General features: G+C 49.3%; 46 protein-coding genes and 1 riboswitch (2 of these 47 cut by a window edge). Of the genes, 7 read left to right on the forward strand and 39 right to left on the reverse strand.

Annotated features, from left to right (window positions below):
* The 8 genes from addB to NSB25_RS12175 all read right to left on the reverse strand — a co-directional run.
* A protein-coding gene (addB, locus tag NSB25_RS12140; RefSeq protein WP_257479254.1) for a helicase-exonuclease AddAB subunit AddB crosses the window boundary here: on the reverse strand, window positions 1-2,967 show its 5' portion. 504 nt of this gene lie to the left of the window's left edge; the window shows 2,967 of its 3,471 coding nt (coding positions 1-2,967); its start codon is at window positions 2,965-2,967; its stop codon lies off the left edge, out of view.
* A 140-nt stretch (window positions 2,968-3,107) separates the two neighbouring features.
* Complete coding sequence (locus tag NSB25_RS12145; protein ID WP_242982421.1) at window positions 3,108-3,809, reverse strand: DNA-3-methyladenine glycosylase; 702 nt, start codon at window positions 3,807-3,809, stop codon at window positions 3,108-3,110.
* A 160-nt stretch (window positions 3,810-3,969) separates the two neighbouring features.
* A complete protein-coding gene (locus tag NSB25_RS12150; RefSeq protein ID WP_242982420.1) occupies window positions 3,970-4,260 on the reverse strand; it encodes a zinc ribbon domain-containing protein in 291 nt (96 codons plus the stop codon).
* A gap of 202 nt (window positions 4,261-4,462) precedes the next feature.
* Window positions 4,463-5,413 (reverse strand): helix-turn-helix transcriptional regulator, encoded by a 951-nt coding sequence (locus tag NSB25_RS12155; RefSeq protein WP_103239961.1) that lies wholly within the window; start codon window positions 5,411-5,413, stop codon window positions 4,463-4,465.
* 1 nt (window position 5,414) lies between these two features.
* Complete coding sequence (locus NSB25_RS12160; protein WP_257479255.1) at window positions 5,415-6,239, reverse strand: endonuclease VIII; 825 nt, start codon at window positions 6,237-6,239, stop codon at window positions 5,415-5,417.
* A gap of 14 nt (window positions 6,240-6,253) precedes the next feature.
* Window positions 6,254-6,763 carry a hypothetical protein gene (locus tag NSB25_RS12165; protein WP_146040045.1) on the reverse strand — a complete coding sequence of 170 codons (510 nt, stop codon included), beginning with the start codon at window positions 6,761-6,763 and terminating at the stop codon, window positions 6,254-6,256.
* 90 nt (window positions 6,764-6,853) lie between these two features.
* Window positions 6,854-7,609 (reverse strand): exodeoxyribonuclease III, encoded by a 756-nt coding sequence (locus NSB25_RS12170; protein WP_103240020.1) that lies wholly within the window; start codon window positions 7,607-7,609, stop codon window positions 6,854-6,856.
* A 254-nt stretch (window positions 7,610-7,863) separates the two neighbouring features.
* Window positions 7,864-8,766 carry a DegV family protein gene (locus tag NSB25_RS12175; protein WP_172455109.1) on the reverse strand — a complete coding sequence of 301 codons (903 nt, stop codon included), beginning with the start codon at window positions 8,764-8,766 and terminating at the stop codon, window positions 7,864-7,866.
* A gap of 360 nt (window positions 8,767-9,126) precedes the next feature.
* Between NSB25_RS12175 and NSB25_RS12180 the strand changes: the two genes are divergently transcribed.
* Complete coding sequence (locus tag NSB25_RS12180) at window positions 9,127-9,930, forward strand: aldose 1-epimerase family protein (RefSeq protein ID WP_172455108.1); 804 nt, start codon at window positions 9,127-9,129, stop codon at window positions 9,928-9,930.
* Between the two features lie 60 nt (window positions 9,931-9,990).
* On the opposite strand, the gene NSB25_RS12185 is transcribed toward NSB25_RS12180, so the two are convergent.
* Window positions 9,991-10,911, reverse strand: a complete 921-nt coding sequence (locus NSB25_RS12185; RefSeq protein WP_242982419.1) for an AraC family transcriptional regulator — start codon at window positions 10,909-10,911, stop codon at window positions 9,991-9,993.
* A 153-nt stretch (window positions 10,912-11,064) separates the two neighbouring features.
* Here NSB25_RS12185 and NSB25_RS12190 point away from each other — a divergent pair, with 153 nt between their 5' ends.
* Entirely contained in the window at window positions 11,065-13,239 is a 2,175-nt protein-coding gene (locus tag NSB25_RS12190) for an alpha-L-rhamnosidase (RefSeq protein WP_103239957.1), read from the forward strand.
* Between the two features lie 90 nt (window positions 13,240-13,329).
* Here NSB25_RS12190 and tyrS read toward each other — a convergent pair whose 3' ends face one another.
* From tyrS to NSB25_RS12220, 6 genes are all read right to left on the reverse strand, one after another.
* Window positions 13,330-14,664, reverse strand: a complete 1,335-nt coding sequence (gene tyrS / locus NSB25_RS12195; protein WP_330406120.1) for a tyrosine--tRNA ligase — start codon at window positions 14,662-14,664, stop codon at window positions 13,330-13,332.
* Window positions 14,665-15,219: 555 nt separating this feature from the next.
* Window positions 15,220-17,013, reverse strand: coding sequence for a glycoside hydrolase family 2 protein (locus NSB25_RS12200; protein ID WP_103239956.1), 1,794 nt, complete (start codon window positions 17,011-17,013; stop codon window positions 15,220-15,222).
* A gap of 48 nt (window positions 17,014-17,061) precedes the next feature.
* Window positions 17,062-17,958, reverse strand: a complete 897-nt coding sequence (locus tag NSB25_RS12205; protein ID WP_103239955.1) for a family 43 glycosylhydrolase — start codon at window positions 17,956-17,958, stop codon at window positions 17,062-17,064.
* Between the two features lie 102 nt (window positions 17,959-18,060).
* The gene (locus tag NSB25_RS12210; RefSeq protein ID WP_103239954.1) at window positions 18,061-19,668 is read right to left on the reverse strand and encodes an extracellular solute-binding protein; all 1,608 of its coding nucleotides are present in this window, start codon (window positions 19,666-19,668) and stop codon (window positions 18,061-18,063) included.
* A gap of 154 nt (window positions 19,669-19,822) precedes the next feature.
* Window positions 19,823-20,704: a carbohydrate ABC transporter permease gene (locus NSB25_RS12215; RefSeq protein WP_103239953.1), complete on the reverse strand. Its 882-nt coding sequence runs from the start codon at window positions 20,702-20,704 to the stop codon at window positions 19,823-19,825.
* An 11-nt stretch (window positions 20,705-20,715) separates the two neighbouring features.
* Complete coding sequence (locus NSB25_RS12220; RefSeq protein WP_242982418.1) at window positions 20,716-21,651, reverse strand: ABC transporter permease; 936 nt, start codon at window positions 21,649-21,651, stop codon at window positions 20,716-20,718.
* Between the two features lie 394 nt (window positions 21,652-22,045).
* Between NSB25_RS12220 and NSB25_RS12225 the strand changes: the two genes are divergently transcribed.
* Window positions 22,046-22,984, forward strand: coding sequence for an ArsR/SmtB family transcription factor (locus NSB25_RS12225; protein WP_103239951.1), 939 nt, complete (start codon window positions 22,046-22,048; stop codon window positions 22,982-22,984).
* A gap of 34 nt (window positions 22,985-23,018) precedes the next feature.
* Here NSB25_RS12225 and NSB25_RS12230 read toward each other — a convergent pair whose 3' ends face one another.
* From NSB25_RS12230 to NSB25_RS12250, 5 genes are all read right to left on the reverse strand, one after another.
* Window positions 23,019-23,984, reverse strand: a complete 966-nt coding sequence (locus tag NSB25_RS12230) for an ArsR/SmtB family transcription factor (RefSeq protein ID WP_103240016.1) — start codon at window positions 23,982-23,984, stop codon at window positions 23,019-23,021.
* Window positions 23,985-24,000: 16 nt separating this feature from the next.
* Window positions 24,001-25,092, reverse strand: a complete 1,092-nt coding sequence (locus tag NSB25_RS12235) for a dipeptidase (RefSeq protein ID WP_103239950.1) — start codon at window positions 25,090-25,092, stop codon at window positions 24,001-24,003.
* 30 nt (window positions 25,093-25,122) lie between these two features.
* Window positions 25,123-26,526, reverse strand: a complete 1,404-nt coding sequence (locus NSB25_RS12240) for a uracil-xanthine permease family protein (protein WP_103239949.1) — start codon at window positions 26,524-26,526, stop codon at window positions 25,123-25,125.
* 196 nt (window positions 26,527-26,722) lie between these two features.
* Window positions 26,723-27,862 (reverse strand): GDSL-type esterase/lipase family protein, encoded by a 1,140-nt coding sequence (locus tag NSB25_RS12245; protein WP_103239948.1) that lies wholly within the window; start codon window positions 27,860-27,862, stop codon window positions 26,723-26,725.
* A gap of 36 nt (window positions 27,863-27,898) precedes the next feature.
* Window positions 27,899-29,047 carry an MBOAT family O-acyltransferase gene (locus NSB25_RS12250; RefSeq protein WP_242982417.1) on the reverse strand — a complete coding sequence of 383 codons (1,149 nt, stop codon included), beginning with the start codon at window positions 29,045-29,047 and terminating at the stop codon, window positions 27,899-27,901.
* 473 nt (window positions 29,048-29,520) lie between these two features.
* On the opposite strand from NSB25_RS12250, the gene NSB25_RS12255 reads away from it, so the two are divergent.
* Window positions 29,521-30,279, forward strand: coding sequence for a DUF6062 family protein (locus NSB25_RS12255; RefSeq protein ID WP_103239946.1), 759 nt, complete (start codon window positions 29,521-29,523; stop codon window positions 30,277-30,279).
* A 42-nt stretch (window positions 30,280-30,321) separates the two neighbouring features.
* Here the strand turns inward: NSB25_RS12255 and NSB25_RS12260 are convergent, their stop codons facing one another.
* Window positions 30,322-30,957: a TetR/AcrR family transcriptional regulator gene (locus tag NSB25_RS12260; protein WP_103239945.1), complete on the reverse strand. Its 636-nt coding sequence runs from the start codon at window positions 30,955-30,957 to the stop codon at window positions 30,322-30,324.
* A gap of 369 nt (window positions 30,958-31,326) precedes the next feature.
* Here NSB25_RS12260 and NSB25_RS12265 point away from each other — a divergent pair, with 369 nt between their 5' ends.
* Window positions 31,327-31,689: a hypothetical protein gene (locus NSB25_RS12265; protein WP_103239944.1), complete on the forward strand. Its 363-nt coding sequence runs from the start codon at window positions 31,327-31,329 to the stop codon at window positions 31,687-31,689.
* 52 nt (window positions 31,690-31,741) lie between these two features.
* On the opposite strand, the gene pdxR is transcribed toward NSB25_RS12265, so the two are convergent.
* From pdxR to NSB25_RS12290, 5 genes are all read right to left on the reverse strand, one after another.
* Window positions 31,742-33,199, reverse strand: a complete 1,458-nt coding sequence (gene pdxR / locus NSB25_RS12270) for a MocR-like pyridoxine biosynthesis transcription factor PdxR (protein WP_103239943.1) — start codon at window positions 33,197-33,199, stop codon at window positions 31,742-31,744.
* Between the two features lie 27 nt (window positions 33,200-33,226).
* Window positions 33,227-34,075 (reverse strand): DUF2225 domain-containing protein, encoded by an 849-nt coding sequence (locus NSB25_RS12275; RefSeq protein ID WP_103240015.1) that lies wholly within the window; start codon window positions 34,073-34,075, stop codon window positions 33,227-33,229.
* Window positions 34,076-34,218: 143 nt separating this feature from the next.
* Complete coding sequence (locus NSB25_RS12280) at window positions 34,219-35,889, reverse strand: glutamine--tRNA ligase/YqeY domain fusion protein (RefSeq protein WP_103240014.1); 1,671 nt, start codon at window positions 35,887-35,889, stop codon at window positions 34,219-34,221.
* 122 nt (window positions 35,890-36,011) lie between these two features.
* Window positions 36,012-37,199: a phosphoribosylaminoimidazolecarboxamide formyltransferase gene (locus NSB25_RS12285; protein WP_257479256.1), complete on the reverse strand. Its 1,188-nt coding sequence runs from the start codon at window positions 37,197-37,199 to the stop codon at window positions 36,012-36,014.
* Between the two features lie 128 nt (window positions 37,200-37,327).
* Complete coding sequence (locus NSB25_RS12290) at window positions 37,328-38,035, reverse strand: IMP cyclohydrolase (protein ID WP_103239941.1); 708 nt, start codon at window positions 38,033-38,035, stop codon at window positions 37,328-37,330.
* A gap of 319 nt (window positions 38,036-38,354) precedes the next feature.
* Window positions 38,355-38,435, reverse strand: a riboswitch (ZMP/ZTP riboswitch).
* Window positions 38,436-38,631: 196 nt separating this feature from the next.
* Between NSB25_RS12290 and NSB25_RS12295 the strand changes: the two genes are divergently transcribed.
* The gene (locus NSB25_RS12295; RefSeq protein WP_103239939.1) at window positions 38,632-39,393 is read left to right on the forward strand and encodes a flagellin N-terminal helical domain-containing protein; all 762 of its coding nucleotides are present in this window, start codon (window positions 38,632-38,634) and stop codon (window positions 39,391-39,393) included.
* Between the two features lie 68 nt (window positions 39,394-39,461).
* Here the strand turns inward: NSB25_RS12295 and NSB25_RS12300 are convergent, their stop codons facing one another.
* The 8 genes from NSB25_RS12300 to NSB25_RS12335 form a co-directional block, all read right to left on the reverse strand.
* A complete protein-coding gene (locus tag NSB25_RS12300) occupies window positions 39,462-40,484 on the reverse strand; it encodes an Rpn family recombination-promoting nuclease/putative transposase (protein ID WP_103239938.1) in 1,023 nt (340 codons plus the stop codon).
* A 222-nt stretch (window positions 40,485-40,706) separates the two neighbouring features.
* On the reverse strand, window positions 40,707-41,312 hold the full coding sequence (locus NSB25_RS12305; RefSeq protein WP_103239937.1) for a hypothetical protein: 606 nt from the start codon (window positions 41,310-41,312) through the stop codon (window positions 40,707-40,709).
* 74 nt (window positions 41,313-41,386) lie between these two features.
* Window positions 41,387-42,436, reverse strand: a complete 1,050-nt coding sequence (locus NSB25_RS12310; protein WP_103239936.1) for an SGNH/GDSL hydrolase family protein — start codon at window positions 42,434-42,436, stop codon at window positions 41,387-41,389.
* Between the two features lie 14 nt (window positions 42,437-42,450).
* A complete protein-coding gene (locus tag NSB25_RS12315) occupies window positions 42,451-44,043 on the reverse strand; it encodes an MBOAT family O-acyltransferase (protein WP_103239935.1) in 1,593 nt (530 codons plus the stop codon).
* 2 nt (window positions 44,044-44,045) lie between these two features.
* Window positions 44,046-44,276, reverse strand: a complete 231-nt coding sequence (locus NSB25_RS12320; RefSeq protein ID WP_103239934.1) for an acyl carrier protein — start codon at window positions 44,274-44,276, stop codon at window positions 44,046-44,048.
* 140 nt (window positions 44,277-44,416) lie between these two features.
* Window positions 44,417-45,919 carry an amino acid adenylation domain-containing protein gene (locus NSB25_RS12325; protein WP_103239933.1) on the reverse strand — a complete coding sequence of 501 codons (1,503 nt, stop codon included), beginning with the start codon at window positions 45,917-45,919 and terminating at the stop codon, window positions 44,417-44,419.
* Window positions 45,920-46,087: 168 nt separating this feature from the next.
* Window positions 46,088-46,807 carry a cysteate racemase gene (gene cuyB / locus NSB25_RS12330; protein ID WP_103239932.1) on the reverse strand — a complete coding sequence of 240 codons (720 nt, stop codon included), beginning with the start codon at window positions 46,805-46,807 and terminating at the stop codon, window positions 46,088-46,090.
* The gene (locus tag NSB25_RS12335; protein ID WP_103239931.1) at window positions 46,807-48,462 is read right to left on the reverse strand and encodes a transglutaminase domain-containing protein; all 1,656 of its coding nucleotides are present in this window, start codon (window positions 48,460-48,462) and stop codon (window positions 46,807-46,809) included. Before NSB25_RS12335 ends, cuyB begins: the two co-directional genes overlap by 1 nt.
* 321 nt (window positions 48,463-48,783) lie before the next feature.
* On the opposite strand from NSB25_RS12335, the gene NSB25_RS12340 reads away from it, so the two are divergent.
* Window positions 48,784-49,290, forward strand: a complete 507-nt coding sequence (locus NSB25_RS12340; protein WP_103239930.1) for a hypothetical protein — start codon at window positions 48,784-48,786, stop codon at window positions 49,288-49,290.
* 109 nt (window positions 49,291-49,399) lie between these two features.
* Here the strand turns inward: NSB25_RS12340 and guaB are convergent, their stop codons facing one another.
* The 5 genes from guaB to rpoB all read right to left on the reverse strand — a co-directional run.
* A complete protein-coding gene (gene guaB / locus NSB25_RS12345) occupies window positions 49,400-50,854 on the reverse strand; it encodes an IMP dehydrogenase (RefSeq protein ID WP_103239929.1) in 1,455 nt (484 codons plus the stop codon).
* A gap of 160 nt (window positions 50,855-51,014) precedes the next feature.
* Window positions 51,015-51,524, reverse strand: a complete 510-nt coding sequence (locus NSB25_RS12350) for a DUF6106 family protein (protein ID WP_103240013.1) — start codon at window positions 51,522-51,524, stop codon at window positions 51,015-51,017.
* A gap of 218 nt (window positions 51,525-51,742) precedes the next feature.
* A complete protein-coding gene (gene rfbD, locus NSB25_RS12355; RefSeq protein ID WP_103239928.1) occupies window positions 51,743-52,594 on the reverse strand; it encodes a dTDP-4-dehydrorhamnose reductase in 852 nt (283 codons plus the stop codon).
* Window positions 52,595-52,698: 104 nt separating this feature from the next.
* Complete coding sequence (rpoC, locus tag NSB25_RS12360) at window positions 52,699-56,460, reverse strand: DNA-directed RNA polymerase subunit beta' (protein ID WP_103239927.1); 3,762 nt, start codon at window positions 56,458-56,460, stop codon at window positions 52,699-52,701.
* Window positions 56,461-56,481: 21 nt separating this feature from the next.
* On the reverse strand, window positions 56,482-57,671 hold the end of the coding sequence (rpoB, locus tag NSB25_RS12365; RefSeq protein ID WP_103240012.1) for a DNA-directed RNA polymerase subunit beta. 2,686 nt of this gene lie beyond the right edge of the window; only the last 1,190 of its 3,876 coding nucleotides appear in the window; the start codon falls outside the window, past its right edge; its stop codon occupies window positions 56,482-56,484.

The following is a 57,671-nucleotide window of genomic DNA, read 5'->3' on the forward strand; positions in this document are numbered from 1 at the left end:
TCTGGCTTCCATCTCCACGGCCGCGTTCATATATACCACCAGCTGCAGCTGCAGTCCGTAATACAGTGCCGCCAGGTCAAATTTTTTATTTCCCGACTTGTAGTCTATGACTTTCACATATACCTTTTCCCCGTCCTCAGCCACATCGATTCTGTCAATCCGACCCTGCAGGCGCATTCTCTCCCGTTCCGTCAGCGCCACATTTACGCTCTCCAGATTGTCCGCATACTGAAAGGAAAGCTCGAAAGACTCCGGAACAAAGCTTCCCTTCTGCAATTGCTTCTGCAGCGTCAGCACGGTTCTGGTCAGAATCCTTCCCATCCTCGTGACGGCATATTCGTTTCTGGCACTGCTGTACAGGACAGTATTCCGGTATGTAGCCGCATAGTTTTCCAGAACCTCACGCACACACCCGGCCGCAAATTCTTCCGGGAAATCAAACCAGGTATAATTATTTTCCTTCAGTTTCTCTCCGAACTGCTCCAGTATGGCATGATATACATTTCCCATATCCACCGTTTCAAAGGAGAATTCTCCCCGCTCTCTGAGCGCCAGCCCATACTGCAGAAAATGTCTGTAAGCACAGGCCGCATAAGTCTCCAGACGGGTGACACTGTTCTCCAGTTGTACCCCGTAAAGCGCCCTGGCCACGGCGGCAGACAGTCCCGTGTCCTCGTATCTGCGGAAAGCAGCCTTTGCGAGGAAATCTCTCTTCTCCCGCAGTCCCGCCTCCCCGTACACTCGGTATATGGTAAAAAATTCCGTCTCCCTTTCCTTCTGCAGTGTCCCGTCCGCATATTCTCTGAGCTCCTCCGCAAGGTAGGAAGCCCCCTCCTGTCTGGTGACAATCTGTTCCATAACGCTGCTCATCTGAGGATACTGCACTGTTATGCCGGGATATAGCTTTCTGATCATCTCCACCAGATAGGCAGGCCGAATAGACTTTCCGGCGCTGTTCACCTTCGACCAGGAAAGGTAGAGCCTCTCGGAAGGTTTGGTCATATTCAGGTACAGATAAAACCGCTGAATATACATCTGCTGTCTTGGGCTGGGAGCCAGCTCCAGCTCCGATTCCCGCAGAAATTCTCTGTCCATATCGGAGATGATCCCGCCTCTGGAAGCCGCCTTGGGAATATTGCCGTCGTTTACCCCCAGGAAAAAGAGCACACGGACCTGATTCAGCCTGGTTCTCTCCATATCTCCCACCAGTACTCTGTCCACATTCTGCGGGATGGTGCCCACCTGAATCTCCCCGAATCCGGCCTCCAATATCTCCGCAAATTCCTTCAGGGGAATGTTCTCTTCCCCCAGAAGCGTATAAATCTGGTCCAGAAGCTCCATCACCAGACGATAAATCTGGGCATATTCCTTCGCTCTGGTCAGATCTCCCGCCTCTTCAAACGCATTCTGAAAGACAGCCAGCTTCTGCTGTACCTGATTCTGCACCAGAAAGTCATACAGAGCGTTCACATAGACTTTCGTCTTCTCCTCTTCCCTGAGATGAAGCATTTCCACCTGCACCATCAGACGCTCCCGCAGCCGGTTCATCTCTGCCAGAGCTTCCTCGTCTTCCTCCATTTCCGGTGTCTTGCGGGTAAAAAGGCGGCTGTAGGCGCGATATCCTCTGATCCCGGTCTGCAGGCAGTAATTCTCCAGACGGTCCACTTCCTCCCAGGTCAGACCCGCCAGCCCGCTGCGCAGATAGCAGAATACCGCCTCATAGGAGAAATCTCTGATATACAGCTCCAGGGCACTCTTAATATACTCAATCATGGGATTCAGGACAATCCCTCTGGTCCTGTCAATGTAGCATGGAATTTCCATCTGGGCAAATTCCGTCTCCACATAGGGCGCATATTCCGCCAGATCTCCCATAATCAGAGCGATATCCCGGTAAGCGAGCCCTTCCTCTCTGATCAGTCTGCAGATTTCAAGTCCGGTGTGATGTACTTCATCCTTCGGCCCGGTGGTCTCAAACATCCTGATTTCCTGCTGCTCTTTCTCATAGCTTCCGGTGCCGTATCGGAACAGATGATTTTCCAGATATTTCAGCGCAGGTGCACTGCGGAAACGGTGGTTGTCGTTATATTGAATCCGGAAGCCATTTCCCCCCGGAGATACGCTGTTTTTCCTGTCGCCCGGCAGAATGAATACGTCCTGCTTCCGCTCTGTCAGATTCTCCTTCGCGATTCCGGCCAGATCCATCGCCGTTTTTTTGCTCAGGTGAAACAGCTTCTGCTCGCTGTCCTGTCCGTAAGGATTCTCTTCCGCCCCCATTGTCAGTGTCACAATGACTTCCCCGCACAGTCTCATCAGCTCCGCGATTACTTTTACCTGAACGGGCGTAAATCCTGTAAATCCGTCAAAGGCCACCACGGCGCCCGGCAGGAGTTCCGACTTATGCAGGGAACGGCGCAGCACATCCAGGGTCTCTTCTGTGGTGACAAAATTACCGTGGATATACTCCACAAAGCCTCTGTATAATGTCTCCAGATCCCTCAGCTTCTGTACCAGAGCCCCCCGCTTCTCCGCAAATGCAATCAGTCTGGCCACATCCTCCGTGCCGATACCGTACTGCATGAACTCCGAAATGGCGCTCTTCACCTCATGAATATAGCCCTGTCTGTGCAGAAATCCTCCCAACGCAGGCAGCTCCTCCTTCAGATTTGCCGCCACCTTCTGAAGTACCAGACTTTTTCCCGTATCATCCAGAACCGGAATCTCCCGGCCTCCCACTTCCTCCAGAATACGGTGTCCCAGCCGTCCAAAGCTCAGAACATCGATATTCATAATGCCGCCCCGGTCGTTTAAAAGTACCAGCTCTTTCTGGGTCTGCATGGTAAACTGATCGGGCACAATAATCAGGAAATTCTGTTTCGGATTTTCCTTTGCACGCCCGGTAATTTCCTCGTACAAACTCCTGCTTTTGCCTGACCCTGACGGACCAAAATAAAATTGAAGGCTCATCGTCGTTTCCTCTTTCGTCTATGGTACCTGTAAATATGCTGCTGTCCTCTGCCCCGAAGATACTTTTGCCCTGCCGGATTCATGATATGGCTCCCGAAGCCTCCTGATGCCGGAAGTTGTGAAGGAGCTCTTATCAATCGTCAAATGCTTGCTTCGCCTTCGCTTAAGTCATTGCCCGCGGAAATAAAAAATCGCCACAGATAATCCGCGGCTTCCTCCGCATAATCGATTCCGATTCTCTTTCCCGCCTGAATCTGCTTCCGGGAAACTGCAATTCCCTCCGTCACATAAAAGGCATCGCTCTCCGTCATGTCCACATCATTGTCCGCTCTGGTAATCCCCATGGCAATACAGAGCTTGCCCGGCCCGTCTGCCAGATGCTTTTTCAGGGATACGGGACAGCTGTCCGGCGTATAGAGAGGCTTTTCCTTCTTCATCTGCCTTTTATTCAGCTCCGCCAGCCGCAGATTTACCATGCACTGACGGGATTCCCCGTCAGCCGGCACCACACTCCTGAGCAGAACAGCCTGTGGAATCCCCTCCGTCATGGCGGCAATATTCATACAGCTGTACATACCGTAAATCAGATACACATAGGAGGTTCCTCCTTTGTGGTACATGGGTTCCGTCCGCTCCGTCCGTTTTCCGCCGTATGTGTGAGAGCCTTTATCGGATTCCCCCATATAGCTCTCCACCTCTGTGATGATACCTCTGACGGTTCCCGCTTCCGTCTCATGCACAAGTGTCTTCCCCAGAAGCTCTTTCGCCACAGTAATTCCGTCTCTGGCGAAAAATTCCCGCCCAAGACGTTCCGGCATGTTTCCGTTTCCCTTTTTTCCCATATGTGAACAGTCCTTTTCTTTTTTTACATCATAACACATTTCTCTCACAGGTTCCACTATATATATATAACCAGCCTTCCCTTCTTCACAGGCATCACAGGCAAAAAGCTCCGGACCGTTCTGTCTGCCGGTCCGAAGCTTTTTGAAATTGATCCTGCTGTCAGCTCCCCTGTGCTTCCGTCTTCCACCTCTCCAGTGTGGGGAAATAAGCCATCAGCATGGCCTTTGCCTCCTCTTTGGTTTTGGCGCGTCCTCCCTCCATTTCAAAAGGCACACAGAAATCCACCATTTCTTCCATGGTACATTTCTGAGCAAAATCCCCCTCCTTGAAGCAGTAGCAGCAGTATGCTTCATTCCTGCTTCCGTCTCCATTGGTGCCGTACTGTTCCTCCTGCATGGGCATTCCGCAGCTCTGGCAGATTTTCAGATTCTCATTCATCTCGTTTCCCATTTCTCGTCCTCCATTTTCCGTGGAACGGTACATGGCATACTCCTGTCCGGCACATATACCGTCCTGTTTTCTGCGTTTCAGAAAGGCTGAAGTATCATTCTGACCTGTCAGGCCCTTTCACAGGACAATCATACCATTTGAAATATGACATCAGCCTGTCATATTTTCATAAATTCTAAAAACAGCTGCGACTCCCACCTTTTTATTCCGTTTCCCCATAGGATTCCGCCATCCGCCGAATCCGCCTGCCAATCTCCTCCCGCACCTGCCGCGGCTCCAGCACTCTGGCCGCAGGTCCGAAAGACAATATAAGTCCATACACCCAGTCATCCATATAACATTTCATATGAATTTCAAAATCTCCGGAGGGCAAAATGGTAATCTCATCCTCCTCAAATCTGTCATAGATTCGATAGGCTTCTCCCTTGTCAATCCACAGGGTGATTTCCAGCGGTATATCCTGTGAATCCTGTTCCGAAACCATACTTTCCGACTGTACATTCTGCGATTGTGGTTCTGATGTCAGACTTTCCGACATTTTTCCATCTTTCCTGTCAAAAGTCTCCTCCAGAACCCGGATACGTTTCATGCGCAGAACCTTGAACAGACGCTCGTCCTGCCTTGTCCGGCAAAATGCTTTCACATACCAGGTGTACTCTTTAAAAAGAAGCTGCACCGGTTCCACGGTACGGCTTCTCATCTCTCCATGCCGGCCATAGTAGTCAAATGTCATCACATGCCGGCCCAGGATCGCCTTTTTGATCTGCACAAACAGGTCATTTCTTCTGCCGCTCCAGTCTGAAAAGTCAATGGCAACCCAGTTAACCGGCTCCATCCGGAAGAAATCTCCCAGACGCTTCAGAATCTCTTCTTCTTCCTCCGCTCCGGTTTCCCGCAGACTCACAAGCGCCGCCAGAATCTGCTGCTGTTCTTCTTCAGAGACCAGCAGCTTATCCAGCACAAAGGTTTCCATCAGACAGATTCCACCGTTTTTTCCCTTTCTGGCATAAACCGGGATGCCAGCCAGATTCAGGCTTTCCACATCCCGGTAAATCGTCCGCACGGACACTTCAAACCGTTCCGCCAGCTCTCCCGCCGTAACTGTGCCCTTTTTCATTAAAACATAAATAATATTCAACAGTCGATATATCATTTTACAGCTCCTGACAGGAAGGGCAAAAATACACTGTGCCGCCCAGATAATTCGCCTTTTGAATGATACTGCCGCAGAAGGGACAGGGTTTTCCAACGGTGTTCTTGCTGAGCAGGGTCACATATTCCCCCTTTTTCCCGAATATATCTTTTTCCGTATCCCGTCCCCCGGCATCCGTCATCCTGGAGAGTGTCTCTGTCACTGTCTCGTAAAGCTGTTTCCACCTGCTCTCCGTAAGGTTCCCTACCTTTTTTCTGGGATGCAGCCCTGCCCTCAGCAGGATATCCTGAAGCACGCCGTTGCCCAGTCCCGGGATCCGCTGCTGTGTGGCCAGAAAGGCTTTCGCAGACATGGTGCCGGTACTCTCTTCCCGCAGCTTCCGGAAGTACCCGTAATCAAAATCCTCTGTCACGGGAAGCGGCTTTTCTTTGGCTGCCAGATAATAGGGATTGTCATACTCCTTCGGCTTTACCAGAGACATGGAACCGTACATCTGCACGGTACACACCAGCGAACTGCCGTCATCCAGCGTCAGCCTGATCTGGTACCGTTCCGGCAGCTTCTCTCCCGGCAGAAAGCACCGCAGATTAATGCCGTCTCCCATCACAAAACTGTATTCCCCCAGACTGACTTCCAGCATGCTGCCGATGCCCATGCTCTCTCCAATGACACAGCCTGTCATTGTCTTCGCATAAAAATCCGGTTCTCCGGTATACCAGGCAAAGGAATGCTTCGTATGCGCCGCCTCCGTATCAACGATTTTCCTGCCTCGAAATCTCTGGTTCATCTGTTTCGCAAGATTTAAACTTTCAGGTATCTCCAACATGGCCTTTTCCTCATTTATTCTTCCGAGATCTCAATCGAGATCGCATAGTCTAAAATCACGTTTCCTGCTTCATCCGGTGTCGTAAATTCCGGACAGCGATACCTTTCCAAGCACCAGTCATCTTCTTTCCGTTTCCAGTCATGTGCTTTCAGCTCTTCCAGACACATATTGTGTGTATCCATGGTATAAAAATCACTGCTGTTCTCCTGATCGTACAGACAGCACACTGCATATTCCATCGGTTCGATGTCAACAGATTCAAATCCCTCCGGAACTTCCGTATTCACCGGAAAAAGCATGCCAATCCACCGCTCCGGCATTCCATCCACTATATGTACCCCGCCAATATAAGCATCCCCGTTAAACGGAAGACATGGATTTTGTTCCAGTGTGGTAAACCAGTCGTTCTCCCACCATTCTCCCCAATTTGCAGCGCCTTGATACTTTTTGCCGATCAATCGTGCTGCCGGACAGCTTTCTCTCCTTATCGCTTTCACCATAATCGCCATCTTGTACTCCTCCATAATTTTCATTTCCCGGAATAATTATAAGATATCATGTTGAATATGACATCAGTATGTCATATTCTGAATCCGGCAGGAAAACCGTCACTGTCAGTCCTTTAAGTCCAGCTCCACCGGACAGTGATCCGAGCCCATGACACCGGGATGAATCCTGGCATCCTGCAGATTACCTTTCAGAGCCTCCGAGGTCACAAAATAATCAATACGCCACCCAACGTTCTTCGCTCTGGCCTGGCCCATATAGGACCACCAGGAATAGGCATCCTTCAAATCCGGATAGAAATGTCGGAATGTATCTACAAATCCGTTTTCCAGCACTCTGCCGAAGCACTTCCGCTCCTCGTCGGTAAAGCCGGCATTGTGCCGATTGGTCTTCGGATTCTTCAGGTCGATTTCCTGATGAGCCACATTCAGATCTCCGCAGTAAATCACCGGTTTGGTCTCTTCCAGCTTTTTCAGGTACTTCAGAAACGCCTCTTCCCACTGCATCCGGTAGTCCAGTCTTGTGAGTTCTCTCTGGGAGTTCGGCACATAGACTGTTATACAGTAAAATTTCTCATATTCCGCCGTAATCACGCGGCCCTCGTGGTCATGCTCCTCCACACCGATGCCATAAGTCACCTTCACGGGCTCCTTTTTGGAAAACAGAGCTGTGCCCGAATACCCTTTTTTCTCCGCATAGTTCCAGTACTGATGATAGCCCGGCAATTCCAGATCCAGCTGCCCCGCCTGCATCTTTGTCTCCTGCACACAGAAGATGTCAGCATCCGCCTCCCGGAAAAAATCCATAAATCCTTTCTGCATGCAGGCCCGCAGTCCATTTACATTCCATGAAATCAGCTTCATATTTTCCTCATTTCCGCGCCCTGTCCCGGGCACTGTCTTCTGAACTTAGTCTTTCTGTCACTTTTTCTGCGCCAAAGCAATGATCGTTTGTATCGTACCATAAAATACCCTGTCCTGCAAGGCAGGGGGCATATTCGAACTATATCTGTATACTCAAAAGAGCTTCTGATGCACTGCACCGAAGCTCCTGCCTGATAGCATGATTCCCTGTAATGTCCCAAACTTTCATACTTAATGCCACTGGCTTTATGGGATTACTGATGAATCCCTTTTTCAATGATGCCAAAGCCCAGCGGATAAGGGCCCGTATGCACGCTGATGGTGGCGCCTATCTGAAAAATGGGAATTTCCTTTATGTCTATCCCTCTGCCGTGCAATATCTCCAGCGTGTGCGCACGGAAGGCTTCCGCTTCCTGGTAATCATATCCGTATCCGATGGCTATACTGTAACAGTCCGCATCCAGTCCCTCTGCGAGATACTCCAGCAGAAGCTCCAGCGCTTTTTCCGTGGTACGCTTTCTGCCCCTTCCGATGCCGGAGGGGAAAATCTCCCCTTCCTTCAGGGTAATCACCGGTCGAATCCCCAGCACGCTGCCGGCCACTGCCGTCACTTTTCCAATGCGGCCGCCATGCTTCAGATACTCCATATCTCCCACCGTGAAGAATATCCTTCCGGTACTCTTGATCTCTTCCAGACGCTTCACAGTGTCTGCATAACTCATACCGCTGTCCCGAAGAGCCGCCGCCTCCAGCACATACAGCCCCTGCAATACGGTATTGATGCAGGAGTCGATGACTGTAATCTCCGCGTCCGGATACTCCTCCAGCACCAGAGCTTTCGCATTCAGCGCAGACTGCATGGAGCCGCTGAACTTTGTGGTAATACAGATACAGATGACAGGAATGCCTTCCTTTGCATAAGGAAAAAATGCTTCCGCATAGTCCTGTGCAGAGGGCATGGAGGATTTCGGGTAGACCCCCTTGCGTTCAACCATCTGCTGATAGAAATCTCTGATTCCGATTTCCACACCTTCCTTTAAATAATGCTCATCGTCAAAAGAAACATAAAAAGGCACCACTGTGATATCTTTTTCCTTCGCAAGTGCTTCCGCTAAATCACAGGAACCGTCACTGATAATATGATATGCTTCGCTCATAATGCAACCACCTTCTGTCAATGTTTGTCTGTACTGTATAGGATACCACTTATCACGAAAAATAGCAATAGGGTTTGTTTTTATCTATCGCATTTTGTAGTATCTATTTCTTTTTAATGTGGTTATCTTAACTACTTGTCGCCATTTCCTGATTTTATAAATCTTTTGTCCTCATTGATTTTGCGAGGCACAGGTTTGTGTCAGCTCCCCCCGTATTGTTTTGTCAGCAAAATTTCTACTCTTCGGTTAAATTTATAGACCCTTTGCCCCCTGTCTGCTATAATGAAATCGTTCGGCGGTCCGTCCGAACTGTTACAATATAATAAATTTTACAAATCTCAGGAAAGGTATGGACATTTTATGAAGATTACAATCAAGAGCCAGGATGCCGTCGTCACCTGTCAGACTCACGGTGCCGAATTGCTGTCCTATCAGACGGCAGCCGGAAAAGAATATTTATGGCAGAAGGATCCTGCCTATTGGGCCAAAACTTCGCCGGTTCTGTTCCCCTATATCGGGCCGGTGCCTGACAGGGTGTTTATTAACGATATTGCGTATAGCATCCCCCGCCATGGTTTCATAAAGGATGCGGAATTTGAAGTGCTGGAGCAGGGGGCGGACTATGTGGTCCTGGCCGCCCATTCCGACGATTTCACCCTCTCCGTCTACCCGTATCCTTTTACCTTCACAGTGACTTTCCGTCTGGAAGGTTCTGCCCTGGAAGTCACTTATGGAGTCTGCAATCAGGGAACACAGGAAATGCCTTTTCTGGTGGGTGGGCATCCGGGCTTCTTCTGTCCCATGGAAACCGGAGAACGCTTCGATGACTATCTGCTCCGTTTTGCAGATGAAGCCACGCCCGATTTACATCTGACTTATTCCATATTTGACAACGATGCGATTCTATATGAAAATCTGACACAGCGCTCCGTGAAGCTGATTCATCGCAGGACAGAACGAGGACTGCAGTTTGATTTCCCGGATTACCCCAGCATTGCTTTCTGGACCCCGGTGAAGAAGAATGCGCCATTTCTCTGCCTGGAGCCCTGGTGCGGCGGAACCATGGACCAGGTATCCGACACCAATCTGCCGGAGAAAAAATATGTCCAATACCTGCCTGCGGGGGAATCCAGAGATTACCGCTTCTCCTTCAGTCCCTGCTGAGCCTGGAAGCGTTTGTTCTCTTTTTCAGGCCCGAACCGCTGCCGGACATTCCGGGCTTCCTCACAAATGCAGGGCTGCTTTTCTATATTCCCCGGGAGTCAGGCCCACCAGCCGCTTAAAGACCTGGTTGAAAAATTTTGTATCCTCATAGCCTGCCTCCCGGGCAATAGACTGTATGGACTGATTGCTGCCCGCCAGCATCCCGCAGCATTTCTCCACACGGATTTTCTGAAGGTAGTCCAATGCCGTCATGCCGGTCTCCTGCCGGAACCGTCGGCTGACATAAGGCAGGCTGTAATGAAATTTCCCGCAAAAGGACTGCAGCACCGCCCGCTGCTCGTAATGTGCTTCCAGATAATTTATCACCTCAAAAATCACATCACTTTTCGCCGTATTTCTCAGCTGCCCCGCAATGTCCTTCTCCCCCTGCGTTCCCACCGCCTGACGCATGGTCAGAATCAGGATCTCCAGCAGTCTCCCTCGAAAAATCTCCCTGTAGCCTGTATGTCTCTGAATATATTCTTCTCTCATTCCTTCCAGAAGCAACAGCACCCTGCCATCCCTGTCATGAAAAATCCGATTGGCCGGAGTCTCTCCGAAGTACTGCCTGTGGTACCGGATCAGGCACACCCGCATAAGCTCGTCAAATGACCTGCATCCCGCCATGGTACTGTCAATTACCTCCGCGAAGAACAGGCAGTTCAGCAAAGTGAATTCTCTGCAGTTCTGATAGCTGTGACTGCTTCCGCAGTCAATAATAAAATAGTCCCCCCTGCCTACCCTTTCCGTAACACCCTCCAGTGTCTGCTCGGCAGTCCCGTCAATCACATAGGCCAGCTCAAAGCAATTATGGTCATGGGAGGTAACATCTTCCTGCGCAAAAGGCTTGATGACCAGCCTGTCCTCCGGCTCGTCGGCAATTCCCTGCAAAGATATGGTGTGAAGCTTTCCCATATTCTCCTCCCCTTTTCCCTTCTTCATACCATTTCCACTCATTTTCCCACAGGTTAAAAATACACCGTTTTTCAGACAAAAACAAGTCTTTTTTGTCATCCTCTTATCTGATACAGTGGTAATATCAGGACAATTTGTGCCGTTTGCGCACCGATTAAATATAGTAGGAGGTACTTAAAAATGAAATGGACCAATGCGACCTGGATTAAACCTGCCGTGGACACCGGCGACATAGCCCCTGTGTTCGGCAAAAGCTTCACACTGTCAGGAGAAATCCGTGAAGCCACACTTTCACTCACGGCTCTTGGTGTCTACGAGGCAGAGCTGAACGGAAAAAGGGCAGGGGAATTTATCCTTGCCCCCGGCTGGACCAGCTATTACAGCCGCCTGCAGTACCAGGAGTACGATGTGACCGGTCTCCTGGAAAAAGATAACGCACTGACCGTCACTGTGGGAAAAGGCTGGTACCGCAGCCGTATGCCCGGCTGGCAGGGTTCTAAGTGGCAGGATGGCCTGCGCGGCAATCCCTCCGGATTACTGGCCCGGCTGACCCTCACCTATCAGGACGGCCGTCAGGAAATCATATCCACCGATGAAAGCTGGAAAGTTTCCGAGAGCAGAGTTCGTTTCTCCGAGATTTATGACGGAGAAATCTATGACGCCGCTTTTGAACCAGTTCTCAACGGCGATGTCCTGGTCTTTGAAGGCCCCTCTGACACACTGATTCCACAGCAGGGAGAAGAAATCAAAGAACAGGAACGCATAGCCGGTGCCCGCATGTTCACCACGCCAAAGGGAGAGACCGTTATCGACTTCGGCCAGAACATCACCGGCTATGTGGAAGCCACACTGGAAGGCCGCGTCGGTGAAGTCCTGGATCTGTCTTTCGCCGAGGTCATGGATAAAGAGGGGAATTTCTATACGGCCAATTACCGCAGCGCCAAAGCGCAGTACCATTATACCTGTACAGACGGTCTGCAGACTTACAAGCCAAAGCTGACCTTCTGGGGCTTCCGCTACATTCGGGTCAACCAGTTCCCCGGAGGTGTGGAAAAAGCCGTTCCCGCGCAGTTTACCGCCATCGCCCTGCATTCCGATATGAGGCGGACCGGCTTCTTAAGCAGCTCCAGCCCTGAGCTGAACCGCCTTTTCGACAATATTATCTGGGGCCAGAAAGGCAATTTTGTAGATGTGCCCACAGACTGTCCTCAGCGCGACGAACGCCTGGGCTGGACAGGAGATGCACAGGTATTCGTCCGGACCGCCTGTCTGAATTATGATGCGGAGAAATTCTTCGCCAAATGGCTGGCCGACATGGCTGCAGATCAGCATGAGGATGGTTATGTGGGACATGTGATTCCCGACATGCTGCAGAATCCTCACGCCAGCGCGGCATGGGGAGACGCCGCTGTCATCTGTCCCTGGGAGGTTTACAGAGCTTATGGCAACAGCAGCATTCTGGAAAATCAGTTTGAATGTATGCATAAGTGGGTAGATCACATTACCGCCGCCACCACGACACCGAACCTGTGGACCGGCGGCACCCATTACGGTGACTGGCTGGGGCTGGACGCACCTTCCGGAAGCTACAAAGGCTCCAGTGACGAGACCTTCATCGCCTCTGCCTTCTATGCCCACTCCACTTCCCTTGTAATCAGGGCAGGAAAAGTTCTCGGCTTAGATGTATCCTCCTACGAGGCTCTTTATGACCGTATTGTCGCCGCCTTCCGGGAAACCTGGCCTGCGTATAAGACACAGACAGAATGCGTGCTGGCAGCCCACTTCCGTCTGGCACCTGACTGTCAGGCTGCCGCAGATCAGCTGGCCCGGATGATCACAGACTGCGGCACAAAACTTCAGACAGGTTTTGTAGGCACACCTTACCTGCTTCACGTTCTCAGCGATTACGGGTATGCTGAGCTTGCATATTCTCTGCTGCTGCGTGAGAAATATCCCTCCTGGCTCTACCCTGTGACCAAAGGCGCCACAACCATCTGGGAACACTGGGACGGTATCATGGAAGACGGTGACTTCTGGAGTGCCGACATGAATTCTTACAACCATTATGCCTATGGTTCCGTGGCAGACTGGGTATACGGTGTGGCCGCCGGCATCACGCCTGTGGAGAGCGCCCCCGGGTATGCCAGAGTACGGATTGCTCCCGTTCCGGACACACGTCTGGACTGGCTGAAAGCTTCCCTGAATACCAGACACGGGCTGGTGCGCTCCGAATGGAAAAAATCGGATGGCATGTGGCGCTTTGAAATCACCACGCCGGTGGATGCGGAAATCGTAATCGGCGGTACCCTTCATCAGGTAACACCCGGAACTTATTATTTCTATCATAACTTTTAAATAACAGAAATTCTGTGAAAAGCAGTCCTGAAACAGAACCGGGAATCGCGCGGATTCCCGGTTCTTCAGGTTCATCACACCCATCACCCATCAGCACATCTCAATCCGCAGAAACTTCCGCTTCCCCACCTTCAGCACATCTCCGGTCTGTACATTTTCCTCGAGAGCCTCCACTCTGACGCCGTTTTTCTGCACACCGCCCTGTGCAATCAGTCTCCTGAACTCCGCACCGCTCTTCACGATGCCCGCCGAAATCAGCGGGTGGATACAGTCGAACAATGTACCCCGCTCCAGCACTACCTCCAGAGAATCCACCTGCTCCGGAACCGCTTTGTCCGTAAAAGCCTCTTTGAAAAACTTCTCCGCCTCCTCCGTCTCTTCCGCTGTGTGGTAAAGCAGGGTAACCGTCTTCGCCAGAATCATCTTGTAGTCCCGGGGATTACGGCCGTCTGCCAGCTGCTCCTTTATTTTATCCAGTTCTTCCGGAAGAATATCCGTGGTCAGCTCAAAATACTTTACAATGAGATGGTCAGGCACCTGCATGACTTTTGTGTACATGGTCCGGGCATCCTCGCAGATACCGATGTAATTTCCCAGACTCTTGCTCATTTTCTCCGTGCCGTCAATGCCCTCCAGAAGCGGCATGAACAGCGCAGCCTGCGCCTCCTGTCCCTTTTCCTTCTGCAGGCTTCTGCCCATGAGAATATTGAAGGTCTGATCCGTGCCGCCCAGTTCCAGGTCAGCCTGAAGTTCCACAGAATCATAGGCCTGAAGCAGCGGGTAGAAAAATTCATGAAGTCCTATGGGCGTTCCCCCGCGAAACCGGCTCTGAAAATCATCTCTCTCCATCATTCTCGCCACGGTAATGGTGGAAGCCAGCTCCAGCGCATCGCTGAGGCTCAGCAGCTCCAGCCATTCTCCGTTATAGCGCACCTGCGTTTTGTCCCTGTCCAGAATGCGGAATATCTGTTCCTGATATGTCTGGGCGTTCCTGAATACTTCACTGTCTGTCAGTGCCTTTCTTCCTTTGTGCTTCCCTGTGGGATCGCCGATTTTCCCGGTAAAGTCACCGATTACCACCACAATATTATGTCCCAGATCCTGCATCTGCTTCAGCTTTCTCAGCGGAACTGCATGCCCCACATGAATGTCGGGCGCACTGGGATCCATACCAAATTTAATGGTCAGCGGTTTCCCTGTCAGAATACTGGCCTGTACTTTCCGTTCCAGTTCTTCCTCGCCAATCAGATCTGCCGCGCCCTGCCTGATGACCCGCATCTGGTGCCGCACCTTCTTCATCAGTTCCTTCTGCTTTGCCTCCTGGTCCCTATCCGCCTTTTCCTGCACTTCCGCCCTCTGGGTCATTCCCTCTGTGGATTTCATTTCCGCTGATTCCATGGTTTTCAATCCTTCTGCTGTGTTCATTTTCCTCTCCTTCTGCCGCCAATGCAGCCAAACCGTTTAATGATACTTTCATAATCAATCATTGCCACACAAAAAAACTCCCGTCCTTCCAAAAGGACGAGAGTCTGACGTCTCGTGATACCACCTGATGTTTACAGACAGCTCACACTGCCTGCCTCTTCGGGTACATTCGCAATAATCCTGCGGGCAATACCCTAGCACGTTAACGGATGCGGGAACCGTCGCAGCCTACTATTCCGCAGGAACGCACCTCTCTCCCGTATCATCTGTATCATGGGGCGAACAGAATGAGGCTTTATATCCTGTAAAAATTCAGTGCGAAGCTCAAAGATGTATTCACACACAGCTTCCCATGCGCCTCTCATCAGCCGGCTGCTTTCTGTATGTTTCACCACGTGCTACTTCTTCTTATCAATGCTTTTCTTTTTCAATCAACTGAAATATGAAATTATATGCATTATAAAAAACTTTTTCCGGACTGTCAAGACAAATTTTCTGATTTTCCTCTCCTCTGGAGTCACTCCGGCCTGCCGCTTCCATACCAGTCATTCCTGCTTAGTGATTGCAGCAGCCAACTCTCCGCTCGTTGATTTCCTTAATCCTTTCCGCGTCTACCTTGAAATTTCTGTCCATATCCATCAGACCGTTAATCTCCTGCTGCACATCCGTCACCTGTGTATAGCAGTAGCCGCACACAAACGGGATTTCCTTCACGGCTGTGGTAATGTTGTCAAAACGCTGGATAAAATCTTCCTCTGTCTTCACTTTATTGCCATAGCCCCAGCCGGAATCATCATTGTCAAAAGCAATTCCGCCGTACTCACTGATAATGACGGGCTGCCCCTTATATGCGAATCCGTCCGCCATCGCCATTTTATGATCATTGTGAGACAGCTTCGCCCCAAGGATGTCATCTGTGTATCCCAGATAGCGCGCTTTCAGAATATTCCCTGCCTCCTCGTAATCGTGCAGCGTTATAATGTCGGACACTGTATGCTCCCAGCCGTCATTCACAATAACCGGCCGATTCCTGTCCATGCTTTTTGTCAGGTGATAAACAGCTTCCGTAAAATGCTGCTCCACACGCCTTGTCTTCACCTGGGTAATCCCCCAGGACTCGTTAAACGGCGTCCAGGTAATGATACAGGGATGGTTGTAATTCTGTCTCACAATCTCCATCCACTCCGTGACAAATTCACTGACCGCCCCGTCTGAATACTGATAGGCTGCCGCGGCCTCACTCCAGACCAGCATCCCCTTCACATCGCACCAGTACAGGAATCTCTCATCCTCAATCTTCTGATGCTTTCTCAGGCCGTTGTAGCCCAGCGCATGAATTTTGTCAATGTCCTCTATCAGCGCCTCCTCACTGGGCGGCGTCAGATGAGAGTCCTTCCAGTAGCCCTGGTCCAGAATCAGCCTCTGATAAATCGGCCTTCCATTCAGCAGGATATTGGAACCGTCAATGCGAATCTCCCTCATGGCAAAATAAGAACCCACCGTATCCAGAATTTCCCCTTTTTCCATGACACGGAATTCAATATCATACAGATTCGGCTCCTCCGGAGTCCAGGTCTTCATGGCCCACTCAAAGCCATCCTGCTTCTTCACATACATGTCGATTCTGGTCTTCACAAGTCCGGATACCACGGCCGTCAGATTCCTGTTCACCAATTTCCCGTCATAGGAAACGCAGGTCTCCACCAGCAGCTCTCCGCCCATTCTGTCCTCGGCTGCATCCACTTCAAGCTCCAGCTCCAGACTGTACTCCTCCAGATTCGGTGTCATCTTCACATAAGTCAGGCTCACATTGGGCACATACTCTGCCCACACGGTCTTCCAGATTCCTGTGGTCTGCACATACCAGCATCCGTAATTCTCCGGAATCCAGCGCTGCTTTCCTCTGGGCTGCCGCATGTCAAAGGAGTCCTCCGCCTTCACCACCAGCTCATTCTCTCCATCCGCCACCAATTCCGTAATGTCAAAGGAAAATCTGGCATATCCCCCCCTGTGGCTCCCCGCATATTGTCCGTTCACCCACAGCTTTGTCACGAAATCAGAACCTTCAAAGTGAATCACATACCTGTTCTTCTCCAGTTTATTTCCGTCCACATATACTTTTCTGCGATACCAGATATTGTCATGACGGGATTCCTCCTGAATACCGCTCATTTTTGTCTCGTAGGTAAACGGGACTGTTATCTTCATGTCTCCTTTAAAGGCTTCATACCATCGCTCCCGCTCTCCGCAGTTCTCATCGTCAAAGCCGAAATCCCATACCCCGTTTAAATTCTCCCAGTCCTTCCGCACGAACTGAGGTCTCGGGTAATCCTTTATGTAACATTTCATGTTGTCATAGCCCTCCTGTTTTAGTTCCGCAATTACCGCTGAATTCCGCTATCGTCCATCTCTCTGTTCTTCCGCCAGCACAGGTCTTCCGTCCCGGAATTCCAGCTTCCTTCTGGTAATTCTCCAGGTCTCTCCGTCAAATCCCTGATAGAACAGCCATGCCGTGCCGTCTTCATCCCGAAATGCAAAAGGATGACCAGATTCTTCCGCATTCCAGCTGCCGGGCTCTCCGTTGGCCAGAAAGGGCACGGAATCCAGCTTTTCAAAATGAATCCCATCCTCCGTTACCGCACAGCCAATCTGCTGCGGCTTCCGGTTATAGGCCCCGCCATAAAACAGATACAGCCGATCTCCATCTGTCACACAGGCCGGCGCTTCCGTGCATTCCTGCTCCCAGACCATCTCCGGCGCCAACACCGCGTGTCTGCAGGCCTGGGTCCAGCTGTCACGGGAGAAATCCGACGTAAGCGACGTCCACGCCGCTCCCAGCTTCTGAATCCGCATTTCATGATCCCTGGTGGCAAAATACAGATAATACCTGTCCTTAAATCGGCAGACATCCGCGTCTATAGCCCGTCCGCAGCACCAGTCTGCCGTCGGTCGGAAGACGGGATTGCTCTCGTCCTTCTCAAAATGAAGGCCATCCGCCGACCAGGCGTGGCAGATGGCATCTTTTTCCCAGGTGCCGTAAGTCTGATAAAACAGATGAACTTTTCCATCCCGTACAACAGCTCCCGGCGCTCCCACACCGGTGCTCTCACACTCCTGTGTTATGGGAAACCGTCCATATTCCTGCCACTGTTCCATATCCTCGGAAAACGCGATCCCGATTCCCAGCGTATCCCCAAAGTACACACTGTAGTAAAGGAAATAACGCTCTCCCAGCCTTACTACAGCCGGGTCCTTTGCAAATGGCGCCTCTGCCAGATTACTTGTAAAAAGCATTTCTATCCCTCCAATTTCAGTGCTGATTTCACTTATAGCAAGAAAGGCTGCTGTGTAATCTGCAGCAGCCCTCCCTATCGTTAAATTATTGACTGGTTTTCATCAGTTTCCTGCAAAATGATCTCTCCGCTCCTGCTCAATGGTTTCTACCCCCGCATCCTTCAATGCTGCCATATAGGACGCATAGTTGTCTTCAAATTCCGCTTCCGGACAGGTAATCAGCTTTACAACCCACTCTTCCTTCACCAGATTGATGTCTGCGGCCAGCTCCGGCTGAGAAGGTGATGTGTACAGAGAGTCATCAATATCATTGATATAATCGCCTGTCAGAGCATGCTCGTAATCCGCAATGACGTGATCCTCATATCCGGGATACTTGAACGCCGTGCTCTTGCTGAAGATACTGGGATCTGCAAAATAACCCGAGTTTCCGGTGAGGAACAGGTCCACGTTGACCCAGTCCTTGTCCTTGGAGTTATAAGCCGCATCAATCACGATAGGAGCTCCCTCCTCCAGATTATAGTGCTCGCCTTCAAATCCATGAGAAATCACGAAACCGCCTTCTTCCGTGCACAGCCAGTCCAGATAGGTCATGCAGGCTTCCACTGTCTCCGCATCCGCACTCTTCGGGCAGAATGCGATCAGTCCGCCGGGAGAGTAAATGGTACTGTACTGCTTTCCGTCCCAGATATTCTGCAGAGGCGGAATGGATACCAGGTCAGCCGAGGGATCGTTCTCCTGCAGAGTCTGCAGTCTGCTGCCTCTGGACAGATCCACACTGGCAATCACATGATCCTCAAAGGTCGCATATCTGCCGTTCACGATAAAACTGGTAAAGTCATCGCCGGAACGCGCATAATATTCCTGGTCCATCAATCCATTATTATACAGTTTGTTCTTAAATTTGTACAGCTCTTTCATGCCTTCGTCAAAATAATCTCTTGTAAGTTTGCAGGCAATCAGAGATTCCGTAGGGTCGGTAGCCAGTTTGGAGAATGCCGCAAGGAAATATCCGTCATCCCACGTGCTGGTTCCGATGATATCAGTTCTTCCATCCGGATTTTCCTTCACCATCTTCTCCACAAAGTCATACAGTTCATCCGTTGTGGTGGGTACCTGCAGATTCAGTTCATCCATCCAGTCTTTTCTCACATAGAAATTGCTTCTGGCCGTGGTGGCACGTCTGGCAATAATACCGCAAAGCTCCTCGCCGCCTGTCAGCCTGCCGTAGTCAATGACATCCTGCCCCAGATAGGACTTCATGTTCAGGGCCTGGTCAGCGCCATCCACAAACTCGGACAAATCCCATACACCGCCCTGCTCATAGTATTCCTGGGCAATGGAATAAGTATAGGTCAGAACGATATCCGGAGCCGTGTCTCCTGCCATGGCGCTGCGCAGCCAGTTGACTTCGTCTCCTCTGGGCACTGTGACAAATTCCACGTTAATGCCCACCGCACTCATTTTCTCCTGAATGTACCTGGTCCACTTATTGTCTGTGATTGTAGATCCCTCGGGGCTGTTCTCACGATCCCACAGCTCCACCTGAATTGTCACCCCGTCAAACTGTTTGGACCCGAATGTGGTCTGGTACTGGCTGGCAGATTCAGACTGTTCGCCTTCTGCCCCCCCCGGATGTCTCTTCGGAAGAGTTGTTGGCAGCCGCACTGGATCCGCCCGCAGCCGAACTGCCCGACTGGGAATCTCCATTGCCGCATCCGGTAAGTAATGCAGCCAGAAGCGATACTGTCAGCAGCCCTGAAATCAGTTTCTTTTTCATAATGATACCTTCCTTTCTTAATTAAGAATAATCTATGAATACCGTAAGGTTTTCTTTAATACCTTTTACGGTTTTCATCCATTTTCATCCTTTCACAGACCCCAGCATGACACCCTTGACAAAATACTTCTGCAGCCAGGGATAGACAATCAGAATCGGAATGGTGGATACTGCTACCGTAGCCATTTTCAGAGACTGAGGCATTACCACCGTCCCGCCCACATCATCGGCTGCATTTCCCAGCTCGCTCCCGAACAGCATATTTCTCAGTCTGAGCTGCAGGGTATATTTGTCGCCGTCCTGAATATAAATCAACGCGTCAAAGTAGGAATTCCAGTAGCCCACCGCATAAAACAATCCGATGGTGGCAATCACTGCCAGAGAAAGCGGAAGAACGATTTTAAACAGCACCTGCATATACGAAGCACCGTCTATCCGTGCCGCATCCTGGAGACTGTCCGGCAGTTCTCTGAAAAATGTCCTCATGACAATAAAGTTAAATACGCTGATGGACTGTGGAATAAAAAGTGCTCCCAGCGTATTGTACAGCCCCACGCCCTTTACCACCAGAAAGGTGGGAATCATGCCGCCGCCGAAATACATGGTGAACAGAATAAAACCTGTCATCACACGCCTGCCCGGCAAATCCTGAATGGAAAGGCCATAGGCCGCAAGAATGGTAAGCACCAGGCTCAAAGCCGTGCCCAGCAAAGTGATCAGAACCGTAGTTCTCATGGCGGTCCAGATTGTGGTCCTTCCCAGAATCTGCTTATATGCCTCTATGGTGAAATCTATCGGGTAAAAAGTCACCTTCCCTGAAAGCACCGGATTATATCCGCTGAGGGAACAGGCCAGCACATTCAGAAACGGATACAGACATGCAAAGGCCAGCAGGGTAATCAGGACATAAATGACAGCCATACCAATTGAGAATTTCTTTTTCTTTCCTGCAGTTTTCGCAGCCATGCTCTCACCTCCTATATAATCCCTTCCTCGCCGATTGCTTTCGCAAATTTATCGGCGGCAAGCAGAATCACAATGTTAACCACTGACTGAAACAGACCAATGGCAGTGGATTGGCTGTACTGCGCTTTTTCAATACCGATTCTGTATGTATAGGTACTGATTACTTCCGAGACGCCCATCACCCTGGAATTTCCCAGAAGCAAAGGCGCATCCAGTCCGATAGACATCATTTTCGATATATTGAGAATCAGCATGGTCACAATCACTGACTTGATACTGGGAACCGTTATGTAGACCAGACGCTGAAACTTGGAAGCACCGTCCAGATAAGCCGCTTCATAAAGGCTCTCATCCACCCCGGTCAGGGCTGCCAGATAGATAATGGTTCCCCAGCCGATTTCCTTCCACACATTACAGATTACATAGGTAAATATCCACCAGCCTTCGCTGCTCAGAAAAGGAACGGGTTCCAGTCCTATTCTCTGCAGGACAGCGTTAATGGTTCCCTCCTGCAGGGCAAACAGGTTCGTCGCAATACCGGCCACCACAACCCAGGATATGAAATGGGGAAGATAAAGTACAGACTGTGTCACTTTCTTGAACTTCACCCCTCTGATTTCATTCAGCATCAGCGACACGATAATGGTGAGCGGAAAACTGACTGCCAGCGCCGCAAAGTTCAGCAGGAAAGTATTCTTAATCGCCGACCAGAAATTCTTATTTGCGAAAATCTTCCGGAACACGGAAAATCCTGCCCATTCACTCTTGAAGACACCCTGAAAGATATTGTAGTCCTTGAAAGCAATAGTAATTCCATACATGGGCGCATACCGGAATACGATAAAATATACGATTACCGGCAAAAGCATAATGTAGACCCATTTGTAGTTCCATGCCTTGACAAGCGTACGCCTGACATCTCCCTTTCTCTTTCTGCCTCGCATCATAACCCTCCTCTTTTACATAAAAAATTGTGTTCTGCCAGCCTCCTGGTTTAAAGCATAAATTCTGTCTTATTTCTTTCTTGTATTCCGTTTTTATATTTTTATTTCTATATATTTTATGTATTTATTTTTCTATATAATATACTATTTATCTAATGATGTCAATTATTTTTTAATTATTTTTGTAATATTACCTATTTATCTTCCATTTATTTCCATATTTTATATTTTAATCAACTCCATTTTATACATATATTATATTTTTATTTGCAGGAATTTGATTTTTATCTACAGATTTGTTATAATAGCCAATATTGAACCTTCAAACATATGGACCGTTTTCGCCTCCGGCTAAACGATTGCATACATATTCATCAGACAGAAAGGACTTTTCCTTATGAAACAGACTCTGCTCCTAAATTTAAAAAATACGGAAACACTCTCCAATGTAGGCAAAGCGCTTTCCGCTCCCGTACGCCTGGAAATCCTGGAATACCTGGCCAAATCACCTGCCATAATCTCTGAGATTGCGGCAGCTTTTAAGCTTCCTCTTTCCAGCACCGCACTGCATATCAGAGTTCTGGAAAACGCCGGCCTGATTTTCGTCCGGCCCATCCCCGGTTCCAAAGGCTCTCAGAAGTTATGCAGCATTCAGATTGATAAAATACAGATTAATATGTTCCAGGAAGAAGATGCCGCACTTCCTGATTATCTGTATCGGGAATCCATGCCCGTAGGCAGTTATTTTGACTATAGTGTGATGCCTTCCTGCGGCATGGCATCAGAGCAGAATAATCTGGGATTTGAGGATAATATCAGTGTCTTTGTCAGCCCTTCCAGATACAGGGCTCAGCTTATATGGCTCAGCTGTGGTTTTCTGGAATACCGATTCTCCAATACATTTTTTAAAGGCAATTCTGTAAACCGTGTCAGATTCTCTTTTGAAATCTGTTCTGAAGCTTTGGGATACAATAACGACTGGCCTTCCGATATCACAATTTCCGTCAACACTCATGAGATTGGCATTCTGCACTGCAGGGGCGATTTCGGCGGGCGCAAAGGCGTCCTGAATCCCGACTGGTGGTATGCCACTTCCAGCCAGTACGGCGAACTGCGCACCTTTGAAATCACAGATAAAGCCTGTTACATCGATGGTATTCAGGTCAGCAGGGAAAATATCTACACATTGGGAGTGCCTTACGGCGATTACATCAAATTCAGACTGGAATCAAAACGAGATGCCAGATATTGTGGTGGATTTAACTTGTTTGGAGAGAAATTCGGGGATTATCCCCAGGACATCGTTATGGAACTTTACAACGATGAAAAAGAATAAGATAAAAAGTCAGGGGGCTGTCACAGCCCCCTTTTTAGTGAGTTTCCCGCTCTGTCTGACTGTTGTCAATTTTCACATTCATCACAAGCCCCTGGGCATAATCTCCGAACTTTTCTCCGAAGAGATTCATTCCCCCCACATGGGCCGCATCAGGCTGAACTCCCAGCTTAAAGCTGATATAGTTGCCTTCCCGCAGGCAGAGCGTGTCCAGGTTTTTCTCTGAACACTTCACATCATTTTCATAGCATCCAAGCTGGTTGACCTTAATCGTCTTGTATTCTCCGTACTGTGTCATGGAATCTCCCCACCACTCCGGATTCAGCCGCCCTCTTCTGCCGCCGAAATCCCCTTTGGAATGAATGGTGGTTACTTCCTGTCCGTTCACCCATACGGTAATATCCGACGGCCAGTCATTCTGATAGCCCGGTGCCTCTGAGCAGATTTCAAAGGAAAAAGCCACCTCCCTGATTATGGCGTTCTTCATCAGGTATGTCGGAAAACGATATTCCAGATATCCCGTGTTAAACCAGAGAAGCTGTGCCTCATGCCTGTCATGACAGTAAAAGCTGGAGACAAAATCCTCTACACCCAGGTATCCCTTTTCACTGATAATCCCGCAGTTGCCCGCTATTTCACAATCAAAATAATTGCCCACAGGCATGGGAAACTGCAGCACTTTTCCGTCCGCATGATCTGCTTTATGCCGGAATGCGTCAAAATAGATGTCTTCAAATGCCATACCGCACACCTTCTGTGCGCCGCGCACTCCCGGCTTTTCCACCAGCGATATCATGCCCGCCTCCTCCAGCACCTTCACATGCAGCGCCGCGGAGGAAGCAGGCAGTCCCACCGCAGCCGCGATTTCACTGATATTGGCCGAATGTTCTATCAGCAGCTTTAAAATCTCCAGCCGCACCTCCGAAGACAGCGCCTTACCTACCAGCGCTGTCTTCTCCGGCTTCGTTAAATCAAGTGTAATTCTCTTCTTGCTTGCCTTCACAATTCCCCCTGCCTTCTCATAACGTATCCCGATATACCCGCAGCACATTCCGCCAGAAAATCTTCTCTGCCTGGTCCTCGGAGAATCCGGCTGCACAGAGAGCACTCCACAGTCTGTCCATGCTCTGGGCCCCCGGCAGCTCTTCGTGAGTGTCAATGCCGTCAAAATCGCTTCCAAGCCCCAGCACTTCGATTCCGCCCACAGAAACAATATGCTTCGCATGGCGTACCACCGCCGCTATGGTTCCCGGATTTCTCTCTCCCAGAGGCTTCTCCTCCAGAAAATCCGCACAGAAATTCAGTCCCATGACGCCGCCCCGCTCAGAGAGCTTCCGAATCATGTCATCTGTCATATTCCGCACACAGGGACATACGGCTCTGGCATTGGAGTGGCTGGCCACAAAAGGCTTCCCGGTCGCTTCCAGCACATCATAAAATCCGGCATCGGAGAGATGAGACACGTCGGGAATCATCCCCAGCTTCTCCATCTCCGCCACCATTTCCCTGCCCTTCTCAGTCAGTCCGCCGGTCAGATCAGGCGTGTGATAATAGCCTGCAAAGGCAGCTTCCGCCGCCTGTCTTTTCTCCTCTCTCTCCTGTGCAGAGACATGAGAATCACAGTTCTTCCAGGCTTCCATTACCGATTTCACCTTTTCCGCATACCGGGAAGAATTCAGATTGGGATGGCCGATTTCATTGTCAAAATTCCAGGTAAGCGTCATCATGCGGACGCCCATCTGATACAATTCCCTGAGCTTCTCCGGCTCTCCTTTACATACGCCGCCCTCTTCCACCGTGAGCAGAGACGACAGCCTTCCCTCCGCTTCGTTCTTCTGAATATCGGAAAAGCAAAGTACCGGCGCCAGAATGTCCCTGTTTTGCTCCAGCTCTTCCTGATAAAGCCGGTACAGGCTGCACACCTGCTCCCAGGGGTCGGAGACGCTCTTCAGAGGGACAAACAAAGCAAAATTCTGGATCAGATATCTGCTTTCCTTCATCCGCAGCAAATCAATATGACGGTTGTTCTGCCGGAGTCCCTCCGGCTCTCCCTGCTCCTTCAGAGCAAGCAGTCCGCTGATGGTATCACAGTGCATGTCAATTACTTTCATAGACAAATGGCCTCCTGATTTAGTCCCCCTTTACTTATCCGAGCGGCCGCGTACGGCGAAGTCTACTCCTGTGTGTTTCGGGTTGTCATCATCAAAGTTATAATCCTTTCCCGGCAGCACGGCATTCAGAATAATTCCTGTCAAAGCACCCACAGCGATGCCGGAAAACCGGATGGTCAGTTCTCCCACAGAGAAAGCCACCGCACCCGCCGCGCTATAGTTGATGCCGATGGACAGCACCAGTATCAGGGCGGCAATAATCACATTGCGGCTCTTCGCAAAGTCCACCTGCGTCTCCACAATATTGCGGACTCCCACTGCGGAAATCATGCCGTAAAGCACCAGGGACACGCCGCCGCAGGTAGCAGTGGGCATACATCCGATAACAGCGGCAAACTTCGGCGAAAAGGAGAACAAAATGGCGAACAGCGCCGCCATCCGGATGACCAGCGGATCGAACACCTTTGTCAGAGCCAGTACACCTGTGTTCTCACCGTAGGTAGTATTGGCCGGCGCGCCGAACATGGCTGCCATAATGGTTGCAAGTCCGTCACCCAGAAGTGTTCTGTGCAGTCCCGGATCCTTTATATAATTTTTCCCTACTGTAGATGATATGGCGGAAACGTCTCCGATATGCTCCACAATGGTAGCCAGTGCAATGGGCACAATGGTAATGACAGAGGTGATCAGCAGGGATACATTCCCGTCAGACAACGCCCAGAATGCCGTCCTGTTCCAGTGAACGGGGAACCCGATCCACGCCGCTTCCTTCACAGCAGTGAAATCAACCCTGTTCAGTACCGCTGCCAGCGCATAAGAGCCGATGACGCCGATAATAATGGGGACAATCTTCACCATTCCCTTACCCCAGATATTGCAGATAATCACCAGTGCAATGGCCACCACAGCAATCAGCCAGTCTGCTGAGCAGTTGTCAATGGCCGACTGAGAAAGTGTCAGGCCGATGGCAATGATAATAGGCCCTGTGACAATAGGAGGGAAAAAACGCATCACCTTGCCGGTACCGAATATTTTAATCAAAAGGGAAAGCAGAAGATATACCAGACCCGCACAGGCCACACCGAAGCAGGCGTACGGAAGAAGCGTCGAATTGTCCATGGCATTTCCGGATGCGTCCGCCATGGGAGCAATTGCCGCATAGCCGCCCAGAAAAGCAAAAGAAGAACCAAGGAATGCGGGTACTTTTCCTTTGGTCAGTAAATGGAACAGCAGGGTACCCAGACCCGCGAATAATAATGTGGTGGATACGTCAAGACCGGTCAGCATGGGTACCAGTATGGTGGCGCCGAACATGGCGAACATATGCTGTATTCCCAGTACAATGACCTTAGGTGCCCCCAGACTTTTCGCATCATAAATCGGAGTATCACCGATACTCTTTCCGCCGGGAGCGGTTTTCATTTCTCTGCTCATGAACTCTTCCTCCTGAATTGTTTACAGTCGCAATTTCCGCACTTTTGTCCACACGACTGTCCTGTCTGTCAGATGGCTTCCATAATCTGCCAATGGCTTCCCCCTCTGACGCCGTTTGCAGTGAACAGTTCAGCCGGTCTCTCCGACCCGCTGAACTGTTATCCACAGACTATGATAATGTCTCGTCACCCAACAGTCAAGAAGATATTGCATGAGACTTCAAATAATCTTTCCAGATTTCGATATATTTCGCTTTCAGATGTACGCCGTCAAAGGTATAATCGGGTATCATTCCCCCTGTCTCGTCACAGATCAGCGGATTCACGTCCAGATAGAAAATTGTCTCGTTGTCGGCAAGCTGTGCGATTCCCTCATTTCTGGCGTCAATTCCCTCATTATTAATGTAATCCCCCTGTGCAGACCGCTCCGATGTCACCCTGATAATTCCCTGCAGGTAGATGATTGCATCCGGCTGCAGCTCCCGCAGATGTGCCACCGCTCCCTGGTATGCCTCCAGAAAGCTCTCTACTGTGCCTGTTCCCATCTCATTGATGCCGATCATGAGATAAATTTTGGCAAAAGCATTCTGCTGCAGCGCTTCCTCCACACTTATCTTCCTTTTTTCACCGGGCACGGACACAATTTCGGAATCAAACATCTTATATACCGTCAGTCCTGTAGAGGCGTAAAAGGCAGCCGTCTCTTCCAGTCCGCCGTACTCAAACATGCCCACAGTTCTGGAATCTCCGATAAACACGGCATCCGAAAAATAATCATCCTCCACAGCCATATACACCGGCTCACTGCTTTCCGACGGTTCCTCCGGCATTCCGCCTGCGGAAGGTTCTGTCCCTGCCCCGTTCTCATTGGAAGCTCCCGTTCCTTCTCCTGTCTCTCCGCCCGAAGGAAGTCCATTGCTTCCATCTGCGGTGCCTTCCCCGGCAGCTTCTCCCTCCGTCGGGCCAAAACCTTCCTCCCCGGGCAGATGACTGCCCTCCTCGCCCACAACGGACGGGCCTTCCCCCGGGTTCTGCGCCGGATCGCTGTCCGGTACATCCCCTGTACCGGGGACATTCCCGCTTTCTCCTGCCCCGGAACTGGTATCCTCTCCGGCAGCCGCTCCCTCCTGCCCGCCGGCACTGTTCTCCGAGCCGCCTCCCTCTGTGATTCCTCCGCCGGCTGCGAACAGATTCCCCAGCCCGGAATCCTCATACCAGCTCTGAATCCGCATAAGCGGCTTCGCATATACCTGCCAGTTATCCACACTGTTCAGATACACCGCACCTGTGCCCACAAGCATAATCATATAAGACCACTTTTTCAGCCATTTTATCATTCAAAACACATCTCACTTTCACGATGTCTCAATCCGTCAGAAATCCCGATACATAAACGGATTCTGCCCCTCTCTCTGCAGTCTCCAGACACACCACCAGAAAAGCAGAACCAGGAAAACCATTCCCGGCAAAGTGTCCTTAAACCGTCGGAACAGCTTCTGTACCGCCGCCGTACAGGCAAAGCCTCCCACGGCAAACAGCCATCCATAATTCGTCAGCGCCTTCAGCCAGTCCCCCGCGCTGACCCGTATGCCGTCAACCACATGGAACATCCTTCCCAGAAAAATCTGGAGCTGATTGATGTCCGTGACGGCAAAGCAAATCCAGGTCACAGGAATAAATGCCCACAGATAAAGAAAAGCAAGCAGCTTCCCGGGCCCCTTCTCCAGGTACTTCCACACACCCAGACGATTCAGCTGTCTCTCCAGCACAATCGCCAGCCAAAGCAGCATTCCCCAAATCAGAAAATTTGCCGTACCTCCATGCCAGATTGCCGTCAGAAACCAGACTGCCAGCAGATTACAGACAGTCCGGAATTCTCCTCTGCGGTTACCGCCCAGAGGAATATACACATAGTTACAGAACCATCTGCCCAGGGTTATATGCCATCTCCGATAAAATTCTCTCACAGAGCCTGCCATATACGGCGTGCGGAAATTTTCCGGCAGTTCAAACCCCAGCATCTTCCCCAGGCCTCTGGCCATCAGCGAATAACCGTAAAAGTCAAAGTAAATCTTCAGAGAGTAGGCAACCGCCGCCAGCCACGCCAGCGGAGTAGAGATACTCTCAAATCCGGTTACCTGCACTTCCTGCCAGAGCAGCCCGATTCTGTCTGCCAGCATCACCTTTGCCGCCAGTCCCATGGTAAAGACTTTCAATCCCTCCTGCACACCGGGAACCGTGAACTTACGCCTGTGCAGCGCCGTCTCTACCTCGCTGTAGTAGACAATGGGCCCCGAGAGCAGACGTGGGAACATGGTAATATAAGTGGCAAATACCACAAAGGAGGGTTCCCCCTTCCGGCCGCTGCGGTACAGATCAATCAAATAAGATAAAAGCTGAAACGTATAAAAGCTGATTCCCAGCGGAAGACCTCTTTCCCCCAGTCCGCCTTTAAAAAATGCCAACGGCATCAGGTTCAGCATAATCGCCGTAATCAACAGCAATCTGCGTCTTCTTTCCAATCTTTTATTTCTTTTCTTATTTTTTCCCTTTAGTCTTTCTCTTCGCCCCAGATGCAGACTGATAAAATAATTGACCACCACGGATATCATGAGGATCAACAGAGACCGCGGTTCTCCCAGCGCATAGAAAACAAGACTCCCTGACAGGAGTGTCATGTTTTTCATTTTATCCGGGGTCAGTGCATATGCCAGCAAAAAAAGCGGAAGAAAAAAGAGTAAGAATTCTATACTGCTGAATACCAAGAATTATCACATCTTTCGTAACTTCATTACTACTATATTATCCTTCCTCACACCACTTTTCAACTTAAAAAAAATTAATTTAAAAAAGCGACTTGTCACAAAAATGTAGCAATTATGTAAAAACTGTTGTAAACTGATGGAAGAGACCATGAGTCTGTGCGGCAAAGGTACAGAAAGAGACCCGCACACAATGGTAAAGCGAATTATTATTCACAATAGAAAGGATTTTTATGAAAGAACAATTATACACCATCCCCTTAAATGACGCCGTCAATGCAGGTGACGAATGTCCCTTTTGCTTTATTGAGAGAAATGTGGAGCAGGACCTGCTGGACTTTGTGCTGGGCAGCGGTTCCTCCTACATGGAAGCCGACATCCGTGAGATGACGGATAAGGCAGGTTTCTGCAGACAGCATTTCCAGAAAATGTTCGATTACGGCAATACCCTGGGCAACGCCTGGATTCTGAAAACCCACTATCAGAAAATCATCAGTGAGATGAAAAATGAGTTCTCCCATTTCCGCCCCGGCAAATCCTCCTTTAAGGATAAATTCCGCAAGGCGGCAGAAGGCGGCAATGCCATCGGCATGTGGGTAAAGGAGAAAGAAAATTCCTGTTACATATGCAGTCATTTCGCCGACACCTACACCCGGTACATGGATACCTTTTTCTATCTGTGGAAGCAGGACGAAGAATTCCGGAAAAAAATCGAAAACGGGAAAGGCTTCTGCCTCCATCACTTCGGAGACTTGTGCGAAGCGTCTGACAGCAGACTGTCAAACAGTGAAAAAGACAGCTTTTATCACACCATGTTCCCCCTGATGGAGAACAACATGGCACGTCTGGCGGAAGATGTGGCCTGGATGGTGGAAAAATTCGATTACCGCAACAAAGACGCCGACTGGAAGAACTCCAGAGACGCCATCCAGCGCGGCATGCAGAAACTAAAGGGCGGCTATCCGGCGGACGGCCCTTACAAGCCCAAATAAACCACCGGCATTCCCTCTGAAATCGTTCCCAATGAGAATTCATCACACAGGATTCTCATCGGGAATGAAGGAACCTGTTTCATATATCATATTCCGAATCATGTCCAGATAACCGCAGATTTCCTCGTACAGCATTTCCGGCTGAAAGGAAGCGTCCTGGAATCGCTCTGCCAGCAGTCCCTTGACGGTAAAGTCCAGCATCTTCCGCAGCTTTTCGCCGTCCACGCCCCCGGGCAGCGCATCGTAATCAATCTGATTCCCGATTGTGGCATAAGTCTCTGCCAGGTCGCTGCGTTTCTCCTCCACAGACAAAAGCGCCTCACAGGAGTCCTCCCACTGAGAACGATTCAGAAACTGCTGCATATAAGGATAGCCCTTCATGGCCCGCATCCTGGCATATTCGATTTGTTTCATGACAGTGAAAAGGTCCTTCTCACCGGCATTTACAGTGGACCGCAGTTCCAGGTTCATATACCTGACGCTGTAATCATAGACAAAGCGATAAGCACCCAGCTTACTGCCGAAATAATGAAACAGAAGTCCCTTGCTGACGGCGGCTTCTCTGACAATGTCGTCCGTACTGCCATGGCGGTAGCCCTGAAGCGCAAATACCTTCAGCGCGGCGTTAATCATTCTGTCCTGCTTTTCTTTTTTCAGATCAAAAAACTTACTGTTCATTTCCGGTGCTCCTGATTATGATAAAATCATTATACCATGATTATAGTTCAATCATGGTATGGATGGCCATTCGGCCGCTTCATGCCGGGCATATGTGCATATTATACCATGTGCGCAGAAAAGGAAGCGCCCCGAAGGGGCATTTACTTTTCAAGCCATGGACTTCCAGGTATAATGCATCACGCAGTGATGGCAAGTCAGCGCAGGCTGACTTGTATTCTGCGAATGCAGAATCATTATACCATACTCCCTCCCCTCCGGGGAATGAAATCCTAAAATTTTTCATAAATTTGTGTATATTCCCTTTTCAATTCTGCAAAATAGTATTAATATTAATTGGTATAAACAACCAATTGAAAGGAGTTACCTATGGCCAGAAAATTTGGAAAATTTCTACTCTTTACCGCTGCAGTGGGTTCTGCTGCCGCCGCTGTTTATTACTTTATGAAAAAGGAATCTGCAAAGGAAATCGTCGACGAAGATTATGATGATTTCAGCGATGATTCCGAAGCGGAATCCGAAAGCTCCCGCAGCTATGTCTCACTGAATCCGGAAGACGCCTCCGCAGAATCTGCTGATGAGAAAGAGGAGGTTCCTGAAAAGCAGGAGAGCTCCTTTACCCCGTTGTCAGAGCAGGTGGCACAGAGCACGGATAAGAACGAAGAAAGTGTGGAAGAATTTTTTGACGAAGAAGACAGTTCCGACGAGGAACCGCCCATCAATGATAACTGAGAAGAGCCGCTGAACAGCGGCCCTTCTGCTTTTGAGACACATTTCCCTGCTTCTATTGTTCCCAGGCTTCTCTCAAAAGCCTTGTTCCTTCTTCGATCTCTCTCTCTGTCAGGCCGCCGAATCCCAGCAGAACCGTGGCGCTGTCGGGTGCCTCCTCCACCATGCTTTCCGACAGTCCGTAAACCCGCACGCCTTTTTCCGCAGCCTGTTTCACCAGTTCCCGCTCCGGCATCCCCCGCTTCGCCGTCAGCAGAATATGCAATCCCGCATTCTCTCCGGATATCAGGAAATCTTTCCGCATGGGCTGCAGGCATTCCAGCAGAAGCTCATGCTTTGCCTGGTATATTTTTCTCATCTTATTCAGATGGCGTTCAAAGTACCCGTCGCGGATGAATTCATTCAGTATACTCTGGTCGATACGCGATACCGTACAGGAATAAAAGGAGAAATCTCTGCGATATTTTTCCAGCAGCTTATCCGGCAGAACCATAAAGCTGATACGAATGGCCGGCGCAATCGCTTTGGAAAATGTCCCCATATAAATCACCCTGCCGTGCCGGTCCGAGGCCTGCAGCGCCGGAATCGGTTTGCCGCGAAACCGATATTCACTGTCGTAATCATCCTCAATCAGGTATCTGTCCGGTTCCCCGTCCGCCCACTTCAACAGCTCCATTCTCCTTCCGATGGGCATCACCGTTCCTGTGGGAAACTGATGAGATGGCATGACATAGGCGGCGCTGACTTTTGCTTCTCCGAGCTTATCCGCCCGCATGCCGGACTCGTCCATATCCACGGTTGCTATGCGGTACGCGAAAGACTGAAACATTCTGTATGATCTCTTATAGGTGGGATTTTCCATGGCAATGCGAATATGCCGGCCCAGTATCTTCTCCAACAGAAGAAGCAGGTAATCATTTCCGGCTCCCACGATAACCTGTTCCGGCCTGCAGTTCACGCCTCTGGAAGAATGCAGATATCTGACAATGGTTCTGCGCAGCTCTTCATCCCCCTGAGATTCCCCCTTGGCAAACAAGTCGCTGTTTGCATATGTGAGTATATTTTTCGTGATTTTCTTCCAGACGCCGAAGGGAAACCCTGACATATCAATGTCAAAAGGAGAAAAATCCACAGAAAATTTCCCTTCTCCCACCGCTTCCGCTTTTCCCGGCTGCTTTCCCGGATCTGTCCTGCCTGTCCGCTCCGCTCCGGAAAGTGAACTGTGCTTCTCTTCCGCCCCGGATGCACTTTCTTCCTCCAGAAAAAACAGATCCTCCATGGGACATACAAAATATCCCTTACAGGGTCGGGACTCTATATAGCCTTCACTGAGCAGCTGACCATAGGCACAGTCCACTGTACTTCTGGCCACCTGCAGATATTCCGCCAGAAAACGTGTAGAAGGAAGCTTCTCTCCCGCGAGCAGCTTCCTCTCCCTGATTTCCTTTTTAATGTGTTCATAAATCTGCTCATACAGACAATTCCCGCCGTCTGTACGCAGCTGAAAAGTCATTTTATTCAAGCTTCTTCCCCACCTGCTTTACTTCCTGCTCTGCTCCCGCAGAATCTGCTCCTTCATCTCTCTGGCCTTATCCTTGATACGCGCGTTGGCTCCGGAAGAAGTGATGACAGTGCTCAGCAATTTGGTCGCCACATCATACTCTTTAAACCGTATAGCCAGAACGGACAACAGATAGTCAATGGTGATGGTATTCATTCCGCATATGGGAAACATTTCGCTCTGTCTGGCCTCCGTGAATCCCCTGTATGCATTCTCCAGGAACTCATTCTCCTGCTTTTCCAGATCTTCAATCAACTTTGTGTCCGGATTCTCCTTCTCCCGCAGGCTCTCTCCATAGCCCCTGAGCAGCCAGGCATTGCGCAGACAGATATATGCCTTTTCACTTGTTTTCGCACGTTTTACCACTGCATTTACCAACGCCAGTTTATAGCGCTCCATAGCCTGCTCATAACTGTAAGTCTCTTCGTCATAGGCAGTAAGATGTACTGTCTGGCTGATTTTTTCCTTAATTAATTTCGCCTGAGCCGATGTCACATTGGTAAAGTACCGAATCAACGCGGCATAGGCACAGACAGGGCACATTACCACCTCGTATTTGGCGGCATCAATATTCTCGTATCTGGCCCGCAGGTCCTGGTCTGATCCCAGCATCCGCGCCTTGCTTGTCTTCATGATTTTAGCCGTAAAGGAACTGTCACACACCGGGCAGACAAAAGATCTGTCATAAATCAGGTCCTTCTCCTGAGGCTTTGGCGGAGCAACAGGAGCAGGTTTACTCCTGCTCTCCTCCTTTTTCGGCTCCTCAAAAAGGTTCAGGCCTTCCATATTCCCCAGCCCAAGATTTTTTAACCCTGAAAAAATCCCCATCTCACCCCTCATACCTTTCCGCAGCCTGCCGTTCAGTATATGCCGAACCTGCAGAATCCAGCATATCAGGCAGACATACTATGGGTAAATCAAAAAAGTTTCGATTGCTTGCCGCACATTGCAAATCCAGGCTGCCATGCCTTTTAATTCTCTTTGGGTAATACAAAAGAGCTTTTCAGAGATACAATTCTGTTAAAGACAAGACCGTCCGGTCTGGAATCCCGGGAGTCCACACAGAAGAATCCCTGCCGTACAAACTGAAATCGCTCCGGGCTTACCGCTCCGGTCAGGCTCGGTTCCACGCGGCAATTCTTCATAACAGTGAGAGAATTCGGATTCAGATTAAGGCTTCCATCCTCCACATTATATACACCCTTCTCCTCATCAATGATATTCTCATACAGACGTATCTCCGCCGGAACGGCCGTGGAAGCCGCCACCCAGTGAATTGTGCCTTTTACTTTTCTTCCGTCAGGACTGTTCCCTCCTTTGGAAGCCGGATCATAGGTACAGTGTACCTGTGTAATCTTTCCATTCTCATCCTTAACGCAGCCTGTACATTTCACAAAATAAGCGTTCATCAGCCGCACTTCATTGCCCGGGAACATACGGAAATATTTCTTCGGGGGCTCCTCCATAAAGTCTTCCCGCTCAATATACAGCTCTCTTCCAAAGGGGACCTCTCTGCTGCCCAGGGTCTCGTTCTCCGGATTGTTCCCTACGGTCAGCATCTCTGTCTGTCCCTCAGGATAATTATCAATAATCAGCTTCACCGGGTCCAGAATTGCCATCACGCGGGGAGCCTTTGCCTTTAAATCCTCCCGGATACAGTACTCCAGCATGGCATAATCTGCTGTGGAGTGCGCTTTGGACACACCGCAGAGCTCCACGAATTTCCTGATGGAATCCGGCGTGAATCCACGTCTGCGCAGAGCGGCAATGGACACCAGCCTGGGGTCATCCCAGCCGTCCACAATCCCTTCCTGCACAAGCTTCTTGATATACCGCTTCCCTGTCACCACATTTTTCAGGTACAATTTCGCAAATTCTATCTGCTTCGGCGGACTGGGATATTCCAGTTCTCTCACAACCCAGTCATACAGCGGCCTGTGATCCTCAAATTCCAGCGTACAGATAGAATGGGTAATTCCCTCAATGGCGTCCTCGATGGGATGTGCAAAATCATACATGGGATAAATACACCATTTATCTCCGGTATTGTGATGTGTCATATGCGCCACACGGTAAATCACAGGATCCCGCATATTGATATTCGGCGAGGCCATGTCGATACGGGCCCGAAGCACTTTTTCTCCATCCGCATATTTTCCTTCCCGCATCTCTTCAAAAAGCTCCAGATTTTCCTCCACGCTGCGGCTGTTAAAAGGGTCGTCCCTGCCCGGTTCCGTCAGTGTTCCTCTGTATTCCTTAATCTGCTCCGCCGTCAGATCCGACACATAGGCTTTCCCCTTTTTAATCAGCTTTACCGCCGCTTCATACATCTCTCCGAAATAATCCGACGCAAAGAAGAGCCTGTCTTCCCAGTCGGCTCCCAGCCACTGGATGTCTTCTTTAATAGATTCCACGAACTCCACATCCTCTTTCGTGGGATTTGTGTCATCAAAACGCATATTGAATTTGCCATTGTACTGTCTGGCCAGTCCATAATTCAGAAGAATGCTTTTGGCATGTCCGATATGCAGATATCCGTTGGGTTCCGGCGGGAAACGGGTGTGCACAGTGTCACATACGCCCTCCGCCAGATCCCTGTCAATGATCGCTTCTATAAAATTTCTGGATTCTGTCTCACTCATACTCCTGTCCTTACCTTTCATCTCCTGCAGAGCCCATGCATTACGGTACATTATATCATACGCATCCATCACTTTTCAACAGGTTATTTACAGGAGTTCCCCTGATTTTTCCTGCCGGCGCGTCAATGATGGAACAGCCGGATGCCGGTAAAGGCCATCACCATATTGTGTTTGTCGCAGCACGCAATCACCGCGTCATCACGCATGGAACCGCCAGGCTGTGCAATGTATTTCACGCCGCTCTTGTATGCTCTCTCAATATTGTCCGAAAAAGGAAAGAACGCATCCGATCCCAGCGTCACGTTTTGCATCCCGTCAAGCCAGGCACGTTTTTCCTCTCTGGTGAACACAGGAGGTTTTACCTTGAATGTTTTCTCCCACACGCCGTCCGCCAGCACATCCATATATTCATCTCCCATGTAGACATCAATGGCATTGTCCCGGTCCGGTCTGCCCAGCCTGTCCACAAACTGCAGGTTCATCACCTGAGGTGACTGGCGCAGGAACCAGTTATCCGCCTTCGTACCTGCCAGTCTCGTACAGTGGATGCGGGACTGCTGACCTGCTCCGATACCGATGGCCTGGCCATCCTTCACATAGCAGACGGAATTGGACTGGGTATATTTCAATGTAATCAGCGCAATTTTCATGTCAATCAGCGCTGACTGTGGGATTTCCTTATTCACCGTAACGATATTGGACAGCAGGTCACCATTTACATCCAGTTCGTTTCGTCCCTGTTCAAAAGTGATTCCATATACCTGCTTTTTCTCCTGCGGTGCAGGAACATAATTCTCATCAATCTGAATAATATTATAGCTTCCGCCCTTTTTGGCCTTCAGCAGCGCAAGAGCCTCGTCCGTATAGCCGGGCGCGATGCAGCCGTCGGACACTTCCCGCTTTATCAGCTTTGCCGTATCTTTATCACATATGTCAGACAACGCAATGAAATCTCCAAAGGAAGACATTCTGTCCGCGCCTCTGGCCCTGGCATAGGCACAGGCCAGCGGAGAAAGCTCTCCCAGATCATCCACCCAGTAAATTTTCGCCAGGGTTTCGCTCAGCGGCAGCCCCACCGCCGCCCCCGCCGGAGACACATGCTTGAAGGAGGCAGCCGCGGGCAGTCCTGTCGCCGCTTTCAGCTCCTTTACCAGCTGCCAGCCGTTAAAGGCATCCAGAAAATTGATATATCCAGGTCTGCCGTTTAACACGGTTACCGGAAGCTCGCTTCCGTCCTCCATGTAAATCCTGGAAGGCTTCTGATTGGGGTTACATCCGTATTTCAGTTCAATTTCTTTCATTTGATTCACATTCCTTTCTTTTTCTGTTCTGCACTTAATCTGTGTATGTCCGTTGTCTCGCTGTTACATTCTCCCTTTTGGGCAAAGAGTTATCATTGCATGGAACAGGCCTTTCAGGCGAAATTGCATTTTATTTCTCATTGATTTTTGTTCATGATACGCGTCTCGCTCTCACCTGTGGCAATATCAATAAATCTCACAAAAAGCGACACCTTATTGTCCTCGTTCAGACTCTCCCACACCCTGTTCACAAAGCTGTCAATATCCCCTTCAATGACGACCTTCTCCGGTTCCCCGTAAAAGCTGGGCAGGGGATTCCCGTCCTCTCTGTAGGTATGGATAAAGCGCCCCTCTCCTGCCGCCGGATTGTCATATGCAAAGGTATATCTGTTACAACAGGCCGGGTCCCCGTCATTGCTCTTCAGAATAGACATCGTATAATCAAAGTTCCCCGCCTCAATATGCACAATTCCGGATATCCTGGGAGTATAATTAGGACTGTCCGGCTCATATTTCCGGCTCCTCAGAGCCTGTTCAAAGGTCAGTCCGTTCTCCAGACCTTCATAAATGGTATCTGTCTGATCTCCGTTTGTCACAATCGTATCACATCCCCGCACTCTCACAGGGGCATAGATGACCAGACTGGGATCTGACAGCTTTGACGGGTCAAATGCCTGAGTACGGATTCCTTCCCCCTCGGTCACAAAGATGCGATTGCGGCTGTTCACGCTTCTCCCCATAATAAAATACGCGATCACAGCTTTCTCTCCGTCGGCGGAACGTCCTATGACGATTCCTCTTCCGGGATATACATTGTTTTTCAGTTCCTTTTCCAGTTGCAGCATAAAACTGTCCTCCTCATTTTAAGTTCCGCAGTTTTCCTTCTCCGCACAATTCCTTTAGAAACATTTCCGGCCATTAAAATACGGCCGTTTATGTTTCTGTGCGGAGAAGGAAAACTGCTGTTTAAGTTCCGCAGTTTTCCTTCTCCGCACAATTCCTTTAGAACCATTTCCGGCCATTAAATCATACGGCCGTTAATGTTTCTGTGCGGCTTCGGATAACTGCTGTTTAAGTTCCGCAGTTTTCCTCTTACAAAGCAAGCCGGCTGTTCTGTCACTGCCGTACAACGGAACATACACTCGCATTTCCATTGCGCTTCATACGCGGTGCCCAGACGGTCGGCTTTGGTTTTCGCTGCACTTCCTGTGGGTTATCCCACTTCCGTCAGTCATGCAGCGCCTGATATTTTTATCTTACATGTACTCCCTTCATTTTGCAATAGTCTGGCTGAGAAAAGTCTGCACTTTATAGAAAAATTTTCTAAAATCATGTTTATCAGCAGGGAACAGAAAATTTTCCAGTTGAAATATTTACCAAAAGATTGTATAATTCAATTGATTATAAGTAGAAAGGACATATGTGAAAAGGAGGTCAATTTATGAATACTATATCCGCAAATAACGGTATTTTTAATTCCTACTCTCATATTTCCAGCGGCAAACGAATCAACACTGCGGCAGATGACGCGGCAGGACTTGCTATTGGACAGAAAATGCAGAAGCAGGAGAACGGTCTCCGTGTAGGCGGGCAGAACGCCCAGGAAGGTATCGGTGCCCTGAATGTGGCGGACGGTGCTCTCGGCGGTGTTATGGATTACCTGCAGAGAATCCGTGATCTTGCAGTGCGGTCTATGAACGGACTTTCTTCCTCTTCTGACAGATCATACTATCAGAATGAGATCAACCAGTTAAAAGAAGGCATCCAGTCTATGGCCAAAACAACTTCTCTGAACGAGCAAAAGCTGCTGGACGGAAGTATGGCTGATATGCATCTGGCAACCAATCCCGACGGAAGCGGCATGAGAATCGGTATGGCAAATTCCACATTGGAGGCGCTGGGAATTGCTGATTTCGATGTTACTTCCGGAAATTTTAGCCTGGATGATATTGACAGCGCCATAGAAATGGTATCCGGCATGAGAGGAAATCTGGGAGCTTCCACCAATCGTCTGGAGCATACCTACAATTATAATACGGCAGCAACGCTGGAACAGGTAAGTTCCAGAAGCCGTATCGAGGATCTGGATATGCCGAAGGCAATTTCCGACCAGAAAAAGGAAGATCTTCTCAGCGAATACCGAAATCTGATGCTGAAGAAGCAAATGCAGCAGGATTCCATGGTATTGAGATTATTTCAATAATTTCTGTTGACTGCAACCTGCATCAGATAAAAAATGCTGCCACACCCTTCAACGGTGCGGCAGCATTTTTAGATATCTTTTCTAATCTGTTCAAAAACTGCCTCGGGATCATAATCCGGAGCAAATGTTTTTGCTTTATTATAAATCAACTCAATAACAGGGATTTCTTCCTCCAGCTCTTCGGCAATTTGTTCCAGTCCTTTTCCTTTTTTAAGCTTTTTACATATCAGAGATATCTTATTATAAAGCTCTCCTTCTGCCTTACCCTCAGCCTTACCCTCAGCCTTGCCTTCTGCTTTACCCTCGGCTCTGCCTTCCTTCCGAATTCTGTTCAGCTGTTCCATCATCCTCAAATGTCTAAGCATATATCCCGCCGTCACCTCCGGATCTTTCTTCACTGCCCTGACCATTTCCTGTATCTTCAGCAGCTCCTCATTTATCGCATTCTCATCTGTAGTATGTTCCATGTAATACAAAAGCTGCTTTAACATCTCATTTGGTACGCCCTCTGTTCCTTTCGTATACAAAAACAAAGTGCTGGCTCCGTCTTCATAAGGCATTTCCGGCGCTTCCACACACATACTTTTTACAGTATACACCATCCGTTTCAGCCCAAATGGATCATAAGGCATAATCATAATAATGACAACATTTTTCAATTCCTCATAATCTGCCCCGGCATTCAGGCTCTTAACCGCAATCTTCGCGTGATAAAAGCGCATTCTCCGCGGTAGCTCTCTTTTATCCGCCGCATCTCCTCCCTGATCCGGTTCCATATTGTAAACCGTTACTCTCTCATCGGAATTTTCTTCTATCTCCGGTTCCAGATATACATCCAGCCGTGCACCATGCAGGTTCGTGTCAGCTCCATAATAAACCTTCTGCGCGGTGACCGACAAGTGCCTGAAATCTCTGCCGAAAATAATCTTCAACAGAATTTTTACAAATCTCTCTCCAATCTCCGGATAAGCCGCCATTGTGCTGAACAGAAAATCATCCAGCAGGTTCATTTCCGCCAGCTTCTTTCTTGCTTTCTGTTCCTCCGTCGCCTTTTCACTGATGTGCTCCTGACTTGCCGTTTTTCTTCTCATATTGTTCTCCTTTCCTGTCAGCGGAAAGAAGGGTTCATATGATAACCGTAAACAAAACATTCTGTCACCATTTTTCTCTGCAATCCGCCATACTCTTCTCTCATACAGGGATTCTCAGCCGAAATGATCTCAGATGTTCCATTAGATGTTTCCCAGATATGTATAGTCAGTATAGCAGATCAGAGAACGTAATGTCAATCACAAATCTGTTTAAAACAAAATTTAATTATCCAGAACCTTAGACCGGTACTCTATGGAAACGATTGTTTCCCCTTCCAGGATAAAGCATAATTTCATATCCCCTTTTTCATATACGGTCATACCGTTTTCATCTGTTCGGCCGGTTCCGTAAGCCTCTTCCATTTTGTCCACAGAGTCACCGATTCCAATCCCTTCTGTGGTGGTAATGGTGTCATCCTTGAAAATAACGGAAGATACATAATCCTTTTTGTCCGTGGGATATGTATCCAGCTCGAAGCTTCCATAAGTATAAATCTTGTCGATTCCCTCGAAAGCACAGCTGGGCGCTTCAAAATAAGAATCCGGCTCCCCCAGCTGTTCTATGACAGACGCCGCATCCACATCCATTTCAATGACTACTCCGTTATGGATAAAAACATAGCCACTATAGTCCGCAGCCATATCCTCCGGTGTCCCTTCCGGCCTTTCTTCCGGCATTCCGGATGCATCATCTGTCTCCGGCGCCGCTTCCGAATCGACACCGCTTTCCTTCACCGCCACATTCCCTTCAATTGTCTTCGCACTGTTTCCACACCCGGAGAACAGCGTCATCAGACATATGAGTCCTGCAAGTATCCTTTTTTTCATTTTTGTCATATCCTTTCTGGTATTCTATGATGTCAGGCTTCCTGTGATTCTTTGTAATTCTTTGTGATTCTCTGTTATTCTATCGCTTTCCATTGCCCTGTCATTCTTTTCTGCTCCTCAATCTCCTGCTCATAGGCGGAAATTTTTTCCTCCCACACCTCGCTCAGCTCTGCTTCCCCTCTTCTGTCCGGCAGAGCACATTCTTCCGCCAGTACCTTTCCCAGATACTTCGTTATTTTTTCCGCCCCTGTAAGATTCAGATGCAGGCCGCCGTCATAAGTATCCTGACTGAAGTCCAGCCCGGTTTCCTCTGCCAGCTCCAGGAAATTAATGTACAACAGATCATGTTCTGCCGCATAGACTTCCACCTGCTCCTCCCACTCGTCATACCAGTAAGGATACAGGGACGGCGCCTTTACCAGCACCAGCTGAATATCATTCTCCCTGCACAGCTCCGTCATTTTATCCAGATATCTGCAGGCGTTCTCACCAAACTGATAATCGGCAAGAATCCGTCCCTCCGGCACATTCTCCGCCGGTTTTACGTCAACTCTCATATAATATCCGTTGTGAGAAACAGGCTTCCTGTGAAACATATATTCCACATCCTCTGCATCCAGCTCACTCCATCGGGAATGATACCGGAGAATCGGAAAGACATAGTCCAGAAAGTGTTCCTCTTCTGTCATGGAAGCCAGTATGGACTTCACCTTCGAAACGGACCACCGCATTCCCTCCAGACTCATTCGATTGTAGGCCTCTTTCTGCGGCTCATCGTACTTCAATGCCAGCACGTTGAAGATGACCACCTTCGGCTTCTCATACCGGAGCGTGTCCTCCAGAAGATAGTAGGACTGCCAGATGAGCTGCTGAGCGCTTCCTCTGATATAACTGTTGATTCCGTAATCTTCCCATAGTACTTTGGGGGAAAAATTTTCATATACTTCACAGTCCCCGATGAAAATCACATCATGATTTTTCTCTTCTTCATAATACTCCGCGATGAGATTGCCCTCCACCACATCCGAAGCGTATTTGGGCATAAGCAGCCTCTGCAGGAGAAATAATGTCACTATGACAAAAGTTACAGAGCACACGGCTCTCACCATGCTTTTCTTATTCATAGTTCCTCTGCCTCCTAGAACTGATTATAAATGAACTGACTGGCATCATATCCAATTCCATAGGCGCCCATGAGAAGTACCGTCAGGAACAGGCCATACCAGATGGCAAACCGCAGTATATAAGGCTTCCGGGCAATTCTCTCCCTGACGCTTCCGCCCCGCTGCAGCAGGCTCACCAGAATCAGCGCCAGCATCCCCGCCGTTAAGATACCATAGTCCGTCCTGCTCAGCCCTAATGTCATCAGCGAACCATCCCACAAAATGTTCCAGTTTCTGGCAGTCAGCAGGCTTGTGAACATTCGAAAAGTCAGAGGCACATCCCGGTAACAGTCAAAAGCCCGCAGACAGCTCATGAGCAATATCGTCCTCACAACCTGAAAAAAGCGGAATCCCGCATTGTTCTCCACATGGAACTTCCCATGAAATTTCCGATACAGCGGTTCCAGCTCCTGGGATATCATAATCACACCCCAGTTGCCCAGTCCCCATACGATAAAATTCCAGCTGGCACCATGCCAGATTCCCGTGGCCAGCCATACCGCAAAGGAGGACAGGTACACCGGCACCCTTTTCCCCAGTGCTTCTCCCAGATGTCTTCTGGAGAATCTGGAAAGCTTCAGCATGGGCTGACATGCGGATATGGGATAAAAAATGTAGTCTGTAAACCATGTGCCCATAGTCATATGCCATCTGCGCCAGTATTCCTTGATGGATTTGGAAAAATAGGGGCGGTTAAAATTCTCCGCCACCTCTATGCCCAGACACTGAGCTGCACCGATGGTAATATCAATTCCCCCTGTGAAATCCGCGTACAGTTCCAGCGCATAGAACAGCATCCCCACCAGAACATAAGCCCCTCCATACGCCTCCGGATTTCTGACGATTTCATTGACTCCTGTCAGAATTCGGTCCGCAATTACCAGCTTCTTAAAGTACCCCCACAGTATCCGCTGCAGCCCCCGGCTCACCTTCTCCCACTGAAAAGCATGCTCCCCATACAGAGTCCGGGACAAATCTCCGAATCTGCTGATGGGCCCCTGTACCAGCTGCGGAAAAAAGGACACAAATAAAGCAAACCGAAACGGATTCTTCTCCGCGGAACAGGTTCCCCGGTATACATCAATGATATATCCCACTGCCTGAAAGGTATAAAAAGAAATTCCCATGGGCAGCAGTAAATCCAGTGTCTGCAGCTCTTTTCCATTTCCCAGAAAATGCAGAAGTCCATTCACATTGCCGATGACAAAGTTGGTGTATTTTACCACTGCAAGAATACCCAGATTGAGCAAAAGAGCCGCCAGCAGAAGTCTGCGCTGTCTCTTCTGAATTCCTCTTTTATAGGTCTTTTTCTCTTCTTTTCCCAGACTCTCTCTGTGCGCCTTTAAATACAGGCTCTGTTCCTCCTGCAGCCCCTCAATCCTGCATCCCAGAAAATAGATGGTCAGGGTTGTCACCACTATATAAATCAGATAATAAGGGTTCGCCATAAAATAAAACAGATAACTGGCAAGCAGCAACAGAGACCACTGGAATCTTTTCGGCACAATATAATACAGTACAGACAATACCGCCAGAAAGCCGAGGAATTCATATGATGTAAACAGCATCCCTACTCTTCATCCTCCAGCCTTTGTATCAGGGCATACAGTGCCTCCGCCGAATTGAAATTCTCCGGCACAATATATTTTGCGGAAATGGTTACATCAAATACCTCCGCCACTTCCGATATGATAGTGATAATGTCGAAGGAGTCCAGGATTTTGCCGTCCACCAGATTTTTACAGCCTGCAAAATCTACATCCGGATGTAAGTTGTTCAAGATTTCCATCAATTCTTCCATTTTCTCAGTTTCCTTTCCTCATGTGTGTCTATTTTTATCCTGTCTTTCCTATTTTCCCTGCTTTCCATGTTTCCGGCTTCCCTGTCTCTCATTTTCCGCTCCCTGCTTTGTGCTTTCCCTGCTTCGATTCTGCAAACGCTTTACAGCATCTTCGTCAATGTCATCCTGTCAATTTTTCCATTGGCCGTGTAGGGCAGTTTTTCCAGCCGGACGATTCTGCCGGGCAGCATATACCTGGGCAGCTTTTCCTTTAAGCTGACAGTCAATGTCTTCTCGTCTGTCCTGCCGCTGTAATAAAGGACAATTTTTGATCTCGCTTTATCATAGACACATCCTGCCGCTTCAATGCCGTCCAGCGCATTCACATTCACCTCAATCTCCCCCAGCTCGATCCGATGCCCCATATGTTTAATCTGATAGTCCCTGCGGGATACAAATTCCAGTTCCCCTCTGTCATTGAGGCGCCCGATATCTCCGGTACGATAAATCAGTTCCGGGTAAAATGAATTCAGGGGATTCTGGACAAATACTTCCGCAGTCTTTTCCGGATTGTTGTAATACCCCAGAGTCAGAGAAGCTCCCCTGATACAGATTTCTCCCTCTTCCCCTGACCCGCACCTTTGATTTTTCTCATTCAGCAATAAAATTTCCGTATTTTTAAACGGTTTCCCGATGGGAATTACATCTCCCGGCACAAATTCTCTGTCCACGGTATAATAGCAGCATACACCGGTGCCTTCCGTAGGCCCGTACAGATTCACGTATGTCGCATCCGGCAGGACAGCCTTCCACTTGTTAAACTGTTTCACCGGAAACGCTTCGCTGACAAAGGCAATCAGACGCAGATGCTCTGGAATCACCGTCTCAAAGGTCCCCAGCGCCGAGATCATGGTCAGCGCGGAAACCACCCAGCAAACGGTGTTAATCTGATATTCATTCATAAATTCTACCAGTCTGACCGGAAGCATAAACAGCTCTTTCGGAATCAGATAGGCAGAGGCACCGAATTTGACTGTGGAAAACAGTTCTCTCAGACAGGCGTCCATATACAAAGGCGCCTGATTGCCGAATACCGTATTCTCATCAAACCCAAGTGCCTCTGAAAGATGATCAATATAGTCAATCACCGAACGATGACATGCTGTCACGCCTTTTGGAATCCCCGTGGAACCGGAGGTAAATACAATATAAATCGGGTCCGTATCCAGTGCTTTCTCATAGATTTCCTGTAATGCCGCTTCCTTTATCCCGGTATGACATATTTCATCATACAGTACGATTTTGCCGTCAAAAGCCATTTTCTCTGCTGCTTCCATAGTCCCGGCATCACAGATCATCACTTTGGCCTTCACATTTTCCAGAATCAGGCGGATTCTGCTTTCCGGCATTTCCACATCAATGGGAACATAATAATTGCCTCCGCAAATCACACCAAAAAAAGCAGCGACCATTTTGGGATGCCTGTTCATAAAAATAACCACCGGCTCTCTGTATACGCCGCTGTCACTTAAAAATGTGCCGATTGCCCGGCTCTGTCCGTACACTTCCCCGAAAGTCAGACTTTCCGTTCCGTTGGAGTACGCCATCTTATCCGGTACCCTTTTCACACTATCCGTCAGATAATCCAAAACATGTGTCTGCATCTTATCCTCTGTCCTTTTCTCTCTCTTCCTTCCCTTACGCTTTATTGTCCGCGCGTTTCCATTTCCCCGTGTTCTTCTGCCTGCTTCCTTTTCTGCTTCTTTTTTATTGTCTGCGCACTTCTGAGACTGAATGCTTCTGGCCCCTGCTCTCCCGGTGCCTGCGGCTCCTCACCCTCTTACAATCAGCCGCGCATATTCTTCCCGCACCCGGTTACAGCTCTGCACAGCCTTCCGCGCCAGCACTTCCATCACATCCAGACAGCCCGCCGGCAGACTGTGATCTCTTTTAATCAGAGAAAGTTCCGTACATGCCAGCAAAATCACTTCTGCCCCCTGGTCGAACAGATTCTCAGCTATCTGGTAAAAAAGAGGCATATTTACCTCTTTCCCCGCTTTTATTTCCTGATAGATAATCTCCATGATTCCCTTCTGGCTTTCGGCATCCGGTATCATCGGACAAATCCCCCGCTGCTTCAATGCCTTCTGGAATAACCCACTCTGAATGGTTCCGTCAGTGGCCAGTATCCCCGCCCGGGACACCTTTTCTTCCTCCAGGTAAAAAGCCGTTTCCTCTATGGCATGAATTATGGGAAATCCGATTCGCCTCTCCAGCTCCTGATGAAAAAAATGTGCAGTAATACAGGGAATCGCAAGGATATCAGCTCCCATTTCCCTCAGCTTTTTCCCTGCCATAACCATATCTTCCACCGGGCTTATCTCACTTTTCCCTGTAATGTAGTCTGTCCGGTCCGGGATGGACGGCTTGCTGTAAAGCAGGATTTCCATATGTTCCTGATCTGTCCGCGCATCGCTCATCTGTGTCAGAAGCTGCAGAAAATATGCGGTTGCCATGGGTCCAAGACCGCCCAGTATCCCCAGCGTTCTCATCAGTTAACCTCCGGATATAAGCTATGGTCATAATTATGAGAATTACTGTGCGCTGCCGAGTATTCCATCAGCTGAGCCTCTGTCCACATACAGATATGGGGATGATCCTTAGCTCTTGGTGTTGTATCAAAATGATACCAGCCATACCCTACATCCACCAGATTCCAATAGTGATTGGATCTCGTGGGAATCTTTGCAATATCCATGTTGGTAATCCCTGCTCTGATCAGCAATGCCTTGGCTGTGCACGCATAGACATAACAGTCACCCCTGCCCTCCGCCAGCCCTTCGTAAGCCGCCCGCACCCAGTTATCTCTTTCAGAATGATTGACATATGCGATATGGGACTGATTATAACTGTAGATTGCCTCCAGCTTCTGCTCCGGCGTCATATCTTCCGTAAATATCTCAGCCAGTACATTATCTGCCAGCACATACACTTCTCTTTCATCATACACTCTGGGTCTGACCGTAATCTGCGCCGTAACCCTTGTCTCATTTCCCGCGAAATCTTTTGCAATATAAGTGATCGGATACGTTCCTTCCACGCTGAGATTCACCTCACTGTTATCCACGGTAAGAGTCAGACCTTCCGGACAATTATCCGTAACTGTCACGTTCTTCTTATAAGCGACAGAACCGCCTGCCAGCACGCTTAAGTCAGTCACACCGCTTATCACCGGCGGTTCCACATCCTTTTCCAGCGTTAATTTTGCCGTTTTCACCGTTTCGTTTCCGCCGGCATCCGTCACACTGATTTCCACTGTCTGCTCACCTGCGCCGGACAGGTCCGGCGCCTTTACAAACTTCGCCGTCACCGCTGTCACATCCTCAACTGAAAGAATAAAATCCTCCGGTTCTTTGGGAAGCAAGGTAAAATCATGGACATCCTGAAGCTCCACCTCAGGTGGAATCGTATCCACAATATGCATTTCAGCTTTGTAATCAACACCATCCACCTGCAACCTGACCATCCGGTCTGCGGGCACAGTGTAGTCATAACTGCCTATATCTGTCTTGAATTCCGCTTCTTCTCCCGCCAGCACAAAGTCCCCCAGCGTCGGCGGTTCACTGCCAGCTTCCACTGTCAGCTCAGAAACCACCTGCGAGACAAAAAGCTCCGAGACAATCGTCGTCTGATTCCCTCCCAAATCTGTCAGCAGTACCTCTATACTCTGCTTTCCAGGTACGGTGAAATCAGGCTGTACACCAAAGGATGCTTCCACATTTGTCGCATCCCTGATATCCGATACAAAAGCATCTGCCCCACACTCCTGTCCCAGCTCCAGATTTACTTTAACCGGTTCTCCCTGGGGCGCTATGGTATCCGTTATGTACAAAGTACTTTTATGTGTAAAATATCCCGCCCTGATTCTGACATGATACTCACCTGGAACCGTGATGTCGATTTCGTCACTGTCTTCCGTAAAATACGCTTCTTCCTCCGGCTCCCTCAAAAAATCCCGGACCGTCACTTCCACGCCTGCTTCCACATAGCATTCTCTGTATACTCTGCCATTCTCATATACCAAAAATACCCCTGACACGGCGAGCAGCAGAAAACATATGCCGCCAATCAGGAAATTTCTTTTGCCTGCAGATATCCGCCCCTGTCCGTTTGAATTCAGTGCCTCTCTTGTACGTTCACCATCCATTGTTCTTCCTGCCTGTAAACATTTATGTTATTATAAAATGTTCTTTTTGAAGAGTCAAGGTCAGCAATGTACAAAAGCAAGGGCCCGAAGCCGCTTTTGAACGGCTTTTGGCCCTTTTTACAAAAATTTTACACTTTCTCTTCCCCCATTCCCCCTCCCAGGCCCATACTGACTCCCTTCAGGTAATTTTCAGCCTGCCGGCAGCAATTTGAAAAATCAGACGAAATCAATCGAAATCACAGGATTTTTGAAAACTGAGTCGTGACAATCCCTCCTTTCTGTGGTATGATGAGAGCAGTCTTTGAAAGGAGGGAAATCATTATGGCATTAACGAATGAAGATCTGCTGGCAATTTCACAGATATTAGATGTAAAGTTGAAAGCGGAGATACAACCGATAAAAAATGAGATACAAACCTTGAGAAGCGAACTACAGACAAAACTTCAGGCTCTCGGTTCTGAACTGCACACAGAACTTCAGGCTCTTGGTTCTGAACTGCACACAGAACTTCAGGCTCTTGATTCTGAACTGCACGCAGAACTTCAGGCTCTTGGTTCTGAACTGCACACAGAACTTCAGGCTCTTGGTTCTGAACTGCACACAGAACTTCAGGCTCTTGATTTTGAACTGCACGCAGAAATACACCAGATAAAAATGTTCCAGGAAAATGTAATAATGCCTCAATTGAACACCATTACGGACTGCTACACTTCTACTTTTCACAGGTATAAAGATTCCGTGGAAGGATATGAAGCACTGCAGGCCGACAACGAGGTCATGAAAAATGTTATTATGGAACATAGTGAAAAGCTTCAAAAACTGGCATAATCAAAGACCCCGCTGCAAGCAGCCACTTGGCTCGTTGCTCGCGGGAATAAAGGAAATGCCGCCCCGGGATACCATCCGGGTGCGGCATTCACTGTATATTCTCTTCTCTTTACTCATCCACACTGTAGTTCGGCGCTTCCTTTGTGATATGAATATCATGAGGATGGCTTTCCTTCAGGGATGCCGCGGAAATCTTCACAAACCTTCCGTTATCCTTCAACTCCTGGATATTGTGCGCTCCACAGTAGCCCATACCGGATCTCAAGCCGCCCAGCAGCTGGAATACTGTATCTTCCACATCTCCTTTGTATGCCACACGTCCCTCCACACCCTCGGGAACAAGCTTTCTGGCGTTCTCCTGGAAATAACGGTCCTTGCTGCCATTCTCCATGGCCGCAATGGAACCCATACCGCGGTACACCTTGTATTTTCTCCCCTGGAACAATTCATAATCTCCAGGGCTCTCCTCACAGCCGGCAAACATACTGCCCATCATACATACATTCCCGCCTGCGGCAATTGCCTTTGTGATGTCTCCGGAATATTTGATTCCGCCGTCTGCAATAATGGGCACCCCGTATTCCTTCGCCACTTCATAACAGTTCATGATAGCTGTAATCTGGGGCACACCAATGCCTGCCACCACACGAGTGGTACAGATAGAGCCGGGGCCAATGCCTACCTTAACCGCATCTGCGCCGCTTTCAATCAAATCTTTCGCGGCCTGTCCGGTAGCCACATTTCCTGCGATCACCTGCAGGTCAGGATACTTTTCCTTGATCATTTTCAGACAGTTCAATACATTCCGGGAATGTCCATGTGCACTGTCAAGCACTATGACATCCACTTTTGCATCTACCAACGCTGCCACACGCTCCAGCACATTAGCTGTAATCCCCACTCCTGCGCCGCAGAGCAGCCTTCCCTGCCCGTCCTTTGCTGCCAGAGGATACTTGATGGCCTTCTCGATATCTTTAATGGTAATCAGGCCTTTCAGATTAAAATCTTTGTCGACTATGGGAAGTTTTTCCTTTCTGGCCTTGGCCAGAATCCGCTTTGCCTCCTCCAGAGTGATGCCCTCCGGAGCTGTAATCAGACCCTCGCTGGTCATGGATTCCTTAATCTTCTTCGTGAAATCCGTCTCAAACTTCAAATCCCGGTTGGTGATAATACCCACCAGCTTCCTCCCCTCAGTAACCGGCACACCGGAAATGCGGAACTTCGCCATCAAAGCGTCTGCATCCCCCAGTGTATGCTCGGGCGTCAGAGAAAAAGGATCCGTAATGACACCGTTCTCAGAGCGTTTCACCTTGTCCACTTCTTCGGCCTGGGCTTCAATGGACATATTTTTATGAATGATACCGATACCGCCCTGCCGCGCCATGGCAATGGCCATCCTGTGTTCCGTCACCGTGTCCATTCCGGCACTCATCATCGGAATATTCAGTTTGATTTTCTTTGTCAGCCAGGTTGTCAGATCCACCTGATTGGGCACCACCTCCGAATACCCGGGTACCAGAAGCACATCATCAAAAGTTATACCTTCGCCAATAATCTGTCCCATTCTATTTCCTCCTGATTTTAGTTCCGCTGTCTTCGCAACAATGCCTCCTCAGGGAAGAATTCCCGGCCGCCTTGTGTCCGTAAATTCTTCCAGGCATTGTTCCGAAAGACTGCTGATTTTAGTTCCGCTGTCTTCGCAACAATGCCAATGCCCCCGCCTTTTAATCAGCAAAAACTTTCCGGGGTGCAACATTTTTCATCACTTTTATCATTTCTTCGGAAGGGCTCAGAATAATCTTCTCGCCGCCTTCATAGTACATGATAAACCGTCTGTCAGGCTGCAGTTCCTCGCCTATACTGTAGTCCTTTGTCTTGTTTACATTGCGATTTCTATAATTGTCCAGATGATAACTTTTGAAAGGAGCCAGAATTTCCACTCTGTCCAGCTGATAGGTGGCCACTCTCTTTCTCCTTGTCTTCGCCATGACCTTGTCCACCACCAGCTCTCTGTCCAGATAGAGGTACTCATACTCCAGATCCGTGAAAAGATTGACAAAATAAGCCCCCACGCCGGTAATAATCGCACCGATAAATGCGAACATCATCAGAGGCGGGAGGACAAATATCGCCAACACAAACACCACAGTCAGCATGATCAACAGCATTTTAAAAAATTTCCCTATCCAGGAGGGTTTTGCCTTTACCAGGCATTCCACATAAGTATCGCTCATCTCATATTCCTTTCCTTTATTTTGATTTTCCTCTATCATAAACTATCTGACCGCAACTTTCAAGCAGACTTTCCAAAATATCTGTTTTTTCATAATAAAGCTGTCATTCACTCCCTGACCGGCGGCAGATACTTCACAGTTCAAATCCGGCATTCTGAGTCTGCAAGTCAAAATCCCGGAAAACATTGCCATATTGCTCAATGAATTCCGGGATCTTCTTATCCCTCTTTTTTCAGGATTTCAATATATCTCGCCAGCGCATCCTGCCAGCAAGGGAGCTTTTCAAAGCCCATCTCTGTCAGCTTATCGTTATTCATGCGGCTGTTGGCCGGACGTTTCGCCTTTGCACCATATTCTTCGGTAGTCACAGGTATCACATTTACCGATACATCTGCCTCCTTAAAAATGGCACAGGCAAACTCATACCAGGAGCAGATTCCTTCATTTGTGGCATGGTAAATGCCGTATTTTTCAGTCTGCACCATATCCACCAGCAGTCTGGCCAGATCATAGGTATAAGTGGGCGACCCATACTGGTCGTTCACCACACGAATGGTGTCATGATTCTGCGCCAGCTTCAGCATGGTCCTGACAAAGTTTTTGCCGTTGACGCCGAACGCCCAGGCAATCCGGACAATAAAATATTTATCCAGAATGTTTCTGACTGCAAGCTCCCCTTCGTATTTGGTCCATCCATACACACTCTGAGGAGCGCAGGCATCTTCCGGCTGCCAGAAATGGTCTCCCGCACCGCTGAACACATAATCCGTACTGATCTGCACCATCCTGATGTCCAGCGCCTTACAGACACTTGCAATATTCCGGGGACCGTCCACATTTACTTTCCGGCAGAGCTCCTCATTTTCCTCAGCTGCATCCACCGCTGTGTACGCCGCACAGTGAATCACCGCATCCGGGGCATTCTCCCTGATTACACTGTCCACGCTATCCGCATCCGTGATATCCATCTCCTGAATATCCACTCCCACTGCCGAAATTCCGCGCTTTTCCAGTTCATTCATCACATCATGACCCAGCTGGCCATTCACTCCCGTCACAAGAATCTTCATATAAATTCTCCACTTCATCTCATCCTGGCATTTCAGCCATGCAGTCCCTGAGATTTTACCTTCCCGTTCCCCGCATGGCTGAACTGCAGCTACATTCAGACGTTTTATACCATATCCTCCGCCATCAGAACAGTTTCCACAGCCTGGTCCTCATCCCCGGACACTTCTGCATCATTGAAGTCTTCTTCCGCTTCTTCGATTTCTTCAAATTCGTCAAATACTTCCATATCTTCCGTCTCTTCAGATTTTATATCTTCTTCGAAGCTGATTTCGTCCTCCATATTGCCCTCGTCAAAGGAAATGGTCTCCACCTCATCCGTATTCAGTCTGGTACTGCGGTATCTCTTCATACCGGTTCCCACGGGAATCAGTTTACCGATAATAACATTTTCCTTCAGACCAATGAGGTTATCTATCTTACCTTTAATGGCAGCTTCCGTCAAAACCTTTGTGGTCTCCTGGAAAGATGCCGCTGACAGGAAGGAATTGGTGGCAAGCGCAGCCTTTGTAATTCCCAGAAGTACCTGCTTTCCTTCCGCAGGCTCCTTTCCTTCTGCGGTCAGCATCTCATTCATATCTTCATATTCCAGGAAGTCAACCAGTGTACCCGGCAGGAAGTCCGTATCACCGCTGTTCTCGATTCGCACTTTCTTCAGCATCTGACGCACAATCACTTCGATATGCTTATCCGCGATATCCACACCCTGCAGACGGTATACTCTCTGAACCTCCCGAAGCATATAATCCTGGACAGAACGGATTCCCTTGATTTTCAGCAGATCGTGTGGATTTACACTGCCTTCCGTCAGCTCATCTCCGGCCTCCAGCACCTGTCCGTCCAACACCTTGATTCTGGAGCCATAGGGAATCAGGTAGGCCTTTGACTCGCCTGTCTCCTCATTGCTGATAACCACTTCACGCTTTTTCTTGGTATCCCGCAGCTCCGCCTTACCGCCGAATTCAGCGATAATGGCAAGGCCCTTCGGCTTTCTCGCCTCGAAAAGCTCCTCCACACGGGGAAGACCCTGCGTGATATCGTCACCTGCCACACCGCCGGTATGGAAGGTTCTCATGGTCAGCTGGGTACCGGGCTCTCCGATGGACTGTGCCGCAATAATACCCACTGCCTCGCCTACCTGCACAGCTTCACCTGTGGCCATATTGGCGCCATAGCATTTTGCGCAGATGCCCACATGAGAGCGGCAGGTCAGAATGGTACGAATTTTGATTGCTTCAACAGGCTCACCCTTTCCGTTGACCCCTGTGCTCAGAATTCGAGCGGCACGGCTGGGAGTAATCATATGATTACGCTTTACGATGAGCTCTCCATCCTTATCATAAATGTCCTCACAGGTATATCTGCCCGTGATTCTGTCTTTTAATCCCTCTATGGTCTCCTTGCCGTCCATAAAGGCTTTCACTGTCATTCCGGGGATTTCCGCTCTCTCCTCGCTGCAGTCCACTTCACGGATACTCAGCTCCTGAGACACATCCACCATTCGTCTGGTCAGGTAACCGGAGTCAGCCGTACGAAGTGCCGTATCAGACAGACCCTTGCGGGCGCCATGTGCAGACATAAAATACTCCAGCACGTCCAATCCCTCACGGAAATTGGATTTAATCGGCAGTTCGATGGTCCGTCCCGTAGTATCGGCCATCAGACCACGCATTCCCGCCAGCTGCTTAATCTGCTGATTGGAACCGCGGGCGCCGGAATCGGCCATCATGAAAATGTTATTATATTTATCCAGTCCCGAAAGCAGAACTTCCGTCAGTTCCTTATCCGTCTCATTCCAGGTCTCCACCACGGCACGATATCTTTCTTCCTCCGTAATCAGACCTCTCCGGAAGTTGGTGGAAATCTTATCCACAGTAGCCTGGGCTTCCTCCAGCATCTGAGGCTTTCTGGACGGCACTGTCATATCAGAAATGGACACCGTCATGGCTGCCTGGGTGGAATATTTATAGCCGATGGATTTCACATCATCCAGAACCTCCGCCGTTTTGGATGCCCCATGGGTATTGATTACCTTCTCCAGAATCTGCTTCAGTCCCTTTTTATCCACATGGAAATCTACTTCCAGCTTCAGGAAGTTCTGCGGGTCTTTTCTGTCCACAAACCCCAGATCCTGCGGAAGAATCTCATTGAAGATAAACCGTCCCAGCGTGGATTCCACATTTCCGGTAATTACTTCACCCTCTGCATTTTTCCTGGACATCCGCACAGTAATCCTGGAATGCAGCGTACAATATTTATTCTCATAGGCCAGAATGGCTTCATTCACACTCTTATAGAATTTCCCTTCGCCCAGGGCACCCGGTCTCTCCTGTGTCAGATAATAGATTCCCAGCACCATATCCTGAGAGGGAACGGCCACCGGACCTCCGTCCGAAGGCTTCAGCAGGTTATTGGGCGACAGCAGCAGGAAACGGCATTCCGCCTGTGCCTCCACGGAAAGGGGAAGATGCACTGCCATCTGGTCCCCGTCAAAGTCCGCGTTAAAAGCAGTACACACCAGCGGATGCAGCTTGATCGCCTTGCCTTCCACCAGAATCGGCTCAAAGGCCTGAATTCCCAGTCTGTGCAGAGTGGGAGCACGGTTCAGCATAACCGGATGTTCCTTAATTACCTCTTCCAGCACATCCCATACCTGAGTGTCCATTTTATCTACCAGTTTCTTGGCATTTTTAATATTCTGGCTGATTCCCTTTGCCACCAGTTCTTTCATCACAAAAGGTTTGAACAGCTCTATGGCCATTTCTTTCGGCAGACCACACTGATAGATCTTCAGCTCCGGGCCCACCACGATAACCGAACGGCCGGAATAGTCCACACGTTTTCCCAACAGGTTCTGACGGAAACGTCCGGATTTACCTTTCAGCATATCCGAGAGAGACTTCAGCGCACGGTTACCCGGTCCTGTGACGGGACGGCCTCTTCTGCCGTTGTCAATCAGTGCATCCACCGCTTCCTGCAGCATTCTTTTCTCATTGCGCACAATGATATCCGGAGCGCCCAGTTCCAGCAGTCTCTTCAGACGATTGTTTCTGTTGATAATTCTTCTGTACAGATCATTCAGATCCGATGTGGCAAAACGTCCTCCGTCCAGCTGTACCATGGGACGAATGTCGGGAGGAATAACCGGAATCACATCCATAATCATCCAGTCAGGCATATTGCCGGACTCACGGAATGCCTCTATTACTTCCAGTCTTTTGATAATACGTGCACGCTTCTGACCGGAAGACTCCTTCAGCCCCGTCTTCAGCTCTTCCGCTTCCGTATCCAGCTCAATGGCCTGCAGCAGTTCCTTCACCGCCTCGGCTCCCATGCCTACCCGGAATTTATTCCCGTACATTTCACGGGCATCCTGATACTCTTTTTCGGACAGAATCTGCTTGTAGTCCAGACCGGTCTCACCGGGATCCAGCACGATATAGGAGGCAAAATAAAGCACTTTCTCCAGTACTCGGGGGGACAAATCCAGAATCAGTCCCATCCGGCTGGGGATTCCCTTAAAATACCAGATATGAGATACCGGAGCGGCCAGCTCAATATGTCCCATACGTTCTCTCCGCACGCTGGATTTGGTCACTTCCACACCACATCTGTCACAGACAACGCCCTTATATCTGATTTTCTTATATTTGCCGCAATGACACTCCCAATCCTTGCTGGGACCGAAGATTTTCTCACAGAACAATCCTTCTCTCTCCGGCTTCAGTGTCCTGTAATTAATTGTTTCCGGCTTTAATACTTCACCGTGGGACCACTCGCGAATCTTATCCGGGGAAGCCAGACCGATTTTAATCGCATCAAAGGTCATAGGCTGGTATGCTGTTGTTTCATTCTTTGTTTCTGACATGAATGGCACTCCCTTCTATTCTCAGAATTCTTCATCGCCATCAAATTCTTCGGAGTCTAAATCCGACTCGTATTCCTCGTCGTCAAAACCTTCTTCCTCACCGTCCTCGGCACTGATCAGTTCACCGCTCTCATCATCAAACTCCTGGGCCTGATATCCCATCTCACCCAGTGAGTCATCATTATAATCATCATACTTGCGGTCGGAACCCATCTCATAGCGATAATCTGTATCACCATAGTCAATGGCTTCCATGATTTCGACTTCTGTATGATCTTCGCGAAGAACCCGCACGTCAAGTCCCAGCGCCTGCAATTCCTTGAGCAGCACCTTAAAGGATTCGGGAATACCGGGCTCGGGAATATTGTCTCCCTTGATAATCGCCTCGTAAGTCTTCACACGTCCCACCACATCATCGGATTTCACCGTGAGGATTTCCTGCAGCGTGTAAGATGCGCCGTAAGCCTCCAGCGCCCACACTTCCATCTCACCGAAACGCTGGCCGCCGAACTGTGCCTTTCCGCCCAGCGGCTGCTGGGTCACCAGGGAGTACGGTCCCGTGGAACGCGCGTGAATCTTGTCATCCACCAGATGATGCAGCTTCAGATAATGCATGTGTCCGATGGTTACGGGACTGTCAAAATACTCACCGGTTCTGCCATCGCGCAGACGCACCTTTCCGTCCCTGGAAATCTGCACGCCCTTCCACAATTCTCTGTGGTCCCTGTTGTCAGACAAATACTCCATCACCTCGGGACGCAGCTCATCCTTATGTTTCTCTTCAAATTCTTCCCACTCCAGATTGACATAATCATTTGCCAGATCCAGAGTATCCATTATATCATTTTCGTTCGCCCCGTCGAAAATAGGGGTTGCCACATTAAAGCCCAGCGCCCTGGCTGCCAGTGACAGGTGAATCTCCAGCACCTGCCCGATGTTCATACGGGAAGGCACACCCAGAGGGTTCAGCACGATATCCAGCGGACGGCCGTTGGGCAGATAAGGCATATCTTCCACGGGAAGTACGCGGGACACCACACCCTTGTTGCCGTGACGGCCTGCCATCTTGTCGCCCACAGAAAGCTTCCTCTTCTGTGCAATATAAATACGGACGGCCTGATTCACACCGGGTGAAAGCTCGTCGCTGTTCTCCCTGGTGAATACCTTTGCATCCACTACAATACCATATTCTCCGTGAGGCACCTTCAGCG

Source organism: Acetatifactor muris, from assembly GCF_024623325.1.
GTDB lineage: Bacteria > Bacillota > Clostridia > Lachnospirales > Lachnospiraceae > Acetatifactor > Acetatifactor muris.

What these genes read in the sequence shown, in the direction of transcription:
- NSB25_RS12215 (WP_103239953.1), bottom strand. Translation starts at nt 20,704, where the DNA reads ATGGCTGCGAAAACTGCAGGAAAGAAAAAGAAATTCTCAATTGGTATG.
- tyrS (WP_330406120.1), bottom strand. Translation starts at nt 14,664, where the DNA reads ATGAACACAGCAGAAGGATTGAAAACCATGGAATCAGCGGAAATGAAA.
- cuyB (WP_103239932.1), bottom strand. Translation starts at nt 46,807, where the DNA reads ATGAGAACGCTGGGGATACTGGGCGGTCTTGGACCCATGGCAACCGCA.
- NSB25_RS12305 (WP_103239937.1), bottom strand. Translation starts at nt 41,312, where the DNA reads ATGAAAAAAAGGATACTTGCAGGACTCATATGTCTGATGACGCTGTTC.
- NSB25_RS12280 (WP_103240014.1), bottom strand. Translation starts at nt 35,889, where the DNA reads ATGAGTGAGACAGAATCCAGAAATTTTATAGAAGCGATCATTGACAGG.
- NSB25_RS12310 (WP_103239936.1), bottom strand. Translation starts at nt 42,436, where the DNA reads ATGAATAAGAAAAGCATGGTGAGAGCCGTGTGCTCTGTAACTTTTGTC.
- NSB25_RS12200 (WP_103239956.1), bottom strand. Translation starts at nt 17,013, where the DNA reads ATGAAATGTTACATAAAGGATTACCCGAGACCTCAGTTCGTGCGGAAG.
- NSB25_RS12175 (WP_172455109.1), bottom strand. Translation starts at nt 8,766, where the DNA reads ATGAGCGAAGCATATCATATTATCAGTGACGGTTCCTGTGATTTAGCG.
- NSB25_RS12320 (WP_103239934.1), bottom strand. Translation starts at nt 44,276, where the DNA reads ATGGAAGAATTGATGGAAATCTTGAACAACTTACATCCGGATGTAGAT.
- NSB25_RS12245 (WP_103239948.1), bottom strand. Translation starts at nt 27,862, where the DNA reads ATGATAAAATGGCTGAAAAAGTGGTCTTATATGATTATGCTTGTGGGC.
- NSB25_RS12150 (WP_242982420.1), bottom strand. Translation starts at nt 4,260, where the DNA reads ATGGGAAACGAGATGAATGAGAATCTGAAAATCTGCCAGAGCTGCGGA.
- NSB25_RS12255 (WP_103239946.1), top strand. Translation starts at nt 29,521, where the DNA reads ATGAAAGAACAATTATACACCATCCCCTTAAATGACGCCGTCAATGCA.
- rpoC (WP_103239927.1), bottom strand. Translation starts at nt 56,460, where the DNA reads ATGTCAGAAACAAAGAATGAAACAACAGCATACCAGCCTATGACCTTT.
- NSB25_RS12165 (WP_146040045.1), bottom strand. Translation starts at nt 6,763, where the DNA reads ATGGAGGAGTACAAGATGGCGATTATGGTGAAAGCGATAAGGAGAGAA.
- NSB25_RS12225 (WP_103239951.1), top strand. Translation starts at nt 22,046, where the DNA reads ATGAAACAGACTCTGCTCCTAAATTTAAAAAATACGGAAACACTCTCC.
- NSB25_RS12335 (WP_103239931.1), bottom strand. Translation starts at nt 48,462, where the DNA reads ATGGATGGTGAACGTACAAGAGAGGCACTGAATTCAAACGGACAGGGG.
- NSB25_RS12220 (WP_242982418.1), bottom strand. Translation starts at nt 21,651, where the DNA reads ATGATGCGAGGCAGAAAGAGAAAGGGAGATGTCAGGCGTACGCTTGTC.
- NSB25_RS12185 (WP_242982419.1), bottom strand. Translation starts at nt 10,911, where the DNA reads ATGAAGAAGGGAAAAGGGGAGGAGAATATGGGAAAGCTTCACACCATA.
- NSB25_RS12155 (WP_103239961.1), bottom strand. Translation starts at nt 5,413, where the DNA reads ATGATATATCGACTGTTGAATATTATTTATGTTTTAATGAAAAAGGGC.
- NSB25_RS12240 (WP_103239949.1), bottom strand. Translation starts at nt 26,526, where the DNA reads ATGAGCAGAGAAATGAAAACCGCTCCCGGCGGAAAGAGTATCGGTGAT.
- NSB25_RS12275 (WP_103240015.1), bottom strand. Translation starts at nt 34,075, where the DNA reads ATGGGGATTTTTTCAGGGTTAAAAAATCTTGGGCTGGGGAATATGGAA.
- NSB25_RS12160 (WP_257479255.1), bottom strand. Translation starts at nt 6,239, where the DNA reads ATGTTGGAGATACCTGAAAGTTTAAATCTTGCGAAACAGATGAACCAG.
- NSB25_RS12170 (WP_103240020.1), bottom strand. Translation starts at nt 7,609, where the DNA reads ATGAAGCTGATTTCATGGAATGTAAATGGACTGCGGGCCTGCATGCAG.
- NSB25_RS12235 (WP_103239950.1), bottom strand. Translation starts at nt 25,092, where the DNA reads ATGAAAGTAATTGACATGCACTGTGATACCATCAGCGGACTGCTTGCT.
- NSB25_RS12145 (WP_242982421.1), bottom strand. Translation starts at nt 3,809, where the DNA reads ATGGGAAAAAAGGGAAACGGAAACATGCCGGAACGTCTTGGGCGGGAA.
- guaB (WP_103239929.1), bottom strand. Translation starts at nt 50,854, where the DNA reads ATGGGACAGATTATTGGCGAAGGTATAACTTTTGATGATGTGCTTCTG.
- NSB25_RS12295 (WP_103239939.1), top strand. Translation starts at nt 38,632, where the DNA reads ATGAATACTATATCCGCAAATAACGGTATTTTTAATTCCTACTCTCAT.
- NSB25_RS12210 (WP_103239954.1), bottom strand. Translation starts at nt 19,668, where the DNA reads ATGGAGATTCCCAGTCGGGCAGTTCGGCTGCGGGCGGATCCAGTGCGG.
- NSB25_RS12180 (WP_172455108.1), top strand. Translation starts at nt 9,127, where the DNA reads ATGAAGATTACAATCAAGAGCCAGGATGCCGTCGTCACCTGTCAGACT.
- NSB25_RS12190 (WP_103239957.1), top strand. Translation starts at nt 11,065, where the DNA reads ATGAAATGGACCAATGCGACCTGGATTAAACCTGCCGTGGACACCGGC.
- NSB25_RS12265 (WP_103239944.1), top strand. Translation starts at nt 31,327, where the DNA reads ATGGCCAGAAAATTTGGAAAATTTCTACTCTTTACCGCTGCAGTGGGT.
- NSB25_RS12325 (WP_103239933.1), bottom strand. Translation starts at nt 45,919, where the DNA reads ATGCAGACACATGTTTTGGATTATCTGACGGATAGTGTGAAAAGGGTA.
- NSB25_RS12260 (WP_103239945.1), bottom strand. Translation starts at nt 30,957, where the DNA reads ATGAACAGTAAGTTTTTTGATCTGAAAAAAGAAAAGCAGGACAGAATG.
- NSB25_RS12350 (WP_103240013.1), bottom strand. Translation starts at nt 51,524, where the DNA reads ATGAGCGATACTTATGTGGAATGCCTGGTAAAGGCAAAACCCTCCTGG.
- NSB25_RS12205 (WP_103239955.1), bottom strand. Translation starts at nt 17,958, where the DNA reads ATGCTTTTTACAAGTAATCTGGCAGAGGCGCCATTTGCAAAGGACCCG.
- NSB25_RS12340 (WP_103239930.1), top strand. Translation starts at nt 48,784, where the DNA reads ATGGCATTAACGAATGAAGATCTGCTGGCAATTTCACAGATATTAGAT.
- pdxR (WP_103239943.1), bottom strand. Translation starts at nt 33,199, where the DNA reads ATGACTTTTCAGCTGCGTACAGACGGCGGGAATTGTCTGTATGAGCAG.
- NSB25_RS12290 (WP_103239941.1), bottom strand. Translation starts at nt 38,035, where the DNA reads ATGCTGCAACTGGAAAAGGAACTGAAAAACAATGTATATCCCGGAAGA.
- NSB25_RS12315 (WP_103239935.1), bottom strand. Translation starts at nt 44,043, where the DNA reads ATGCTGTTTACATCATATGAATTCCTCGGCTTTCTGGCGGTATTGTCT.
- rfbD (WP_103239928.1), bottom strand. Translation starts at nt 52,594, where the DNA reads ATGAAGATTCTTGTGACGGGAGTGAATGGCCAGCTGGGTCATGATGTG.
- NSB25_RS12300 (WP_103239938.1), bottom strand. Translation starts at nt 40,484, where the DNA reads ATGAGAAGAAAAACGGCAAGTCAGGAGCACATCAGTGAAAAGGCGACG.